Genomic DNA, 55,448 nt, shown 5'->3' with positions numbered 1-55,448 from the left:
TTTCGATCTCGGTCAGCAGCAGGCGGGTGTTGTCGTAGCGGTACTTGAGTTGAGAGCCATCGGGGTTGATCCGGCGACTGATCAGGTGCAAGCCATCGGCATATTCATACCGGGTCACACGCCCCAGCTCATCGCGCTCGGCGGTGATTTTTCCGTAGGGGTTGTAGCTCAATTCGCGGGTGGCGCCGCCCGGCATTACCACCTTGATCAGCCGACCCACCGCGTCCCAGTGATACTGGGTCAGGGCGCCATGTTCATCCTCGCGGGCAATCTGCCGGCCCAGGTCGTCATAGCGATAACGCCGCACGCCGCCATTGGGCAGTTGCTCGCCAATCAACTGCCCAAGATCGTTCCACGTCAGGCGCTGGCAGCTGTGGTCCGGGTACCAAACCGCTAAAAGCTGGCCACGCTTGTCATAGCTGTACTCGGTGACATTGCCGTCAGGATCAGTCTGGCGCGTGATCGCGCCCTGATCATTACGCTGGTACTTCCAGACCGCCTCACCCCGGCGCATGACCCGTACGAAGCCATCCTCATACTCGTAGGAGGTAGGCTCGTCATCCCCAGGAAACAGCGCCACCAAGCGCCCAGCCTCGTCGTACTGGTAGGCCGTGATCGCGCCCAGGGGATCCTGTTCAACCGTCAGCCGCCCCTGTGCGTCGTAGGACCTGAAATGCTCGCCGCCATCCGGATCAACCCGCTGCACCAGGCGTGCCCGCGGGTCATGCACGTAAACTTCCTGACTGCCATCGGCGTTAAGCAGGGTGACGCGGCCGTCGTCCCAGCTATAGCGCGTATCCATCTGCGCAAAACTGGCCCAATGCCGCACACAGCGCGCCGCCTTGCCAGACCGTTCCCACTCCCAGAAGAAACTCGCCCCACCGGCCAACTGCCGCTCAGTGATCACCGCAAGGCTGTCGTACTGATAGCGCTCGCTTTCGCCGACGGCATTGATCGCCTCAAGCAGTCGCCACTGTTCGTCATAGCGGTAGGAAACAACGTTCTGCTCGGTAACCCAGGCGTCATCCGATTCGCTTTCCACGCGAAACACCTGGTAGTCCACCGCCACGATATGCCCGCGGTCATAACGCAACAGCAAGGCGCGACCGGCACCGTTATCCAGGCGCAGAATCCGCCCCAAGCCATCGCGGGAAATACCCAGGCGGTTGTCATACCCATCGCTGATCGCCGTCAGCACACCGTCGTGAAAGTGGTAGAAGCGTGCCCCCTGCGCCAGCACCAGTTCATCCGGCGCCGCGCCCAGATAAATCGCCGCTTCAGCCAGGCTATTGCTGATCGCCGGGCGGGCACTGGAGGGCAGGGGAAAGGTGGTGCTGCGGTTCTCATGGTCCGTCCACACCACCGACCCGCCGACCACCTCCAGCCGCTGCGCCAACGAGTGGCTCCAGCCAAAGCCCAACCCGCAATCCACCTCCACGGCACTGGTGCGATACAGGCGCGTCCAGGCAAATGGCAGCACGCCATCCAGTTCGCCATCGGTCAGGGTCAGCAGTTCTTCGCCGGTGACCATGGACACCGGGCAACCGTGGGTCGCGGTTTTATCAGCGCTGGCGGTTGCCTCACCGTTGGGGTTTTTCGCGGAGGAGGGTGCGTCGTCCAACGCCTCTGCCTGCTTGAGCGTGGTATTGCGCCGCGCGCCCCAGTGCATCTGCAGGCCACCCTTTTTCAAGCCGCCAACCACGCCGCGCACAGCCACCGTCTTGTAGCGATCCACCGCCCCCATAAAACGCTTGAGGATGTCGAACACGCCTTTGACGAAGCCCACTGCAACGTCAACCACCTGCTTGCCATACTTCGCCAGACGCAGCCCCAGGTACGCGATCCCGGCACCTTGCAGGGCAATGGTCAGCACCAGCGCAATCAGCAAATCAATGAGCAGCGACACCGCAAACCCGGCAATCACCTCGGCGGTTTTCCCTGCCACCTGGCTGGGCGGCAACGCCGATAACCAGATCATCGCCGTGCGCAACATCAGGTACAGCGCCGCTTCGTCGCTGGCCAGCAACATCGCCTGTTCCATCACCTGCGGCGCTTCGCGCGCCAGGGCTGCCAGCTCGGCGGCCTGGGCGCCAAGGCGTTCGATGTGCTTGGCCGGGTCCTTGAGGATGTCCTGCATCAGTGACAGGCTGTCCCACACCTCGGAAATGGCTGACCAGGTACCGGCCAATATCCCACTGCCAATGGCACTTGACGCCGACACCTGCCAGTGCGGTTTGAACCCCCTCCATTCCTTGCGCAGCCAGGCTTGTAGCTCGGCGGTCAAACTGTCGTAGGACGCAAACAGCGCCTCCACCTGCGCCGCCGAAACCCCGCCCTGTACGCGCACCTGATAGCGCCCACCGGCCGCGCAGTGATGGGCGCCCTTGCCCTGTTCATCCAGTTGGATAAACGTGGAACTGCCGTCCTCCAGGCCAATCACCTGCACCTGGAGATTGCCCAGCGGCACGTCATACACCGACTCGAATTTGCTTTCGATCTTCAGCTCGCCGCCTGCCGGGCACACGGCAACACTGGAAGCAAAGTCGGTGTCGGTCAGGCTTACCGACACCTGGGAATCACCGACCCGCAACACCCGCTCCATGCCCAGCAGCGACGGCAAATCCGTGGCGTGGCTGACCTTGTCCAGGGCCTGCGCGTACCAGCTTGTTACCTGCTGGCGATACAGCGCCAGGCTCTGGTGAAAGCCATCCAGCTCGTATTCGATCAGGTCGATGGGCGATGAATCAGGGGCAGGGGCTGGCATCCATGACGTCTCTGCAAAAGAAAGGCGTCGGAGAATGCCGCAGGAAAAGGGCGCTTGGAGGTGTGGTCTGTTAAATCAGAATGGGCTTACGGACAGGGGGAGTTTTTCAGTTGGAATCGGCGCTTATGCCCACATCAACTAGCGATCAGTCTTAAAGAAAGACACAGGGTTTACGGCTATGGAGCGGCGCGTAATCGCTTGTATAAGGTATTGCGGCTGACCCCCAACTCCCTCGCCAAGTGGGAGATATTGCCGCCGACCGCTGCCAGTCGTTGCTGAAGGTTTTGCCTATCGTCCAGATCGTCCACGACCACCGGCGCGCTGGGTGCGGCTTGCCTCAGGTCGACAAAAAAATCATCCGGCAGGTGCTCGGGGCGAATCGGTTGATCTTCGGCCATGACCAGCGCCACCTGCATTACGCTGCTGACCTGGCGCAGGTTGCCCGGCCAGGGGTGTTGCTCGAATAACGCCAGCACTTCAGCACTGAGCCCGGCCCACTGCGTGGGCTCGCGGTGCTGTTGCCACAGTTGCTTGAACAGCGCCTGCTTGTCACTGCGCTCGCGCAGGGGCGGCAGTTCCAGGGTCAGGCCGCCGATGCGGTAGTACAAATCCTCCCGAAACCGTCCGATCTGCACCTGTTCGCGCAGCGAACGGTTGGTCGCCGAGATAATCCGCAGGTCCACCGGGAATAATTCGCTGCTGCCCACCGGCTGGACGCAGCGCTCCTGCAATACCCGCAGTAGCCGGGCCTGGGTGGGCAAGGGCATGTCACCGATTTCATCGAGAAACAGCGTGCCTTTGTCGGCCTTGCGGATCAGGCCAATGCTGCCTTTTTGATTGGCGCCGGTGAACGCGCCTTTTTCATAGCCAAACAGCTCCGATTCCACCAGCTCCGCCGGAATTGCCGCACAGTTGACCGCGATAAACGCCTGCTGGCTGCGGGAACTGGCCTGGTGCAGGGCTTTGACGAAAACTTCCTTGCCGACACCGGTTTCACCGTGGATCAGCAGCGGAATGTCTTTTTCCAGTAGGCGTTCGGCCTGGCGCACAGCCTTTTCCACGCGGCTGTCGCCAAAGTGCAGGGTCTTGAGGCCGATGGGCGCGGGGGCTGGTTCACTAAAGACCCTGGCCTGCACCGGCGCCTGTTTGGGGCGTTTGAGCAGGCACTGGAAACGGTTGCGCCCCGCAGCCTGCAGGGCAAAGGGCAGGCCTTCGGGCTGGTTGAGCAACTCCAGCAGCGAGACCTTGAACAGGCTGTCGATCATCACCCGCGACAGGCTGATGCCCAGCAAGTTGTCGGCGCGGCGATTGGCTGACAGCACCTGGCCACTTTCATCGAAGATCAGCAGGCCGGCCCATTGGCTGTCGAGGTTGTTCAGGCCGGTGTTGAAGGTCAGTTGGAAGTGTTCGCCGCCAAACAGGTTAAGGATCAGCCGGTTTTCCACGGTCTGGCTCATCATCTTGACCATGCCCAGGGTGTGGGAGGGCGGCAGGTAGCTGTCGCTGGACACATCCAGTACCGCAATGATCTCGCGGTTGGCATCAAAGATCGGCGCGGCTGAACCGGTCATAAAACGGTTGGCCTTGAGGAAGTGTTCGTCATGTTCGATATGCACCGCCTGGGCGCAGGCCAGCGCGGTGCCGATGGCGTTGGTGCCGGTGGCGCGCTCCATCCAACTGGCTCCGGCGTTGAAGCCACGGGCCAGCTTGGGGTCGATAAAGCGTTGGGTGCCCCACGAGGTCAGGACCTGGCCCTGATTGTCGGCCAGCATGATCAGGCAGTTGGAATTGCTGAGGATGTTCTCGTAATAAGGCAGTACTTCCTGGTGGGTGGTCTGGACCAGCGCGTGCTGGCTCTCCAGCAGTTGGCTGATGCCCTCGGCGGGCAGTTGGTCGAAGCTGGGTGCGCTCTGGTGATCCAGGCCGAACGCACGGCAGCGGCGCCAGGAGTCCTGGATGATGGTGTCGTGGGGCAAAAGCGGGGCTGGTGCGGCCATGGCGGCGACCTTCTTTTTATTGTTGTTATGAACCCTATGCAATTCCAATGTGCGAGCGGGCTTGCTCAGTGTTGTTCAGAACTGTTCATTGTCAACCTGGAGGTTGTTCAATTGTTCAGTTGTGAATGTTCATTTCTGTTCAGCACTGAGCAGTGGTTTTGCTCAAGTCTTTGGCAAATCGACGTTTTTTATTATTGGCACGAAACTCGCTCTGCCCCTGGAAGAACAATTCCAATAAGAAAAAGGGCGTGTCATGTCATTGACCCTGGAACATGTGACCCGTGTCGTCGAAGGCCAGACCTGGATCGACGACGCCAACCTGCGCTTTGAAGCCGGTTCTTTCAATGTGTTGCTGGGCCGTACGCTGTCCGGCAAGACCAGCCTGATGCGCCTGATGGCCGGCCTGGACAAGCCTGACAGCGGACGCATCCTGATGAACGGCGTCGACGTCACCCATAAGCCGGTGCGCTTGCGCAATGTGTCGATGGTGTACCAGCAGTTCATCAACTACCCGACCATGACCGTGTTCGAGAACATCGCCTCGCCGCTGCGCCAGGCCGGGGCCTCCAACGAACTGATCCACAGCAAAGTGCTGGAAACCGCGAAGATGCTGCGCATCGAGAAGTTCCTGCAACGTCACCCTCTGGAGCTGTCCGGTGGCCAGCAGCAACGCACGGCGATGGCCCGGGCGCTGGTCAAGGATGCCGAGCTGATTCTGTTCGACGAACCCTTGGTCAATCTGGACTACAAACTGCGCGAAGAGCTGCGTCAGGAAATGCGCGAGCTGTTCAAGGCCCGCAACACCATTGCCATCTATGCCACCACCGAGCCCAACGAGGCACTGGCGCTGGGAGGCACCACCACCATTCTCCACGAAGGCCGGGTGATCCAGAGCGGCAAGGCCGCCGAGGTCTATCACCAACCGCAGACCGTGCTGGCGGCCGAGCTGTTTTCCGAACCGCCGATCAACCTGATGCCGGGGCGCATCAGCGGCAATGAAGTGAGTTTCGCCAGCGACGTGCACTTTCCGTTGAATGTCGACCTGCGCCCCATCGGCGAGGGCGAATTCCGCTTTGGTGTGCGCCCCAGCCATATCAGCCTGGTGCCCAGCAACGACGATGATCTGGAACTGGCAGTAACCGTGGAAGTGGCGGAGATCAGCGGCTCGGAAACCTTCCTGCACGTGCGCAGCGAGCATTTTTTGCTGGTTTTACACCTGCCGGGAGTACACGAGTACGACGTGGATGCGCCGATCCGCATCTATATTCCGACCCATAAACTGTTTGTGTTCGATGGTCAGGGCCGTTTGGTCCAGGCTCCCGGGCGCCGTGTCGCGAGGGTTGCCTGATGGCCGAGATCCATTTGCAGAACCTGGCACATAGCTACAGCCCTACACCCGCCGGGCCTGAAGACTACGCCATTCGCGAAATGAACCACATCTGGGAGCAGGGCGGTGCCTACGCGTTGCTCGGGCCGTCTGGCTGTGGCAAGTCAACCTTGCTCAACATCATCTCCGGCCTGCTCAGCCCTTCGGAAGGCCAGGTGCTGTTCGACAATAAGGTGGTGAATGAGCTGACCCCGGAAAAGCGCAATATCGCCCAGGTTTTCCAGTTCCCGGTGGTCTACGACACCATGACCGTGTTCGATAACCTGGCATTCCCCCTGCGCAACCAGGGCATGGCCGAGGCGAAAGTGCACAGCAAGGTGCAGGAAATTGCTGAAGTGCTCGACCTGCAGAACCTGCTGGGCAAAAAGGCCCGCAACCTGAGTGCCGATGAAAAGCAAAAGGTCTCGATGGGCCGTGGGCTGGTGCGCGATGACGTCTCGGCGATCCTGTTCGACGAGCCGCTGACGGTAATCGACCCGCACCTGAAGTGGAAACTGCGGCGCAAGCTCAAGCAGATCCATGAGCAGTTCAATATCACCATGGTTTACGTCACCCACGATCAGTTGGAGGCCTCGACCTTTGCCGACAAGATCGCGGTGATGTACGGCGGGCAGATTGTGCAGTTCGGCACGCCGCGGGAATTGTTTGAGCGTCCCAGCCATACCTTTGTCGGCTATTTCATCGGCAGCCCAGGGATGAATCTGATTGAAGTGCAGGCCGAAGCTGGTGGGGCGCGGTTTGCCGGGACACATCTGGCGTTGTCCGAGGTGCAGCAGCGGCAGATCGCGGAAAAGGACTACAAAAAACTTCAGGTCGGCATTCGTCCCGAGTTTATCCATGTGTGGGACGAGCCCAATCCTGATGCGTTGCAGGCCGACGTCATGCATATCGAAGACCTGGGCACCTACAAGATCCTGACCCTCAACCTCGACGGCGCGCCGTTGAAAGTACGCCTGGCCGAAGACAAACCGGTACCCGAGGGCCGGGCGTCGATCAGCTTCCCGGCGCAATGGTTGATGGTCTATGCCGATGATTACCTGCTGGAGGCACGGCCATGAACAAGGTGCAGAACAACAAGGCCTGGTGGCTGGTATTGCCGGTGTTCCTGCTGGTGGCGTTCAGCGCGGTGATCCCGATGATGACCGTGGTCAACTACTCGGTGCAGGACATTTTCGACCAGTCCAGCCGCTATTTCGTCGGTGCCGACTGGTACAAGCAAGTGCTGCTGGACCCGCGCCTGCATGACTCGCTGCTGCGCCAGTTCATCTATTCCGCGTGTGTGCTGTTGATCGAGATCCCGCTGGGCATTGCCATTGCCCTGACCATGCCCACCAAAGGCCGCTGGTCGTCCCTGGTGCTGATTGTGATGGCCATCCCGCTGCTGATCCCGTGGAACGTGGTCGGTACCATCTGGCAGATCTTCGGCCGTGCCGATATCGGCCTGCTGGGTTCGAGCCTGAATGCCATGGGCATCAACTACAACTATGCCGCCAACACCATGGACGCCTGGGTCACGGTGCTGGTCATGGATGTGTGGCACTGGACCTCTCTGGTGGCGCTGCTGTGCTACTCCGGGCTGCGGGCCATACCGGATGTGTACTACCAGGCGGCGCGGATTGATCGGGCATCAGCCTGGGCAGTATTCCGACATATCCAGTTGCCCAAGATGAAGAGCGTGCTGCTGATCGCCGTGATGCTGCGCTTCATGGACAGTTTCATGATCTACACCGAGCCGTTTGTCCTGACGGGAGGCGGGCCGGGGAATGCGACGACCTTCCTCAGTCAGACCTTGACCCAGATGGCTATCGGCCAATTCGACCTGGGGCCGGCGGCAGCGTTTTCCCTGGTGTATTTCCTGATCATCCTGTTGGTGTCCTGGCTGTTCTACACCGCCATGACCCACTCCGACGCCAACCGCTGAGGCCGCCAACATGAGCAAGCGCAAGGTCATCCCGCTGCTGATTTACATTCTGTTCCTGCTGGTGCCGATCTACTGGCTGCTGAACATGTCCTTCAAGAGCAACACCGAAATCCTCGGCGGCCTGACGCTGTTTCCGCAGGATTTCACCCTGGCCAACTACAAGGTGATTTTCACCGACCCCAGTTGGTACACCGGGTATCTGAACTCGCTGTACTACGTGAGCCTGAACACCGTGATTTCCCTGACGGTGGCGCTGCCGGCGGCCTACGCGTTTTCGCGCTATCGCTTCCTCGGCGACAAGCACCTGTTCTTCTGGTTGCTGACCAACCGCATGGCGCCACCGGCGGTGTTCCTGTTGCCGTTTTTCCAGTTGTATTCGTCCATCGGCCTGTTCGACACCCATATCGCTGTGGCTCTGGCCCACTGCCTGTTCAACGTGCCGCTGGCGGTGTGGATCCTGGAAGGCTTTATGTCGGGGGTGCCCAAGGAGATCGACGAAACGGCCTACATCGACGGCTATAGTTTTCCGAAGTTTTTCGTGAAGATCTTTATCCCGCTGATTGGCTCGGGGATCGGTGTCACGGCGTTTTTCTGCTTTATGTTTTCCTGGGTCGAACTGCTGCTGGCGCGCACGCTGACGTCTGTGAATGCCAAACCGATTGCCGCCGTGATGACCCGCACCGTGTCAGCGTCCGGGATTGATTGGGGCGTACTGGCGGCCGCCGGGGTGCTGACCATCCTGCCGGGCATGCTGGTGATCTGGTTTGTTCGCAACCATGTGGCCAAGGGCTTTGCCCTTGGCCGGGTCTGAGGAAACGATGATGGAATGGATGGCCTGGACCACCCCAACCGCACTGTTCTTTGCGGCGATTGCCCTGTTGCTGGCGGGCATGACCACGTGGGAGCTGCGTTCGCCGAGCATTCCCCGGCGCGGCTTGTTACCGATCAGCACCACCCGTGGTGATCGTTTGTTTATCGGTCTTCTCGGGAGCGCCTACCTGCATCTGCTGGTGATTGGCGTAACCGGCTGGAGCATCTGGGTGGCGTCCGCGCTGTCTGTGGTGTGGCTGTTGTCTGTGATGCGTTGGGGATAGCCACAGGCATCCCTTTTGATCCCAACCAGGAGGTCTCTATGTTCGATAAAAACAATAAGCTGCGACATAGCATTTCATTGGCCGCTGTCTTGGCCCTCAGTGGCCTGAGTGCTGCGGCCTGGGCTGATGCCTATGAAGATGCCGCGAAAAAATGGATTGGCAGCGAGTTCAAACCGTCCACCCTCACCGAAGCCCAGCAACTTGAAGAGTTGAAGTGGTTTATCAAGGCCGCCGAGCCGTTTCGTGGGATGAAGATCAATGTGGTGTCGGAAACCCTCACCACCCACGAGTACGAATCCAAGGTGCTGGCCAAGGCCTTCAGTGAAATCACCGGGATCAAGCTGACCCACGATCTGCTGCAGGAAGGCGATGTGGTGGAAAAACTGCAGACCCAGATGCAGTCGGACAAGAATATCTATGACGGCTGGGTCAACGATTCCGACCTGATCGGTACGCACTTTCGCTATGGCAAGACCGAATCCATCACCGACCTGATGGCCAATGAAGGCAAGGACTTCACCTCGCCGACCCTGGACCTCAAGGACTTTATCGGCATCTCCTTTACCACTGCGCCGGATGGCAAGATCTACCAGTTGCCCGACCAGCAATTTGCCAACTTGTACTGGTTCCGCGCCGACTGGTTCGAGCGGGCCGATCTCAAGGCCAAGTTCAAGGAAAAGTACGGCTATGAGTTGGGCGTCCCGGTGAACTGGTCGGCCTATGAAGATATCGCCAAGTTCTTCAGCGAAGACGTCAAGGAAATCGACGGCAAACGCGTGTATGGCCATATGGACTACGGCAAGAAGGATCCGTCCCTGGGCTGGCGCTTTACCGATGCCTGGTTCTCCATGGCCGGGGGCGGCGACAAGGGCCTGCCCAACGGCTTGCCGGTGGACGAGTGGGGCATTCGGGTCGAGGACTGCCACCCGGTGGGTTCCAGCGTGACCCGTGGCGGCGATACCAACGGCCCGGCCGCGGTGTTTGCCACGCAGAAATATGTCGACTGGATGCGCGCCTATGCGCCACCGGAAGCGGCGGGCATGACCTTCTCCGAGTCCGGGCCGGTACCGTCCCAGGGCAACATCGCGCAGCAGATTTTCTGGTACACCGCCTTTACCGCCGATATGACCAAGCCGGGTCTGCCGGTGATGAACGCCGATGGCACACCGAAGTGGCGCATGGCACCGTCACCACGCGGTCCGTATTGGGAGGAGGGTATGAAGCTGGGGTATCAGGACGTGGGCTCCTGGACCTTCCTCAAATCCACGCCTGAGAAGCAAAAACTGGCAGCCTGGCTGTATGCGCAGTTCGTCACCTCGAAAACCGTGTCCTTGAAGAAAACCATCGTCGGCCTGACGCCAATCCGCGAATCCGACATCAACTCCCAGGCCATGACTGACCTGGCCCCGAAACTCGGCGGCCTGGTGGAGTTCTATCGCAGCCCGGCGCGGGTGCAATGGACGCCGACCGGCACCAACGTGCCGGATTATCCGCGCCTGGCGCAGCTGTGGTGGAGCCATATCTCGGAAGCCGCCAGCGGCGAGAAAACCCCACAACAGGCGCTGGATGGCCTGGCCAAAGATCAGGACGCCATCATGACGCGCCTGGAGCGCTCCAAGGTGCAGCCGATCTGTGGGCCGAAGATGAACCCCGAGCGCGATGCCCAGTACTGGTTCGACCAGCCGGGTGCACCGAAGCCGAAACTGGCGAACGAAAAGCCCAAGGGTGAAACCGTGAACTATGCCGACTTGCTCAAGTCATGGGAGGCGGCGCGTAAGTGAGGTAGGGCAGATAGCACAACGGCACCGTGAGGTGCCGTTTTTTGTGGTGTCGCTGCTACCGCCATCGCGGGCAAGCCCGCTCCCACATTGATCCGGTTTCATCATGAGAGCACGGTCATGTGTGGGAGCGGGCTTGCCCGCGATGGCGACAGCGGTGGCACCGCATATCTCCCCCCAGAAACGCAAAACGGCACCCAAGGGTGCCGTTCTGTTTACTGCTTGAGCCTAAGCGATCAACCCGCCATCACCGCATGCTGCACCAGGGTGAGCAACGGTTGTGGGTAGACACCCAGGAAGAACGCCAGCAGGGCAATGGCCAGCAGCATCACGCCACCGGCTTTTTGCTCCCAGTGCAGCTCGGCGTCCACACGGCGCAGGTTTGGCTCGATCAGGTACAGGGTGACCATCACGCGCAGGTAGTAGAACACGCCGATGGCGCTGCCCAGTACCAGCGAGGCCACCAGCCACCATTCGTGGGCTTCAACACCGGTCGCGACGATGTAGAACTTGCCGATAAAGCCGGCGGTCAGCGGGATACCGGCCAGGGACAGCATCATCACGGTCAGCACGGCGGTCAGGTACGGACGGCGCCAGAACAGGCCGCGGTATTCGTACAGGGCGTCGGCGTCACGGCCTTTGTAAGGCGAGGACATCAGGGTGATGACGCCGAACGCACCGAGGCTGGTGATCACGTAGGTGACCAGGTACACGCCGATGGCTTCCACGGCCAGACCCTTGCTCGCCACCAGGGCGATCAGCAGGTAGCCGAAGTGGGCGATGGACGAGTAACCCAGCAGACGCTTGAGGTTGTTCTGGGTCAGGGCCAGCAGGTTACCGAACAGGATCGACGCAATGGCGATCACGGTCAGCACGTCGCTGAGTACGCCGGTGTTGGCGGCAGGGGAGATCTGGAACAGACGCACCATCACCGCAAACACTGCAACCTTCGACGCAGTAGCCAGGAACGCGGCTACCGGCGCCGGGGCGCCTTCGTACACGTCCGGGGTCCACAGGTGGAACGGTACCAGCGACAGCTTGAACGCCAGGCCGATCAGCATCATGGCCAGGCCCAGTTGGGCAAGCGGCGCAGGCATGCTGGTGGTGGCCAGTGCGTGGCCGATACCGCTGAAGCTCAGGCTGCCGGCTTCGGCGTAGAGCAGGGCCATACCGAACAACAGGAACGCGGAACCGGCGGCCGACAGCACCATGTACTTGATGCCGGCTTCCAGGGAGCGCTTGTTGAAGAAGGCGTAGGCCACCAGGCCGTAGGTCGGGATCGACAGCAGTTCCAGGCCGATGAACAAACCGGCCAGGTGCTGCGCGCTGACCAGCACGATACCGCCGGCCGCAGCCAGCAGGATCAGCAGGTACAGCTCTTCGCGGTTGCCCGGGTAGCCGGTGCCGCCTTCGCCGAGGTAAGCGTGGGCGAGGGTGACGCAGGCCAGTGTCGCAACCAGGATCAACGCGGTGTACAGCAGCGCGAAGTCATCGATCATCACCAGCGGGGTCACCGCCAGTGGGGCGACCTTGAGTGCCGGGATAATCGACAGCAAGGCCAAGTTCAGACCTGCGGTAGACAGCAGGAACGTCTGTGAGTGATTGCGGCGCCAGGCGATTGCCAGCATCACCACCACAATGGTGAGGCTGGTAATCAGCAGCGGCGCAAGCGCGATAAAGTGTTGGATCGTGAATTCCATAGCGCTCTTACCGGGCCGAAGCGAGTTGAGTGAAGGCGGTGCTCAACCACTGCTGCACGCCATGCATCGTGGCGGCAGAGGTGTCGAGGAACGGTTGCGGATACACGCCGATATACACCAGCAATGCCGCAAGGCCGAGCACCATGATCAGTTCGCGAGCATCCATCCCTTTGAGGACAGCGTCCGACTTGGTCGGGCCGAAGTAGGCGCGGTGGATCATGATCAGCGAGTAGACCGAGCCGAACACCAGGCCGGAGGTGGCAATCGCGGTGATCCATGGCGCACTGACGAAGCTGCCCATCAGGATCAGGAACTCGCCGACAAAGTTACCGGTGCCCGGCAAGCCCAGGGAGGCGGCTGCAAAGAACAGGCTGATCGCCGGCAGGTAGGCGATACGCGACCAGATGCCGCCCATTTCACGCATGTCACGGGTGTGCAGGCGCTCGTACAGTTGGCCACTGAGGATAAACAGTGCGGCTGCCGAAACACCGTGAGCCAGCATCTGGATCACCGCGCCTTGCAACGCCAGCTGGCTGCCGGAGTAGATGCCGATCAGTACGAAACCCATGTGGGAAACGGACGAGAAGGCAATCAGACGCTTGATGTCGGTTTGTGCGAAGGCCAGGAACGCGCCGTAGAAGATCCCGATCAGACCCAGGGTCATGGCAATCGGCGCGAACTCGGCCGAAGCATTCGGGAACAGCGGCAGGGCGAAACGCAGCAGGCCGTAGGCCGCCGTCTTCAACAGGATACCGGCCAGGTCCACGGAACCTGCGGTGGGTGCCTGGGCGTGAGCGTCAGGCAACCAGGAGTGGAACGGTACCACTGGCAGCTTCACCGCGAAGGCGATGAAGAAACCGAGCATGAGAATGTACTCGGTGGTCATCGACATCTTGGTTTTCAACAGGTCGGCGTAGTTGAAGGTAATCACGCCGGTGTTGTTGAAGTTGACCAGGACCAGGCCCAGGATCGCCACCAACATGATCAGGCCGGAAGCCTGGGTGAAGATGAAGAACTTGGTCGCCGCGTAGATCCGGGTTTTCTTGCCGTCCGAAGAACTGTGACCCCAGAGCGCGATGAGGAAGTACATCGGCACCAGCATCATTTCCCAGAAGAAGAAGAACATGAACAGGTCCAGCGCAAGGAACACGCCGACAACGCCGCCCAGGATCCACATCAGGTTCAGGTGGAAGAAGCCCACGTGACGCTCGATTTCTTTCCAGGAGCAGAGTACCGAGAGGATACCCAGCAGGCCGGTCAGCAGGATCATCAACAGCGACAGGCCATCGAGGGCCAGGTGCACGTTGATGCCGAAGCGTTCGATCCAGACGTGCTTGAATTCAAGCGCGAAGGTTGGATCGACACCCGGTGCCGGAGCAAATGAATAGTCGCCATGGGCCCACAGCCAGAGGCCGAGTGCGAGTTCCAGGGACATGGTCAGCAACGCAATCCAGCGGGGCAGGGTAGCGCCGAAGCGCTCGCCCATCCAGCAGAGCAGGCCGCCGATAAAAGGGATCAGGATTAGCCAGGGCAGAATCATGACGGGCTCGTTTCCTTTCGCAAGTTCGCAAAGTTCATATCAGACCGCTACCACTACGATGGCGCCGATCACCAGCACGGCACCGGCCGCCATGGAAGCTGCATACCAACGCAATTGGCCGGTCTCGGTGCGGCTCAGGGCGGTGTGACCGGCCTTGGCGGCACGCGGGATCAAACCAATGGTCTGGTCGAGCGGGTCTTTGCGCAGTACATGGCTGATCGCAAGGTAAGGCTTGACGAACAGTTTGTCGTAGATCCAGTCGAAGCCCCAGGCAGCGAACCACCAGGCCGAAAGGAAGCGGCCAACGCCACTGTTGGCCACGGCAGTGACGAAGCGACGCTTGCCGAGGAACAACATGGCCGCCAGCAGGATACCGGCGATGGCGATGGCGCCCGAGGCGATTTCCAGGCTGTGCTTGGCGTCGCCGCCGGCATGCCCGACGCTTTGTGGCAGTACGCCAGCCAGTGGCGGGGTGATCATGGCGCCGACGAAGGTCGACAGGATGATCAGCACCGACAGTGGCAGCCAGTGGGAAATGCCGTGACCTGCGTGGGCTTCGGTCTTGGCTTCACCGTGGAACGTGATGAAGATCAGGCGGAAGGTGTACAGCGAGGTCATGAATGCGCCAACCAGACCGGCGTACAGCAGGCCTTGGTTACCGCTGGCAAAGGCTTCCCAGAGGATTTCGTCTTTGGAGTAGAAACCTGCGGTCACCAGTGGCAGGGCTGCAAGCGCCGCGCCGCCGACGATGAAGCTGGCGTAGGCCAATGGCAGTTTCTTCCACAGGCCGCCCATCTTGAAGATGTTCTGCTCGTGGTGGCAGGCAACGATCACCGCACCGGACGCAAGGAACAGCAGGGCCTTGAAGAAGGCGTGGGTCATCAGGTGGAAGATCGCGCCGTCCCAAGCGCCGACGCCCAGGGCCAGGAACATGTAGCCGATCTGGCTCATGGTCGAGTAAGCGAGGATCCGCTTGATGTCGGTCTGCACCAGCGCGGCGAAGCCGGCCAGCACCAGGGTCACGCCACCCACCAGGCCCACCAGGTGCAGGATTTCCGGCGCCAGGGTGAACAGGCCGTGGGTACGGGCGATCAGGTAGACACCGGCGGTCACCATGGTGGCGGCGTGGATCAGTGCCGAAACCGGGGTAGGACCGGCCATGGCGTCTGCCAGCCAGGTTTGCAGTGGCAGTTGTGCCGACTTACCGACAGCGCCGCCCAGCAGCATCAGGGTTGCCAGGGTGATCCAGAAGTCGCCGACCTGGAATTTCTGCGGTGCCAGCACCAGCAGTTCCTGGATATTCAGCGTGCCCACCTGTTGGAACAGGATGAACAGGCCGATGGCCATGAACACGTCGCCGATCCGGGTCACGACAAACGCCTTGAGTGCCGCGTTACCGTTGTTGCGGTTGCTGTAGTAGAAACCGATCAACAGGTACGAGCACAGGCCCACGCCTTCCCAGCCGAAGTACAGGAACAACAGGTTATCGCCCAGCACCAGGAACAGCATGCTGGCGATAAACAGGTTGGTGTAGGCGAAGAAGCGCGAGTAACCGGCCTCACCGCGCATGTACCAGGACGCGAACAGGTGGATCAGGAAGCCCACGCCCACCACCACGCCGAGCATGGTGATCGACAGGCCGTCGACGTAGAGGGCGAAGTCAGGCTTGAAGCCTTCGACCGCCATCCACTGCCACAGCACCAGGGTGTAGTGACCCGCTTCTGGTGGCGCAACGTTGAATTGCCAGATGACGTAGGCGGCGACAATCGCCGACAGGCCAATGGAACCCACGCCGACCAGGGCCGAGAGGTTTTCCGACCAGCGTCCACGGGAGAACGACAGCAGCAGGAAACCGATCAGGGGAAATACGAAAGTCAGAAAGATCATGTTCATCCGCGCATCTCACTGGCAGCGTCGATATCAAGCGTGTGGAAGCGACGATACAGTTGCAGCAGGATCGCCAGGCCAATACTGGCCTCGGCGGCTGCCAGGCTGATCACCAGGATGAACATCACTTGCCCATCCGGCTGGCCCCAACGCGCACCCGCCACGATGAAGGCCAGTGCAGCAGCGTTCATCATGATTTCCAGGCTCATCAACACGAACAGAATGTTACGGCGAACCATCAGGCCGACCAGGCCAAGGCAGAACAGGATGCCGGCGACCGCCAGACCATGCTCCAAAGGGATAGCAGGCATCGTCATTGCTCCTTGGCTTCGTTGCGGCCCAAGTGGAAGGCAGTGATGGCTGCAGCGAGCAGCAGCATCGAAGCCAGTTCGACCACCAGCAGGTACGGGCCGAACAGGCTGATGCCCACGGCCTTGGCGTCTACGGTGGTGTGGCCGATGGCCTGGCCGCTCTGGTGAGCGAACAGTACATACAGCAGTTCAGCCAGCAGCAGCGCTGCCAGGATCACCGGGCCAAGCCAGATGCCGGGCTTGAGCCAGACGCGCTCCTGGGCGACCGAAGCCGGCCCCAGGTTGAGCATCATCACCACAAACACGAACAGCACCATGATGGCGCCAGCGTAGGCGATCACTTCCAGGACACCGGCAAACGGTGCGCCGAGGCTGAAAAAGGTCATGGCCACGGCGATCAGCGAAATGATCAGGTAGAGCAGGGCGTGCACGGGGTTGGTGTTGGTGATCACGCGAAGCGTGGACACCACTGCAATACCCGATGCGAAATAGAAAGCGAATTCCATCTTTCTTCCTTAAGGCAGCAAGCTCTTCACGTTGATCGGCTCGGCTTCGTTTTGTGCGGCGCCTTTGGGCTTACCGGCAACGGCCATACCTGCAACACGATAGAAGTTGTAATCAGGGTTTTTACCGGGACCAGAGATCAACAGATCTTCTTTCTCGTACACCAGGTCCTGACGTTTGAACTCGGCCATTTCGAAATCCGGTGTCAGCTGGATTGCGGTGGTCGGGCAAGCTTCCTCGCAGAGGCCGCAGAAAATGCAGCGCGAGAAGTTGATGCGGAAGAAGTCCGGGTACCAGCGACCGTCTTCGGTTTCAGCTTTCTGCAGGGAGATACAGCCAACCGGGCACGCCACGGCGCACAGGTTGCAGGCTACGCAACGCTCTTCGCCATCGGGGTCGCGGGTCAGTACGATACGGCCGCGATAACGCGGCGGCAGGTACACCGCTTCTTCCGGGTATTGCAGGGTGTCGCGTTTGCGAAAGCCATGGCCGAAAACCATCACCAGGCTTCGCAACTGGGTACCGGTACCCTTAACGATGTCGCCAATATATTTGAACATGGGTCAAATCCTCACTGAACCGCGCCCGCTGGCGTGTTCAACAACACAACGGCAGCAGTCACCAGCAAATTGATCAGGGTCAGCGGCAGGCAGAAGCGCCAGCTGAAATCCATCACCTGGTCGTATCGTGGACGCGGAATGGAAGCGCGCAGCAGGATAAACAACATGATGAAGAACGCGGTCTTGAGGAAGAACCAGAAGAACGCCAACTGCGGCAGGATGCCGAACGGACCGTGCCAGCCGCCGAAGAACAGCGTGACCAGCAGGGCCGAGATCAAGATGATGCCGATGTACTCACCGACGAAGAACATGCCCCATTTCATGCCGGCATATTCAATGTGGTAACCGTCGGCCAGTTCCTGTTCCGCTTCGGGCTGGTCGAAAGGGTGACGGTGAGTCACGGCCACGCCAGCGATGAAGAAGGTACAGAAGCCGAAGAACTGCGGAATGATGAACCACAGGTTCTGTGCCTGGTACTCGACGATGTCGCGCATGTTGAACGAGCCCACCTGCACCACGATGCCCATCAGCGCCAGGCCCATGAACACTTCGTAGGACACAGTCTGGGCCGAGGCCCGCAAGCTGCCCAGCAGGGCGAACTTGTTGTTACTGGCCCAGCCGGCGAACAGCACCGCGTAGACCGACAGACCGGCCATGGCGAAGAAGAACAGCAAGCCGATGTTCAGGTCCGCCACGCCCCAGGTCGGGGTGATCGGGATGATCGCGAAGGCGATCAGCAAGGCGCTCATGGCCACGACCGGTGCCAGGGTGAAGATCACCTTGTCGGCAAACGGCGGGGTCCAGTCTTCCTTGAAGAACATTTTCAGCATGTCGGCAGCGATCTGGAACATACCAAATGGGCCAACGCGGTTCGGACCGTAACGGTCCTGCCACCAGCCCAGCAGGCGACGTTCGACGAAGCTGAGCAGGGCGCCCGCGACGACCACGGCCAACAGGATCACGATGGCCTTGACGACCGAGATGATCACGTCGATCACTTCAGGGGTGAACCAGGTCATTGCGCTGCCTCCTGCAGACCGTCAACGGTTTGGCCAAAGATCGCAGGAGGAATCCCGGCGAGGCCTTTTGGCAGTGCAACCAGGCCAGCACCCAGCTCGTCGTTGATGCGCAGCGGCAGACGCAGGGTCTGGCCGGCTACGTTCACGCTGAGTAGGGCACCATCGTTGACGCCCAGGCGATCGGCTTCGGACTTGGCCACGGACACGTAGGCTTGTGGAATGCGCTCTTGCACCGGTGCGGCTTTGGAAGAGGTCTCTTCGCTGCCGAACAGGTGGAAGAACGGCACAACCTGCCAGGTGCCCTGGGCCGGGTTGAACGGACGCGGTACTGCAGCGAACCAGTTCAGCGAATCGCCGGTGCTTTCGATCAGGCGGGTGCCCGGGTCGCCAGCGCGGATATGACCACCGACTTCGTCCTGGAACTTGTTCCAGGCCTGCGGCGAGTTCCAGCCCGGCGACCAGGCAAATGGCACCTGCTGACGGGGCTCGACCGAACCCGAGTAGCCTTCCATGGAGAAGGCGAACGCGGTGTCGTTGTCTTGCGGGGTACGCGGTTCGTGCACGCTGATATCAGCGCGCATGGCGGTACGCCCGGAGTAACGCAGCGGTTCACGGGCCAGCTTCATGCCCTTGATGCGGAACGCGGCGGACGGTGCGGCATCGACGATACGCGCCAACTGCGGTGCGCTCGCGGCGACGGCTGCGGTGACGTGGTCGAGCTGGGTCCAGTCGATCGGCTGGTTCAGCAGGGTTGCGCGCAGGGCATGCAGCCAGCGCCAGCCTTCGTGAACCAGGATGCTGGCGTCCATGTACTTTGGATCGAACACCTGGAAGAAGCGCTGGGCGCGGCCTTCCTGGCTGACCAGGGTCCCGTCGCCTTCGGCGAAGGTGGCGGCTGGCAGCACCAGGTGGGCGCGGTCGCTGGTGGCGGTCTTCTGGTGATCGGCAACGATCAGCACTTTGGCAGCATTCAGCGCTGCATCGACCTTGGTCGCATCGGTGCGGGTGTACAGGTCGTTTTCCAGTACCACGATGGCGTCCGCAGTGCCGTCGATCACGGCTTGCAGGGCACTGTCCAGGGACTCGCCACCGAGCATGGCCAGGCCAAGGCTGTTGGCTTCCGGCACGACCAGGCTGATGGAGCCGTTCTTCTCGCGCAGCTTCAAGGCTTTGGCGATGTTGGCGGCGGCCTCGATCAGCGCCTTGGAACCCAGCGAGGTACCGGCAATGATCAGTGGACGCTTGGCCGCCAGCAGGGCATCGGCGATGCGCTGGGCCAGGGCTGCAGCTTCTGCGTCCAGGCCTTCGACGGCAGGGGCGCTGGCGTCGAGGGCGTGGGCCACGGCGAAACCGATGCGAGCCAGGTCGTCGGGTGCTGCGTGCACGCATTCTTCGGCGATATCGTCGAGCTTGGTTTCAGCCAGGCTGGCGATAAACAGCGGGTTCAGCGCGTGCTGGCCGATGTTTTTCACCGCGGCGTCGAGCCACGGCTGGACGCGCATGGCGTCGGCCATTTCTTCGGCCTTGCCTTTGACCGACTGGCGCAGCGACAGGGCGATACGTGCGGCGGTCTGGGTCAGGTCTTCACCGAGCACGAAAATCGCGTCGTGGTCTTCGATGTCGCGCATGTTCGGTACTGGCAGCGGGCTGTCATTGAGCACTTGCAGGACCAGGCGAATGCGCTCCAGCTCACCGGCTTCAATACCGCTGTAGAAGTGCTCGGCGCCTACCAGCTCGCGCAACGCGTAGTTGCTTTCGAGGCTGGCGCGTGGCGAACCGATACCCACGATGTTGCGCCCGCGCAGCAGGTCAGCGGCTTTATCCAGCGCCGCGTCCAGGCTCAGCTTGGCGCCATCGGCCAGCAATGGCTGGCGAGGGCGGTCTTCGCGGTTGACGTAGCCATAGCCGAAACGGCCACGGTCGCACAGGAAGTACTGGTTGACCGAACCGTTGAAGCGGTTTTCGATGCGACGCAGTTCGCCGTAGCGCTCGCCCGGGGAGATGTTGCAACCGCTGGAGCAGCCATGGCAGATGCTCGGCGAGAACTGCATGTCCCACTTGCGGTTGTAGCGCTCGGAGTGGGTCTTGTCGGTAAACACACCGGTCGGGCAGACCTCGGTGAGGTTGCCGGAGAACTCGCTTTCGAGCACGCCGTCTTCAACGCGACCGAAGTACACGTTGTCGTGGGCGCCGAATACGCCCAGGTCGGTGCCGCCGGCGTAGTCTTTATAGAAGCGCACGCAGCGATAGCAGGCGATGCAGCGGTTCATTTCGTGGGAAATGAACGGGCCGAGGTCCTGGTTCTGGTGGGTACGCTTGGTGAAGCGATAACGGCGCTCGTTGTGGCCGGTCATCACCGTCATATCTTGCAGGTGGCAGTGACCGCCTTCCTCACAGACCGGGCAGTCGTGGGGGTGGTTGGTCATCAGCCATTCGACAACGCTGGCGCGGAACGCCTTGGATTCATCATCGTCGATGGAAATCCAGGTGTTGTCGGTGGCCGGCGTCATGCAGGACATAACGATACGACCACGGGTGTCGTTTTCGTCGGTGTACTGCTTGACCGCACACTGGCGACAGGCACCGACGCTACCAAGCGCGGGGTGCCAGCAGAAATAAGGGATGTCGAGGCCTAGTGACAGACACGCCTGTAACAGGTTGTCCGCCCCATCGACTTCGAGCGCTTTGCCGTCTACGTGGATAGTGGCCATGGTTCAAAGTTCTTCGTTGGCCCGTTGTCAGCGGGCGTGGCTAATGGAATCTTGTTATTCATGTGCATCAACACAGCCTTCAAGGCGTCAGCACATGACAAGGCGAAGGGCACGGACCCTTCGCCTATTGAAGCGTTACGCGCCGACTACGATCGGCTTTGCCAGAGGCGGGACGGCGGCGCTTTTGGGCGCGATGCCGGCTTCGAACTCCGAGCGGAAGTACTTGATTGCGCTGCCCAGTGGCTCCACGGCGCCCGGTGCGTGAGCACAGAAGGTCTTGCCCGGGCCGAGGAAACCCACGAGGCCCAGCAGGGTCTCGATATCCCCCGGCTGGCCTTCGCCTTTCTCGATCGCCATCAGGAGCTTGACGCTCCATGGCAAGCCATCGCGGCACGGGGTGCAGAAGCCACAGGATTCGCGAGCGAAGAACTGCTCCATGTTGCGCAGCAGCGAGACCATGTTCACGGTGTTGTCCACCGCCATCGCCAGGCCGGTACCCATCCGGGTGCCCACCTTGCCGATGCCGCCGGCATACATCTGTGCGTCGAGGTGCTCGGGCAACAGGAAACCGGTGCCGGCGCCGCCTGGCTGCCAGGCCTTGAGGGTGTAGCCGTCGCGCATGCCGCCGGCGTAGTCCTCGAACAGCTCACGGGCGGTCACGCCGAATGGCAGTTCCCACAGGCCAGGGTTCTTGACCTTGCCGGAGAAGCCCATGAGCTTGGTGCCCATGTCTTCGCTGCCTTCGCGGGCCAGGGATTTGTACCAGTCCACGCCGTCGGCGATGATCGCCGGCACGTTGCACAGGGTCTCGACGTTGTTCACGCACGTAGGCTTGCCCCATACGCCAACGGCGGCAGGGAAGGGCGGCTTGGAGCGTGGGTTGGCGCGGCGGCCTTCGAGGGAGTTGATCAGGGCGGTTTCTTCACCGCAGATATAACGCCCGGCGCCGGTATGCACGAACAGTTCGAAGTCAAAACCCGAACCGAGGATGTTCTTGCCCAACAGGCCTGCGGCCTTGGCTTCGGCCACGGCACGGTTCAGGTGCTTGGCGGCGGTGGTGTATTCGCCACGCAGGAAGATGTAGCCCCGGTAGGTTTTCAGCGCACGGGCACTGATCAGCATGCCTTCGATCAGCAGATGGGGCAGTTGCTCCATCAGCATGCGGTCTTTCCAGGTGTTGGGCTCCATCTCATCCGCGTTGCACAGCAGGTAACGGATGTTGATGGATTCGTCTTTAGGCATCAGGCCCCACTTCACACCCGTGGGGAAGCCTGCACCACCGCGACCTTTAAGGCCTGCGTCCTTCACGGTCTGGACGATATCGTCCTGGGCCATGTCGGCAAAGGCTTTGCGCGCTGCGGCGTAACCGTTCTTGGCCTGGTACTCGTCAAGCCATACCGCCTCGCCGTCGTCACGCAGGCGCCAGGTCAGCGGGTGAGTCTCGGCCGAACGCTTGATCAGGTTGGCGGGACCAAAGGAAGTCAGGGTCATGGGTAGCCCTCGAGCAATTGGGTGACGCCAGCAGCCTGGACGTCGCCGAATGTGTCGTCGTCGATCATCAACGCCGGCGCCTTGTCACAGTTGCCCAGGCAGCACACCGGCAGCAGCGTGAAGCGACCGTCTGCAGTGGTTTGGCCCAGGCCGATGCCCAGCTTGCTCTGGATCGCGTCGACCACCGACTCGTGGCCACCGATGTAGCAGACCATGCTGTCGCACACGCGAATGATGTGGCGGCCGACCGGCTGGCGGAAGATCTGGCTGTAGAACGTCGCCACGCCTTCCACATCGCTGGCCGGGATGCCGAGGATCTCGCCGATGGCGTAGAGGGCACCGTCGGGCACCCAGCCACGTTCCTTCTGGACGATCTTCAAGGCTTCGATCGACGCCGCGCGCGGGTCTTCGTAGTGATGCAGCTCGTGCTCGATGGCCGAGCGCTCGGTTTCACTCAAGGTGAAACGGTCTGTCTGGATAAGCGTGCTGTTCATGCTTAGCGGTCCACGTCGGCCATAACGAAATCGATACTACCCAGGTACGCAATCAAGTCCGCGACCATCTCGCCTTTGATCACCGAAGGGATCTGCTGCAAGTGGGCAAAGCTTGGGGTACGAATCCGGGTGCGGTAGCTCATGGTGCCGCCATCGCTCGTCAGGTAATAACTGTTGATACCCTTGGTCGCTTCAATCATCTGGAAGGACTCGTTGGCCGGCATGACCGGGCCCCACGAGACTTGCAGGAAGTGCGTGATCAGGGTTTCGATGTGCTGCAGGGTGCGCTCTTTAGGCGGCGGCGTGGTCAGCGGGTGATCCGCCTTGTACGGGCCGGCCGGCATGTTGCGCATGCACTGCTCGATGATTTTCAGGCTCTGGCGCATTTCTTCGACGCGCACGATGCAACGGTCGTAGGCATCGCCGTTGGCCGCCAGCGGGACTTCGAACTCGAAGTTCTCGTAGCCGGAGTACGGGCGCGCCTTGCGCAGGTCGAAATCGCAACCGGTGGAACGCAGGCCAGCACCGGTGACGCCCCATTCCAGGGCCTCCTTGGTGTTGTACTGGGCGACGCCGATGGTCCGGCCCTTGAGGATGCTGTTATCCAGCGCAGCCTTTTGGTACTCGTCCAGACGCTTGGGCATCCAGTCGATGAATTCCTTGACCAGGCGCTCCCAGCCGTTCGGCAGGTCGTGGGCCACACCGCCGATGCGGTACCAGGCCGGGTGCAGGCGGAAGCCGGTGATGGCTTCGATGACCTTGTACGCACGCTGACGGTCGGTGAAGGTGAAGAACACCGGGGTCATGGCGCCGACGTCCTGGATATAGGTACCCAGGAACAGCAGGTGGCTGGTGATCCGGAAGAACTCGGCCATCATGATGCGGATGGTGTCGACGCGGTCCGGAACCTTGATCCCGGCCAGCTTCTCGACCGAGAGCACGTACGGCAGGTTGTTCATCACGCCGCCGAGGTAGTCGATACGGTCGGTGTACGGGATGAAGCTGTGCCAGGACTGGCGTTCGGCCATTTTCTCGGCACCACGGTGGTGGTAGCCGATGTCCGGTACGCAGTCGACGATTTCTTCGCCGTCCAGTTGCAGGATGATGCGGAAGGCACCGTGGGCCGAAGGGTGGTTCGGGCCCAGGTTGAGGAACATGTAGTCCTCGTTGGTGCCGGAGCGTTTCATGCCCCAGTCTTCCGGACGGAAGCGCGCCGCTTCTTCTTCAAGCTGTTGCTTGGCCAGGTTGAGGCTGAACGGATCGAATTCGGTGGCGCGGGCAGGGAAGTCCTTGCGCAGCGGGTGACCTTCCCAGGTTGGCGGCATCATGATGCGCGTCAAGTGCGGGTGGCCCGGGAAGTCGATGCCGAACATGTCCCAGACTTCGCGTTCGTACCAGCTGGCGTTCGGCCAGATACCGGTCACGGTCGGGATGCTCAGGTCGCTTTCCGACAGGGCGACCTTGATCATCACGTCGCTGTTACGTTCCAGCGACATCAGGTGATAGAACACGGTGAAATCAGCGCCGCTCGGCAGCCCCTGGCGCTTGGTGCGCAGACGCTCGTCCACGCCATGCAGGTCATAGAGCATGACGTACGGCTTGGGCAGGTTGCGCAGGAAGGTCAGGACTTCGACGAACTTGGCACGCGCCACCCACAGCACCGGCATACCGGTGCGTGTGGCCTGGGCAGTGAAGGCGTCAGGGCCAAAACGGTTATTGAGTTCGACGACCACATCCTGGTCGTCTGCCTTATAAGGCGGGATGTACAGAGCACTGCCTGTAGTCATGGTTTTTTATCGCTTTCGGTCAACGTAAAGAATGAAGCCAGGTTTTCGTTCTATAAAAGAAGCGGTTCTGGATCAGACTTCGTCGGGGCTGCGCAGGTTGGTGACTGCGATTCGCTGTTCGCGGCGCTGTTCCTTTTGTGACGGCATCTCGGCGCGGTACACGCCTTGATCGCCGACAACCCAGGATAGTGGGCGACGCTCCTTGCCAATCGACTCCTGCAGCAGCATCAAGCCTTGCAGGAAAGCTTCAGGGCGGGGCGGGCAGCCAGGCACGTAGACGTCCACGGGCAGGAACTTGTCGACCCCCTGAACCACGGAGTAGATGTCGTACATGCCACCGGAGTTGGCGCACGAACCCATGGAGATAACCCACTTCGGCTCGAGCATTTGCTCGTAGAGACGCTGGATGATCGGCGCCATCTTGATAAAGCAGGTACCGGCGATAACCATGAAATCCGCCTGACGCGGCGATGCCCGGATAACCTCGGCGCCAAAGCGCGCGATGTCGTGGGGCGCCGTGAAGGCGGTGGTCATTTCCACGTAGCAGCACGAAAGGCCGAAGTTGTACGGCCACAGGGAGTTCTTACGCCCCCAGTTGACCGCGCCACTCAGCACGTCTTCCAGCTTGCCCATGTAGATGTTTTTGTGGACTTGGTCTTCTAACGGATCGGAGACGGTTTCCCGCTCGCCGATGGGGTACTGATCGTTAGGAGCATCCGGGTCGATCCTGGTGAGATTGTATTGCATCGCCAAAGCCTCATTGTTTCAGCTTCGCTTGCCGCTTGCGACGAGCTTCCGGAGCCCAGTCAAGGGCGCCCACTCGGAACAGGTAGACAAGACCTGCCAACAGAATTGCTATGAAAACGAGAGCTTCGACGAATCCGGTCCAGCCGCTTTCGCGGACGGACACAGACCAGGCAAAGAGAAAGAGGGCTTCGATATCGAAGATCACGAACAGCATCGCGACCAGATAGAATTTGGCTGAGAGCCGCAAGCGGGCGCCACCTGTAGGTAGCATGCCGGACTCGAACGGTTCGTTTTTGCTGCGGCCCCAGGCTTTTGACCCGAGGAGGCTGGAAACACCGAGCATGAAGGCGCAGAGGCCGACAACACCGAGGAGGAAAATGGCAAAGCCCCAGTTGTGGGCCATGAGTCCTGTCGCTTCGGTCATGCTGGAAATCCTTAACAGAGAGCAAAGGTCTCTGAGCTCGAAAAAGTAACGACGCAGTGACGATATGTCGCAGCGCAATCAATCGCGGTGATTTTATGGCTAAACACCTAGCAAGTAAAATTCCTGTGGCTAAATTATTCGCTGAAATAAGGACATAGTGCACCTTTGTGGGGCTGTAGCCCAGACGCTGCGGGCATTAGCTTGATTTTAATCAATTGTGTTTTGTTTAGGATGTAACGAAGTTTTATTGCTCTAAATGATAATGAATATTGTTTGCGAGAGTTTTAAGCGGGTGTTGAGTGCGTCGCGGGGAAAGTTGTTGTTACTTGCCCGTATGGCGCAAGTTGCCAGCGCGCAACTTTTAACTGATTTTTCCTAAGCCAATACCGCTCTGGATCAAGGTTTTGCTCAAAAAGTCGTTTTGACTCGGTTTCTGTGGGAGTCGGGCTTTTCGGATCGCCGCATCGCCGCGATGGCGGTGGGGCATTAGGCAAATGGGTGGCTGAAACGCCGCTACCGCAGGCAGGCCAGCTCCCACATTGGGTTTCGGGAGGGGGGGCAGTTACCTTTCGCCCAGGCAAAAAAACGCCCCGAACCAGTCGGGGCGTCAGATCGTGCGGCACTGCGGTTAGCTTTCTATCGGGCCCGCAATGGCCGTGTACTCAGGTCACTTAGTGAAACTGTTCTTCTTCGGTCGAGCCGGTCAGCGCGGTCACGGACGAGGTGCCGCCCTGGATCACGGTGGTCATGTCGTCGAAGTAGCCGGTGCCCACTTCCTGCTGGTGCGCCACGAAGGTGTAGCCTTTGGCGGCGTCAGCGAATTCCTGCTCTTGCAGCTTCACGTAGGCAGTCATGTCGTTGCGGGCGTAGTCGTGCGCCAGGTTGAACATGCTGTGCCACATGTTGTGAATGCCGGCCAGGGTGATGAACTGGTGCTTGTAGCCCATGGCGGACAGTTCGCGCTGGAACTTGGCGATGGTCGCGTCGTCCAGGTTCTTCTTCCAGTTGAAAGAAGGCGAGCAGTTGTAGGACAGCAGTTGGTCCGGGTATTCCTTCTTGATCGCCTCGGCGAAGCGACGGGCTTCGTCCAGGTCTGGCTTGGCGGTTTCGCACCAGATCAGGTCGGCGTACGGTGCGTAGGCCAGGCCGCGGGCAATTGCTTGATCCAGGCCAGCGCGTACCTTGTAGAAACCTTCCTGGGTGCGCTCGCCAGTCACGAACGGCTGGTCGTACGGGTCGCAGTCCGAAGTCAGCAGGTCAGCAGCGTTGGCGTCGGTACGGGCCAGGATGATGGTCGGCGTGCCGGCAACGTCAGCTGCCAGACGGGCAGCGGTCAGCTTCTGTACGGCTTCCTGGGTCGGAACCAGTACCTTGCCGCCCATGTGGCCGCATTTTTTCACGGAAGCCAGTTGGTCTTCGAAGTGCACGCCGGCGGCGCCTGCTTCGATCATGCTTTTCATCAGCTCGTAGGCGTTCAGTACGCCACCGAAACCGGCTTCGGCGTCAGCCACGATTGGCGCGAAGTAGTCGATGTAGCCTTCGTCGCCCGGACCTTTACCGGCTTTCCACTGGATCTGGTCGGCGCGGCGGAACGAGTTGTTGATGCGCTTGACCACGGTCGGCACGGAGTCCACCGGGTACAGCGATTGGTCAGGGTACATGGACTCGGCGGAGTTGTTGTCCGCAGCCACTTGCCAGCCGGACAGGTAGATCGCCTGGATACCGGCCTTGACTTGTTGCACAGCCTGGCCGCCGGTCAGGGCGCCCATGCAGTTGACGAAATCTTTCTCGGGGCGGAAGGACGGCTTGGCGCCCTGGGTAACCAGCTTCCACAGCTTCTCGGCGCCCAGTTTTGCAAAGGTGTGCTCAGGTTGAACCGAGCCGCGCAGGCGGACGACGTCAGCAGCGGAGTAAGCGCGAGTCACGCCTTTCCAGCGTGGGTTTTCAGCCCAGTCTTTTTCAAGGGCTGCAATTTGCTGTTCGCGTGTCAGTGCCATGGGGAAAAACCTCGTCGCGTCTTTTGTGGAAAAACTACTGGGTTGAAAATTCCGTTTTGCCAGCCACGCATTCAGTACGTGGTTATGGCTGCTCGCTGACCAGAAGCTTAGGCGGTCAAGTTGGGCTTGGCGGGGAAGGCGACGGGATGAACGATAGGCTCAAGGGAGAAAGTGAGCAGGTAGAGGCGAACCGAGAACAGTCTTCGGGCGTCGTGGGCCTTTGTACGATCCAACAGTGTGTTGCCGGGTTACCTGGTTAGCTTCCGTCCCTCGGGACAACTTCGTTCCAGTCGCAACCTCGTCAAACACGCCTTGTGGGCGGTACAGACACGAATCGGCTCAGGTGGGTAACTTGGAGCGACGATCCGAAGGCCCTTGCCAGGGCCCCTGATTAGCGGGAGCGAGGCCATCATGCCCATGCTTTTTTGGATCGTCAAATGTTTTGTAGTGCTTTTTTTATGGCACTACATCTTTGGTCTAATACGACTAATCAGTCAGTTTTTGGTGCTTCAGTTCAAGGTGTCGACTTTGACCCGCACTGTCAGGTCATCCCGGCCCTGGGTCGAGTAGGTGCGGGTCGCGCCCTGTTTGTCGGCCTGGGTCTGGCGATTGATGCCGGCCAGGGTGATCCACTCACCCAGGCGCCCGCTGACGGTTGTGTCGGTACTTTGCACGTTCACTACATCGGGACGCTCCTGGCTCATGCGGTCACGATTGGTGCTGATGCTCAGGTGCACGGTCTCGCCGGTGACGCTGGCGGTGACATAGAAGCCCTGGGTGACGTTGCGGTACTGGGTCTGGTTTTGCGGGCGGCCATAGGCATCGGGCTGGGTGGTGGTCAGTGGCACGCTCTGGCCGACCTGGATCAGTGCGGGCACGCCTTCGCTGGCCTGGATCTGCTGGATCCCGCCGTCACGGCTTTCGGTGCTGTAGGTGATGACCTGGCGGTTGGCCTGCTGATTGTTTTCGTTGGTGTCGACGGTGATCAGCAAGCGTTTGGAGGGTGTATCCAGTTGTGCGAGCAGGGCGCGCAGGGCCTGGATCCTGTCGGGCTCGGCATTGACGATCAACTGATTGCCGTAGGCGCTGACAGTGCCGTCCTTGCCAATGAAATTCTGCGCCACGGGTAACAGGTCGGCGCTGGTGCGGTTGTTCAAGGGTACGACTTCGGTGGCTGCCATTGTCGAAAAGCTGACGGTCATGAGCAGGCTGGCGACTAGGGTGCGTAGGGACATGTCCGTTATCTCTGCAAGTCATTTGGGCTTGATGGTGCCAGTTTATCGGCCCGGCGGGGCGCAAGTTAAATCGTAGACGGCAAAAGGCCCTGGCATCGGTGGATGGCAGGGCCTTTTTGGGGGGCTGCTAATGACGCCTTCGCGAGCAAGCCCGCTCCCACTGTTGACCGCATTTCAGGGGTCGAGCTCGATCAAGTGTGGGAGCGGGCTTGCTCGCGAAGGGAGCGACTGGGTCTAAAGTCAGCCCTCGCGCTCCATATCAACATGGGGAATCCCGACTTCCAGGAATTCCCCGCTGACGATCTTGAACCCCAACCGCTCATAGAACGGCGCGGCATACACCTGTGCGCTGAGGAACTGCCGGCTCTGGCCGCGTTTCTCGGCCTCGCCAATCACCGCTTCCATCAGTTTGTCGCCGACCTTCAGCCCGCGCCAGTCCTTGAGGACCGATACGCGACCGATCTCGCCGCTGGGCAGCAGGCGCGCCGTGCCAATGGGGAAGTCGCCTTCGAACGCGAGGAAATGCATGGCCCCGGCGTCGTCTGCGTCCCATTCCAGCTCAGGTGGAACCGATTGTTCAGCGATAAATACCGCTTCACGAATGCGCCGAATCTCGGCGATATCCTTTTGCCAGTCCGCGACACTTACGTGAATTTTATTCATCGGCAAACCCCAGGCTTCCTTGCTTGACCAGTTCGCACAGCAGGTCGCGGCCATCTTCATCAATCAGCCACGGGCCCAGGTTGTCGACGTGCAGGGCGTCGGCCGCACAGATCAACTTCAACAGCTCGCGCAGTTTGCCCGGCAGGTAACGGCTCTGGCCGCTGGCGAACAGCAATACATCGTCGTCCACTTCCGACCAGGCCAGGCGCGCGCTTGGGTTGCGGATCAGGACTGCACCGTCTTCCAGGCTGCTGATTACTTCATCCTGCGCCAGCTCTTCGGGGCCGGCGACCAGTTCCGGGTAGCGCGGCTCGGTCATGAATTGGCCGAACCAGGTCAGCAGCATGCGCTCGTCGCTCATGTGCTCGGCCAGCAGGCTTTTCAGGCGGTCGAGGGCGTCGCTCTGGATCTGGTGCGGGTCACTGACGGGCTGGACGTCGGCGTCGGTGTAGCGCTCTTCATCCGTCAGGTACTGGCTGAGGAAGTCGGTGAAGTGGGTCAGCACTTCGGCGGCGCTCGGTGCACGGAAGCCGACCGAGTAGGTCATGCAGTCATCTTCGGCGATGCCGAAGTGCGCCAGGCGCGGCGGCAGGTAGAGCATGTCGCCAGGCTCCAGCACCCATTCGGCGCTCTCTTCGAATTCGGCGAGGATACGCAGGTCGGCGTGTTGCAGCAGCGGGCTCTCCGAGTTGCACATCTGGCCGATCTTCCAGTTGCGCTTGCCATGGGCCTGCAGCAGGAACACATCGTAGTTATCGAAGTGCGGGCCTACGCTGCCACCAGGGGCGGCAAAGCTGATCATCACGTCGTCGATGCGCCAGCTTGGCAGGAAGCGGAACTGCTCCAGCAGCTCGGCCACTTCCGGTACGAACTGGTCGACCGCCTGCACCAGCAGGGTCCACTCGCGCTCGGGCAGGGTGCTGAAGGCATCTTCGGCAAATGGGCCGCGACGCAGCTCCCACGGGCGCTCGCCGTGCTCGATCACCAGGCGCGACTCGACTTCTTCTTCCAGCGCCAGGCCGGCCAGTTCGTCGGCGTCGATCGGGCTTTCGAAATCAGGGATGGCCTGGCGGATCAGCAGTGGTTTTTTCTGCCAGTAGTCGCGCAGGAATTCCCTTGCCGTGATGCCGCCCAGAAGTTGAAGAGGAATATCAGGATTCATGTGTAACCTATTGAAAAAAAGCACTTTTCAGACGGGAATAAAAACGCCCGGCGCTGCCGGGCGTCTTAAGGGGTCAAGCCGCAATCAGATGCGTTTGGCTTGGTCTACAGCGTTGCCGATGTAGTTGGCCGGGGTCAGCAGTTTCAGCTCGGCCTTGGCCGCAGCTGGCATGTCCAGGCCGTCGATGAAAGTTTGCAGTGCTTCAGGGCTGATGCCCTTGCCGCGTGTCAACTCTTTCAGCTTCTCGTACGGGTTTTCGATGTTGTAGCGGCGCATTACGGTCTGGATCGGCTCGGCCAGGACTTCCCAGCAGGCGTCCAGGTCAGCGGCGATTTTCTGCGCGTTGAGCTCCAGCTTGCTGATGCCTTTGAGGCTGGCTTCGTACGCGATCACGCTATGGGCAAAGCCCACGCCGAGGTTGCGCAATACGGTGGAGTCGGTCAGGTCGCGCTGCCAGCGGGAGATCGGCAACTTGCTGGCGAGGTGCTGGAACAAGGCGTTGGCGATGCCCAGGTTGCCTTCGGAGTTTTCGAAGTCGATCGGGTTGACCTTGTGCGGCATGGTCGACGAGCCGATTTCGCCTGCGATGGTGCGCTGCTTGAAGTAGCCCAGGGAGATGTAGCCCCAGATATCGCGATCGAAGTCGATCAGGATGGTGTTGAAGCGCGCAATGGCGTCGAACAGCTCGGCGATGTAGTCGTGGGGTTCGATCTGCGTGGTGTACGGGTTGAAGCCCAGGCCCAGCTCGTCTTCGATGAAGGCGCGGGCGTTGGCTTCCCAGTCGATCTCAGGGTAGGCCGACAGGTGGGCGTTGTAGTTGCCTACGGCGCCGTTGATCTTGCCCAGCAATGGCACGGCAGCCACTTGCGCGATCTGGCGCTCCAGGCGGTACACCACGTTGGCCAGTTCTTTACCCAGGGTGGTCGGCGAGGCCGGCTGGCCGTGGGTGCGCGACAGCATCGGCACGTCGGCGAAGCGGATGGCCAGTTCGCGGATGGCGTTGGCGGTCTGGCGCATCAGTGGCAGCATCACGTCATCACGGCCTTCGCGCAGCATCAGGGCGTGGGACAGGTTGTTGATGTCCTCGCTGGTGCAGGCAAAGTGGATGAACTCGCTGACCTGGGCCAGTTCCGGCAGCTTGGCCGCTTGTTCTTTGAGCAGGTACTCGATGGCTTTGACGTCGTGATTGGTGGTGCGCTCGATCTCTTTCACACGCTCGGCGTGCTCCAGGGAGAAGTTTTCCGCCAGGGTGTTGAGTACCGCGTTGGCTTGCGCAGAAAACGCCGGCACTTCGCTGATGGCGGGGTGAGCGGCCAGGCGCTGGAGCCAGCGCACTTCAACCAGTACACGAGCACGGATCAGGCCGTATTCGCTGAAAATAGGGCGCAGGGCCTGGGTTTTGCCGGCGTAGCGGCCGTCAACAGGGGAAACCGCAGTGAGCGAAGAGAGCTGCATGGGGTGTTCTCGGACAGTCGGGCAACGAAATGGGGCGCGTATCATACATGAAAAAATCCGCCGGTCCGTTGCCAACTGACCGGCGTATTACGCGTAACGGCTTGAAAATAGCCCGTGGCTGCGACTTATTCGTTGCGCATCAACGGGTAAAGCTCTTTGAGCAATTTGCGACGGCTGATGACCAACTGCCAACGATGACCGCCCAACTGCCGCCACAACCGCGCCGAACGGATACCGGCCAGCAGCAGGGCGCGGATTTTCGAGGCGTTGTTGGGCTGTTGCAGGTTGCGCATGTCGCCGTGGACCTGGATCCGCTGGCGCAAGGTGCTCAAGGTGTCCTGGTACAAAGCGCCACAGGCGGCGATCACGTTCTCGTGGGCCGGGCCGAAGTGCTCGACCTGGGACTGGATCTGCGGCAGGCGCTTGCCGATGGTTTCCAGCAGGTCGTCGCGCTTGGCCAGTTGCCGCTCAAGGCCTAGCATCGACAAGGCATAGCGCAGCGGCTCACGTTGCAGGGTGCTGGGGTCGCGCTCGAGGGCGCCGATCAGCGCCCGATAACCTTCACGCAGGCTCAGGTCGTCGCCGCCGTACACATCCAGGGTGTCCTTCGGGTCGACCACCAGCAGGCTGCCGAGCATGCAGGTCAGGCCGGCTTCGGTGACCTGGCCGGTCTTGGCGATCTTGTCCACCAGCACTGCGGCGAGAAACACGCCGCCCAATGCCGTCAATTGCTCCTGGGTCGGGCTCATGCCGGGGTGCTCCAGGGTTCGGCGACTTCAATCACGCCGCCCCCCAGGCAGATCTCACCGTCGTAGAACACCACGGACTGGCCGGGCGTGACCGCACGTTGCGGGTCATCGAAGGTGGCACGGTAGCCATTGGCGGTTTTTTCCAGGGTGCAGGGCTGGTCGCTCTGGCGATAGCGCACCTTGGCGGTCAGGCGGCGCGGAGCGCTCAGGTCGATCGGGTTGACCCAATAGATCTCCGAGGCCAGCAGCGCGCCGGAGAACAGCAGGGGATGCTCGTTGCCCTGGCCGACGATCAGCACGTTATGTTGCAGATCCTTCACCAGCACGTACCACGGCTCTTCACCGGCGTCCTTCAAGCCGCCAATACCCAGGCCCTGGCGCTGGCCGATGGTGTGGTACATCAGGCCGTGGTGACGGCCGATGACTTCGCCTTCGGTGGTCTTGATCTCGCCCGGTTGCGCCGGCAGGTACTGCTTGAGGAAGTCACTGAAGCGGCGTTCGCCGATAAAGCAGATCCCGGTGGAATCCTTCTTCTTGGCGGTGGCCAGGCCGTGTTTCTCGGCAATCTTGCGCACTTCGGGCTTTTCCAGTTCGCCCACCGGGAACAGGGTCTTGGCGATCTGTTCACCGCCGACGGCGTGCAGGAAGTAGCTCTGGTCCTTGTTCGGGTCCAGGCCCTTGAGCAATTCGGTGCGGCCATCAACATCGTGACGGCGCACATAGTGGCCAGTGGCAATCAGGTCGGCGCCGAGGATCATGGCGTAGTCGAGGAACGCCTTGAACTTGATTTCGCGGTTGCACAGGATGTCCGGGTTCGGCGTGCGACCGGCCTTGTATTCGGCCAGGAAGTGCTCGAACACATTGTCCCAGTACTCGGCGGCGAAGTTGGCGGTGTGCAGCTTGATGCCAATCTTGTCGCACACGGCCTGGGCGTCCGCCAGGTCGTCCATGGCGGTGCAGTATTCCGTTCCATCGTCTTCTTCCCAGTTCTTCATGAACAGGCCTTCCACCTCATAACCCTGCTCCATGAGCAGAACGGCGGAAACGGAAGAATCCACGCCGCCGGACATACCGACGATGACGCGCTTCTTTTGTGTGTCAGAAGGGGCTGGATCACGCATAGGATTTCAACGGGTGTCTTTAAAAAGGACGCGATTCTAGCAGGCCCGAGCCCGCAAGGCTAAAGAGAAGGACGGATCAATTCGAGACTGTGGCAGTGGCCGGCCAGATAATCGTCAATACAACGCATGATCAGCTCGCTGCGCCAGTCATCGCGCAAGGCCATCAACTCATCACGGGTCAGCCAGCGGGCGCGCACGATGCAGTCGTCCAGTTGATAGTCCGGGTGGTGTTGCAAGGCCTTGGCGATAAAGCACACGCGCTGGTAGGTCACGCCATTGCTGGGAGCGGTGTACAGATAGATACCGACGATGCCGGTGGCTTCGACGTCCCAGCCGGTTTCCTCGAGGGTTTCGCGCACGGCGGCTTCGGTCAGGGTTTCGTGCGGGTCGAGATGGCCGGCAGGCTGGTTGAGCACGGCGCGGCCGCCCTTGAGCTCTTCGACCATGAGGAATCGGCCATTGTCTTCGACGATGGTGGCGACGGTGATGTGGGGTTGCCAGGTCATAGCGGCCTCGAATTCGGTGGGGTTGGGCCTAATCAGTGTGGGAGCTGGCTTGCCTGCGATGGCGGTGGCTCGGCTACATCTGTACCGACTGGCAGACTGCTATCGCAGGCAAGCCAGCTCCCACATTTGCTCGGGTTTTTTCATTAAAGCGGTGTTGGACACAAAGAGAAACCCCGGCACATGGCCGGGGTTTGTGATGTCGCCCTACAGCATTACTTCAATGCAGCAATCGCCGCATTGAGGGTAGCGCTCGGACGCATAGCCTTGCTGGTCAGCTCAGGATTCGGCGCGTAGTAGCCGCCGATGTCCACTGGCTTGCCCTGCACGGCGTTGAGTTCGGCAACGATGGTTGCCTCGTTCTCGGCCAGGGTTTTTGCCAGTTGAGCGAACTGCGCCTGCAGCGCGGTATCTTCAGTCTGGGCGGCCAGGGCTTGTGCCCAGTACAGCGCCAGGTAGAAGTGGCTGCCGCGGTTGTCGATGTTGCCGACTTTGCGCGATGGCGACTTGTTGTTGTCGAGGAACTGGCCGGTGGCCTGGTCCAGGGTCTTGGACAGTACCAGGGCTTTCGGGTTGTTGTAGTTCACACCCAAATGCTCAAGGGAGGCTGCCAGGGCCAGGAACTCGCCCAGGGAGTCCCAGCGCAGGAAGTTTTCTTCCAGCAGTTGCTGCACGTGTTTTGGAGCCGAACCGCCAGCGCCGGTTTCGAACAGGCCACCACCGTTCATCAGCGGCACGATCGACAGCATCTTGGCGCTGGTGCCCAGTTCCATGATCGGGAACAGGTCAGTCAGGTAGTCGCGCAGTACGTTGCCGGTCACCGAGATGGTGTCCAGGCCCTTGCGGGTGCGTTCCAGGGTGAACTTCATCGCGTCGACCGGCGACATGATGCGGATGTCCAGGCCTTCGGTGTTGTGGTCTTTCAGGTAGGCCTGAACCTTCTCCACCACGACGCCGTCGTGGGCGCGCAGCGGGTCCAGCCAGAAAATCGCTGGCGTGTTGCTGGCGCGGGCGCGGTTGACGGCCAGTTTGACCCAGTCCTGGATCGGCGCGTCTTTGGTCTGGCACATGCGGAAGATATCGCCGGCTTCAACCGACTGTTCCATCAGCAGCTTGCCCTTGCTGTCGGTGACGCGGACTACGCCGTCAGCCTTGATCTGGAAAGTCTTGTCGTGGGAACCGTACTCTTCGGCTTTCTTCGCCATCAGGCCAACGTTTGGCACGCTGCCCATGGTGGTTGGGTCGAAGGCGCCATTAGCCTTGCAGTCTTCGATGACCGCCTGGTAGATGGTGGCGTAGCAGCGATCCGGGATCACGGCCTTGGTGTCGTGCAGCTGGCCGTCGGTGCCCCACATTTTGCCGGAGTCACGGATCATGGCTGGCATCGAGGCGTCGACGATCACGTCGCTCGGCACGTGCAGGTTGGTGATGCCTTTGTCGGAGTTGACCATCGCCAGGGAAGGGCGAGCGGCGTAGACCGCCTGGATGTCGGCTTCGATCTGCGCTTGCTGGTCGGCCGGCAGGGCCTTGATGCGAGCGTACAGGTCGCCGATGCCGTTGTTCAGGTTGAAGCCGATCTGTTCCAGCACGGTAGCGTGCTTGGCCAGGGCGTCTTTATAGAACTCGGCAACGATCTGGCCGAACATGATCGGGTCGGAGACCTTCATCATGGTGGCTTTCAGGTGAACCGACAGCAGCACGCCTTGTTTCTTGGCGTCTTCGATTTCGGCGGCGATGAAGCTGCGCAGGGCGTTCTTGCTCAGCACGGCGCTGTCGAGGATCTCGCCGGCCAGTGCGGTGGTCTTTTCTTTCAGAACGGTGGTGCTGCCATCCTTGCCGACCAGTTCGATCTTGACCGCATCGGCGGCTTCGATCTGTACGGCTTTTTCGCTGCCGTAGAAGTCGCCGTTGCTCATGTGAGCGACGTGGGACTTGGAGTCAGCAGCCCAGGCACCCATTTTGTGCGGGTGCTTGCGCGCATAGTTCTTGACCGACAGTGGGGCGCGGCGGTCGGAGTTGCCTTCGCGCAGGACCGGGTTTACGGCGCTGCCCTTGACCTTGTCGTAACGTGCACGGGTTTCTTTTTCCGCGTCGGTGGTTACGGTTTCCGGGTAGTCCGGCAGGGCGTAGCCCTGGGCCTGCAGTTCCTTGATCGCGGCTTGCAGCTGCGGGGTCGAGGCACTGATGTTAGGCAGCTTGATGATATTGGCTTCGGGGGTCACGGCCAGGGCGCCCAGTTCGGCGAGGTGGTCCGCAACGGCCTTGGTGCCCAGTTGCTCGGGGAAGCTTGCGAGGATGCGCCCTGCGAGGGAGATATCGCGGGTTTCCACTTCAATATCAGCGGAAGCGGTGAAGGCCTCTACGATAGGCAGCAGTGAATAGGTGGCGAGGGCTGGGGCTTCGTCGGTGAAGGTATAGATGATCTTCGAGCGGGTGGGCATATTCGGATTAACTCTCTTCTTTGCTAAAAGCGTGCGCGGAAACTCGAGATGCGCCGGGTAAAGCGCGTTCGTTCAAAGTCATCCATGAGCCGAATGTCGATGTTTCTTCGCGGTGATGTTGGGTTGCATCAGTCGAGCGTCAAGCGGGTGGGCTACGGTGGCAGCCCGGCTTTTTCAGGCGCAGGTGCTCGATATAGAGCGGTCGGCCGTCGTGACTCTTTGGTCAGCGGCGGCATTATACATAGGTCGCTATGCTTACGCCGAGCCTTCATACAAAAGGTGGATCGTCCATTGGTCTAAAGGTCGCATGGACCGGATTGCGCCTAAAGTCGCACGCAGTGCTCAAGTTTGGCGTTTTTCCCTTTTGTTTCAAGGTTGTAGGCGACTAAATCTACCGTTTTCGCAGCAAATGTACCGGGCGCAAGGTTCCAGTCCACATTCAACTGGAGTAGGCTCGGGCACAGCCAGATGTTCAATCCACAAACGGAGTTCAGCATGGGATACAAGAAGATTCAGGTTCCGGCAGTCGGCGACAAAATCACCGTCAACGCAGACCATTCTCTCAATGTTCCTGACAACCCGATCATTCCCTTCATCGAAGGTGACGGTATTGGCGTCGACATCAGCCCGGTGATGATCAAGGTGGTCGATGCAGCTGTTAACAAGGCTTACGGCGGCAAGCGCAAAATCTCCTGGATGGAGGTGTATGCCGGCGAGAAGGCGACTCAAGTTTACGACCAGGACACCTGGCTGCCCCAGGAAACTCTGGACGCGGTCAAGGACTACGTGGTTTCCATCAAGGGCCCGCTGACCACGCCGGTCGGTGGCGGTATCCGCTCGCTGAACGTTGCCCTGCGCCAGCAGCTGGACCTGTATGTCTGCCTGCGTCCGGTGCGTTGGTTCGAAGGTGTGCCAAGCCCGGTCAAGAAGCCCGGCGATGTGGACATGACTATCTTCCGTGAGAACTCCGAAGATATTTACGCCGGTATCGAGTGGAAGGCCGGTTCGCCCGAAGCAACCAAGGTCATCAAGTTCCTCAAAGAGGAAATGGGTGTCACCAAGATCCGTTTCGACCAGGATTGCGGGATTGGCATCAAGCCGGTTTCCAAAGAGGGCACCAAGCGCCTGGCGCGCAAGGCCCTGCAATATGTAGTGGATAACGACCGTGAGTCGCTGACCATCGTGCACAAAGGCAACATCATGAAGTTCACCGAAGGTGCCTTCAAGGAGTGGGCCTACGAAGTGGCGGCCGAAGAGTTCGGCGCGACCCTGCTCGATGGCGGGCCGTGGATGCAGTTCAAGAACCCGCGCACCGGCCGCAATGTGGTGGTCAAGGATGCGATTGCCGACGCCATGCTCCAGCAGATCCTGCTGCGCCCGGCCGAATATGACGTGATCGCCACCCTGAACCTCAATGGTGACTACCTCTCCGATGCCCTGGCGGCAGAAGTGGGCGGTATCGGTATTGCACCGGGTGCCAACCTGTCCGACACCGTGGCGATGTTTGAAGCCACCCACGGTACTGCGCCTAAATACGCGGGCAAGGACCAGGTCAACCCGGGCTCGCTGATTCTGTCGGCGGAAATGATGCTGCGCCATATGGGCTGGACCGAGGCGGCCGATTTGATCATCAAGGGTACCAACGGGGCGATTTCGGCCAAGACCGTGACCTATGACTTCGAGCGCCTGATGGACGGCGCCAAGCTGGTGTCGTCCTCGGGCTTCGGCGATGCGTTGATTTCGCATATGTAAGTCGAAGGCTATGAAAAACGGCCATCCTGATTGCTCGGGATGGCCGTTTTTTTATGCGTGGTATCTGCTCGGTGGCGGATCAGGCCGTTTGTTTGTTTTTCGAATGAGCGGATTTATCTGCCTTGTCGTGCCTGTCTTCGTTGGTTTTTCCAGGCTCGGCTGCGCAGATGGCGACAGCATGCAAGCCCTTGGGTCCCTGGACGATTTCAAAGGACACTAATTGACCCGCTTTAAGGGTCTTGTATCCGTCCATCGTGATCGCCGAGTAATGCGCAAAAAGATCATCCTCTTTGCCGTCTTCGTTAATGAAGCCGTAGCCCTTGGCATTGTTGAACCATTTGACCTTGCCACTGATCTTGACGCCAGACATACCCATATCCCTCTGCACCAGACTCCATCACTGGAGTATCATCCAGTTTATCCGTCCTAACCCGAATAAATAAGGTTGACTGCGCGGACCTTTTTTACCCACTGTGGGTTCTATTGGTTGTAACACCGTTTTGCCGATAGTCAAGGTGACCAGTCGGTCGGAGTTGAATTTCTGACAGGTCGCCCCCATCACTGTAAATGCACAACAGACGAACCTTTCTTTCATGCATGCATTCAGCCAGATTCGACTAACATTCAATCAGGATCGCCCGGATCATCTAGAAGACGATGACGGTTCTGCAGGCATCGCTGTTCAAGAGGCCAAGCCTGCTTTACAGGCGCCGCCGATGTACAAGGTGGTTTTGTTCAATGATGACTACACGCCGATGGATTTCGTCGTCGAAGTACTCGAGGTGTTTTTTAATCTGAACCGCGAGTTGGCGACCAAGGTAATGCTGGCCGTTCACACAGAAGGACGGGCAGTATGTGGAGTGTTTACCCGCGACATCGCCGAGACCAAGGCCATGCAGGTCAACCAGTACGCCAGGGAAAGCCAGCATCCGCTACTCTGTGAAATCGAGAAGGACGGTTAACTCCGACCACTTGGGTATGAGGTGAAGCTATGTTAAACCGCGAGCTCGAAGTCACCCTCAATCTTGCCTTCAAGGAGGCCCGTTCGAAGCGTCATGAATTCATGACCGTCGAACACCTGCTGCTGGCACTTTTGGATAACGAAGCTGCCGCCACCGTTCTGCGTGCGTGCGGCGCCAACCTCGACAAACTCAAGCATGACCTGCAGGAGTTCATCGACTCCACCACGCCACTGATCCCCGTGCATGACGAGGACCGTGAGACCCAGCCAACCCTGGGCTTCCAGCGGGTGTTGCAGCGTGCTGTCTTCCACGTGCAGAGCTCCGGCAAGCGCGAAGTGACGGGCGCCAATGTCTTGGTTGCCATCTTCAGCGAACAGGAAAGCCAGGCCGTGTTCCTGCTCAAGCAGCAGAGCGTGGCGCGCATTGATGTCGTCAACTACATCGCCCATGGCATCTCGAAAGTGCCAGGGCATGGCGATCATTCCGAGGGTGAGCAGGATATGCAGGACGACGAGGGCGGTGAGTCTTCTTCTTCAAGCAACCCGCTGGATGCCTACGCCAGCAATCTCAACGAACTGGCGCGCCAGGGGCGGATTGATCCGCTGGTGGGGCGTGAGATGGAAGTTGAGCGTGTTGCGCAGATCCTCGCGCGTCGTCGCAAGAACAACCCTTTGCTGGTGGGCGAGGCGGGCGTGGGCAAGACCGCGATTGCCGAAGGCCTGGCCAAGCGCATTGTTGATAATCAGGTGCCTGACCTGCTGGCCAACAGCGTTGTCTACTCCCTGGACCTGGGCGCGCTGCTCGCTGGGACCAAGTACCGTGGCGACTTTGAAAAGCGTTTCAAGGCGTTGCTTGGCGAGCTGAAAAAGCGTCCGCAGGCGATCCTGTTCATTGATGAAATCCACACCATCATTGGCGCCGGTGCGGCTTCCGGTGGGGTGATGGATGCGTCCAACCTGCTCAAGCCGCTGCTGTCTTCGGGTGATATCCGTTGCATCGGTTCGACCACGTTTCAGGAGTTTCGCGGGATCTTCGAAAAAGACCGTGCCCTGGCGCGTCGTTTCCAGAAAGTCGACGTGTCCGAGCCTTCGGTCGAAGACACTATTGGCATCCTGCGGGGCCTGAAAGGGCGTTTCGAAGCGCACCACGGCATCGAGTACAGTGATGAGGCGCTGCGTGCAGCCGCCGAGCTGGCCTCGCGCTACATCAATGACCGGCATATGCCCGACAAGGCCATCGACGTGATCGACGAAGCCGGGGCCTACCAGCGCCTGCAGCCGGTAGAGAAGCGCGTGAAGCGCATCGAAGTGCCGCAGGTCGAGGATATCGTGGCGAAAATCGCGCGAATTCCGCCAAAACACGTCACCAGCTCCGACAAAGAGCTGCTGCGTAACCTGGAGCGCGACCTCAAGTTGACAGTGTTTGGCCAGGATGCAGCGATTGACTCGCTGTCGACGGCGATCAAGCTGTCCCGGGCTGGCCTCAAGTCGCCGGACAAGCCGGTGGGTTCGTTCCTGTTTGCCGGGCCTACCGGCGTCGGCAAGACCGAAGCGGCGCGGCAGTTGGCCAAGGCCATGGGCATTGAGCTGGTGCGGTTCGACATGTCCGAATACATGGAGCGGCACACCGTGTCGCGCCTGATCGGTGCGCCTCCGGGCTATGTCGGCTTCGATCAGGGCGGTCTGTTGACCGAGGCGATTACCAAGCAGCCGCACTGCGTACTGCTGCTCGATGAAATCGAAAAGGCCCACCCGGAAGTCTTCAACCTGCTGCTGCAGGTCATGGACCACGGGACCCTGACCGACAACAACGGGCGCAAGGCGGACTTCCGCAACGTGATCGTGATCATGACCACCAACGCCGGTGCCGAGACGGCCGCGCGGGCTTCCATTGGCTTTACTCATCAGGATCACTCTTCCGACGCCATGGAAGTGATCAAGAAGAGCTTCACGCCGGAATTCCGCAACCGCCTGGACACCATTATCCAGTTTGGTCGCCTCAGCCATGAGGTGATCAAGAGCGTGGTGGACAAGTTCCTTACCGAGCTTCAGGCGCAGCTGGAAGACAAGCGCGTGCAGTTGGAGGTGACGGAGGCGGCACGCAGTTGGATCGCTGAGGGCGGCTACGACGCGGCAATGGGCGCCCGCCCAATGGCGCGTCTGATCCAGGACAAGATCAAGCGGCCATTGGCCGAAGAGATCCTGTTCGGCGAGCTCTCCGACCATGGTGGCGTGGTGCATATCGACTTGAAGGATGGCGAGCTGACCTTCGACTTCGAGACCACTGCTGAAATGGCCTGATCGCAACACAACAAAAAGGCGCTTCGGCGCCTTTTTGCTATTTCTCAAGCGCTGCAATCAAAATGTGGGAGCGGGCTTGCCCGCGATAGCGGTGTATCGGTGCCAGATGTATTGCCTGACACACAGCTATCGCGAGTAAGCCCGTTCCCGCATTAATTTTATAGCGCGCACAAAAACGCCCGGCATAACCGGGCGTCTTGTATTGACTTGTTTAGCGAGCGCGGTAAGTGATGCGCCCTTTGCTCAAGTCATAGGGCGTCAGCTCGACGCGCACTTTGTCACCGGTAAGAATACGAATGTAGTTCTTGCGCATCTTGCCGGAGATATGCGCGGTTACGACGTGCCCATTTTCCAACTCCACACGAAACATGGTGTTGGGCAGGGTGTCGACGACAGTGCCTTCCATTTCGAAGCTGTCTTCTTTCGACATGCAGTAAAGCCCTCGGTATCCAGTGAATGGCCCGGTGCAACTGCGCCAGGCAAAAGCGGCGTGCATTGTGCCCGAAAAAGGGTGTTTAAGCCAAGGGGTTCTAGTTAAGCGTGACCCATCTTTGATTAATTAGCAGCTCAATGGGCCGATATTGGGTCTTGTAATTCATCTTTTTGCAGTTTTTTATCCAGTATCCGAGGTACACCGCGTCCAGGTTTTGCCGGGAGGCTTCACTGATTTGCCACAAAATCGCAAAGCGCCCGAGGCTGCGGCGCTCTTCGGCGGGTTCGTAAAAGGTGTAGACCGCCGATAAGCCATTGGGCAGCAGGTCGGTGACCGCGACCGCCAGCAGCCTTCCCTCAAGGCGGAATTCGTAAAAACGCGAGAACGGCAGGTCGCGCACCAGGAACGTGGAAAACTGATCACGACTGGGTGGGAACATGTCACCGTCGGCGTGGCGTTGTTCGATATAGCGCTGGTACAGGTCGAAGTACTCTTCGCTGAAGCCGGGCTTGGCGGGGGTCACGATCAGGTCGGCATTGCGCTTGAGGATGCGTTTTTGATTGCGGTCGGCTAAAAATTGCGCCACGGGGATACGCGCCGGCACACAGGCGTTGCAGTTCTGGCAGTGTGGCCGGTACAGGTGGTCGCCACTGCGCCGAAAGCCCATCTCTGACAGGTCGGCATACACATGCACGTCCATCGGCTGGCTGGGGTCGAGGAACAGCGTAGTGGCCTGTTCTTCGGGCAGGTAGCTGCAAGAGTGGGGTTGAGTGGCATAAAACTTCAAGCGCGCCAACTCGGTCATGATCAACCCTCGGATAAGCTTTGAAATAAGTGTAAGCCAGGTGCGCGCATGTCGCCTAAGAAACCCACGGCCCACTGCTGGCTTGATCAAGATGGTCGCGCAGGTAACCGGCAAAGTCGCTGCGGGGAATGGCGCGGGCGCCGAGGCTGTGCAGGTGATCGGTGGGCATCTGGCAGTCGATCAGCACAAAACCCCAGGCCTGCAATTGCCTGGCGAGCGTGGCAAAGCCATATTTCGAGGCATTGTCTGCGCGACTGAACATCGACTCGCCAAAAAACAACTGGCCCATGGCCAGGCCATACAGGCCGCCGACCAGTTCGCCCTGGTCCCAGACTTCAACGGAATGGGCGTAGCCCCGTTGGTGCAGTTGCAGATAGGCGTTCTGCATGGCTTCGGTGATCCATGTGCCGTCTGCATAGCTGCGTGGCGCAGCACAGGCCTGTATGACAGCGGCGAAGTCCTGGTCGAAGGTGACCTCGTAGCGTTGCTGGCGCAGCAGCTTGGCGAGGCTGCGGGACACGTGCAGTTCGGCGGGGAACAGCACCGTGCGTGGGTCTGGCGACCACCACAGGATGGGCTGGCCTTCGGAGAACCAGGGGAAGCAGCCGTGGCGATAGGCCTGGACCAGGCGGTCGGCGGACAGGTCGCCACCGGCAGCCAGCAGGCCGTTGGGTTCACGCATGGCTTTGGCCAGCGGTGGAAACGTCAAGGTGTTGCGTTGCAACCAGGTGAGCATGGTATTCAGGCTTACAGAAGGGGAGGGCGGTGACAGGCCGGGGCCCGCCGCGTTAAGCAGTGATTATTGTCGAGCCGGCGCCACTCGGCCAGCCCGATCATGTAATCCGTACCCTGATGCATGAGCGGGTGTTTCTGCAACTCTATAGCGGTGATGCGGTCGTAATCGCGTCATGTCGCCATCCGTTGAGCGGGAATGCTGGGTAAAGCTTGTCCAGTCTGATAAAAACAGCTCATAAGCCTTTGTCAGTAAAGACAATGCATGCTCAAATTGAAACCCATGGGCAATGCGCCGGGCGATGCTCCATGAGCGAAGCCGGCAGCGTGGCAACGGGCACACAAACCCGTACAATGGCGGCACTATGTCCTTGTGGGCTGGCGTTAACGTCGGTGCATGATTCAATCTCGGAGTGTTAAAGGACGCTTGACGACGCTCATTCACTTTTCACCTGTCCGGATTGGGCAGTATTTTTATAGTCATTCAACTGTTGGACGCGCTTAAGGCGCAGGAAAAGACCCGTTTTGAAGAAATCCGCCGCAGCACCCAAAACAGCAGTAGTACCGGCCTGGCGCCAGCACCTGCACTATCGGCTCAAGGAAGGCGCGCTGATTGCCATCGGTGCTTTATGCCTGTTCCTGATGATGGCCTTGCTGACCTATGGCAAGGACGATCCTGGCTGGAGCCATAACAGCAAGATCGACGATGTGCAGAACTTCGGCGGGCCTGTGGGTTCCTACAGCGCCGATATCCTGTTCATGATCCTCGGTTATTTCGCCTATATCTTCCCGTTGTTGCTGGCGATCAAGACCTGGCAGATCTTCCGCCAGCGCCATGAGCCGTGGCAGTGGAGCGGCTGGCTGTTCTCCTGGCGCCTGATCGGTCTGGTGTTCCTGGTGCTGTCGGGCGCGGCCCTGGCGCATATTCACTTCCATGCACCGACCGGCCTGCCGGCTGGCGCGGGCGGTGCCTTGGGCGAAAGCCTGGGTGACCTGGCCCGCAGGACCCTGAATATCCAGGGCAGCACGCTGACGTTCATTGCCCTGTTCCTGTTTGGTCTGACGGTATTTACCGACTTGTCGTGGTTCAAGGTCATGGACGTGACCGGCAAGATCACCCTCGATCTGTTCGAGTTGTTCCAGGGTGCCGCCAACCGCTGGTGGGCCGCCCGTGTGGACCGCAAGCGCATGGTCGCGCAATTGCGTGAAGTCGACACCCGGGTCAACGAAGTGGTGGCCCCGAGTACGCCGGATCGCCGTGAGCAGGCCAAGGTCAAGGAGCGCCTGATCGAGCGCGAGCAGGCCCTGACCAAGCACATGTCCGACCGCGAGAAGCAAGTGCCGCCGGTTATCGCCCCGGCGCCGGTCAAGGCGTCCGAGCCAAGCCATCGCGTGCAAAAGGAAAAGCAGGCGCCGCTGTTTATCGACAGCGCCGTCGAGGGCACTTTGCCGCCGATCTCGATCCTCGATCCGGCGGAAAAGAAGCAACTCAACTATTCCCCGGAATCCCTGGCGGCCGTCGGCCATCTGCTGGAAATCAAACTCAAGGAGTTTGGCGTCGAAGTGTCGGTGGATTCGATCCACCCCGGCCCGGTGATTACCCGTTACGAAATCCAGCCGGCCGCAGGGGTCAAGGTCAGCCGTATCGCCAACCTGGCCAAAGACCTGGCGCGCTCCCTGGCGGTTACCAGCGTGCGGGTGGTGGAAGTGATCCCCGGCAAAACCACCGTGGGTATCGAGATTCCCAACGAAGACCGGCAGATCGTGCGCTTCTCCGAAGTGCTGTCGACCCCGGAATACGACAACTTCAAGTCGCCGGTCACCCTGGCCCTGGGGCACGACATCGGCGGCAAGCCGGTGATCACTGACCTGGCGAAAATGCCCCACCTGCTGGTTGCCGGTACCACCGGTTCTGGTAAGTCGGTGGGTGTGAACGCGATGATCCTGTCGATCCTGTTCAAGTCCGGCCCGGAAGACGCCAAGCTGATCATGATCGACCCGAAGATGCTCGAACTGTCGATCTACGAAGGCATCCCGCACCTGCTGTGCCCGGTGGTGACCGACATGAAGGACGCCGCCAACGCCCTGCGCTGGAGCGTGGCCGAGATGGAGCGGCGCTACAAACTGATGGCGAAGATGGGCGTGCGTAACCTGTCCGGCTTCAACGCCAAGGTCAAGGAAGCCCAGGACGCCGGCACGCCGCTGACCGACCCGCTGTACAAGCGCGAAAGCATTCACGATGAAGCGCCGCTGCTGACCAAGTTGCCGACCATCGTGGTGGTGGTCGACGAATTTGCCGACATGATGATGATCGTCGGCAAGAAGGTTGAAGAACTGATCGCGCGTATCGCGCAGAAGGCCCGTGCGGCCGGGATCCACTTGATCCTCGCGACCCAGCGGCCGTCGGTGGATGTGATCACCGGCCTGATCAAGGCCAACATCCCGACCCGCATGGCGTTCCAGGTGTCGAGCAAGATCGACTCACGGACCATCATCGACCAGGGCGGTGCCGAGCAACTGCTGGGCCATGGTGACATGCTCTACATGCCGCCCGGCACCAGCCTGCCCATCCGCGTTCACGGTGCATTTGTGTCCGATGACGAGGTGCACCGCGTGGTCGAGGCGTGGAAACTGCGCGGCGCGCCGGAATACAACGACGATATCCTGGCGGGTGTCGAAGAAGCTGGCAGCGGTTTCGACGGTGGCAGCGGTAGCGGCGACGATGATGCCGAGACCGACGCGCTGTACGACGAAGCGGTGGCATTCGTGCTGGAAAGCCGTCGCGCTTCGATCTCGGCGGTGCAACGTAAACTGAAGATCGGCTACAACCGCGCCGCGCGTATGATCGAGTCCATGGAAATGGCCGGCGTCGTTACGGCCATGAACACCAACGGCTCGCGCGAAGTCATCGCGCCAGGGCCGATGCGCGACTGACCTCGTGCCGCGTGGCAGCACGCGGCGCGCCTTTCACATCATTCTATGAGGACTCCCATGCGTCTTATCCGCATGCTGTTGTTGCCGGCATTGGCCCTGACCGCGTTTTCGGCCCACGCCGATCAGGCATCCGTCGCGAGCCTGACCAACTTGCTGGACAAATCCAAGACCCTGACCGCGCGCTTCTCCCAGCTGACCCTGGACGGTGGCGGTACGCAGTTGCAGGAAACTGCCGGTGAAATGGCCGTGCAGCGTCCTGGCCTGTTCTTCTGGAAAACCGACGCGCCCAACGAGCAGACCATTGTCTCCGATGGCAAGAAAGTCACGCTGTGGGATCCGGACCTGCAGCAGGCGACCATCAAGACCCTCGACCCACGCCTGAGCCAGACCCCGGCCTTGCTGCTGTCGGGTGATGTGTCCCAGATCAGCGAGAGCTTCGAGATTACCTCCAAGCAACAAAGCAACGTGATCGACTTCACCCTCAAGCCCAAGTCCAAGGACACGCTGTTCGACAGCCTGCGCCTGTCGTTCCGCAATGGGGTGATCAACGATATGCAACTGATCGACAGTGTCGGCCAGCGCACCAATATCCTGTTCACCGGGGTCAAGGCCAATGAGTCGGTCCCGGCCAAGACGTTCAAGTTCGACATCCCCAAGGGTGCCGATGTGATCCAGGAGTAAAACGCCGCCCATGGACCTGTTTCGCAGTGACCCGATTGCCCAGCCATTGGCCGCGCGCCTGCGCTCGACCAACCTGGATGAGTATGTCGGGCAGGAGCACTTGCTGGCTCGTGGCAAGCCGCTGCGCGAAGCTCTGGAGCAGGGTGCCCTGCACTCGATGATCTTCTGGGGGCCGCCGGGCGTGGGCAAGACCACCCTGGCGCGGCTGCTGGCGAAGGTCTCCGATGCACACTTTGAAACGGTCTCGGCGGTATTGGCCGGGGTCAAGGAAATCCGCCAGGCGGTGGAAGTCGCCAAGCAACAGGCCGGGCAATACGGCCGGCGCACTATCCTGTTTGTCGACGAAGTGCATCGCTTCAACAAGTCGCAGCAGGATGCGTTCCTGCCTTACGTGGAAGACGGCACGCTGATTTTTATCGGTGCGACCACGGAAAATCCCTCGTTTGAGTTGAACAACGCTTTGCTCTCGCGAGCGCGGGTGTATGTGCTCAAAAGTCTCGATGAAGCGGCGATGCAGAAGCTGTTGCAGCGGGCGCTGAGCGAGGACAAGGGGCTGGGCAAGCGCCACCTGAGTCTGGGTGACGAGGGTTTCAAGATCCTGTTGGCGGCGGCAGACGGTGATGGTCGGCGGTTTCTCAACCTGCTGGAAAACGCCTCCGACCTTGCCGAAGATAATAGTGAGATTGGCGTCGACCTGCTGCAAAGCCTGTTGGGCGATACCCGGCGGCGTTTCGACAAGGGCGGCGAAGCCTTTTACGATCAGATTTCCGCGTTGCACAAATCCGTGCGCGGCTCTAACCCGGACGGCGCGCTGTACTGGTTCGCCCGCATGATCGACGGCGGCTGCGACCCGCTGTACCTGGCCCGGCGCGTGGTGCGCATGGCCAGCGAGGACATCGGCAACGCCGACCCACGGGCCCTGAGCCTGTGCCTGGCGGCCTGGGAGGTCCAGGAGCGCCTGGGCAGCCCGGAAGGTGAGTTGGCGGTGGCGCAAGCCATCACCTACCTGGCCTGCGCGCCGAAAAGCAATGCGGTGTATATGGGCTTCAAATCGGCATTGCGCGCCGCGGCCGAGCACGGCTCGCTGGAAGTCCCCTTGCACCTGCGTAATGCACCGACCAAGCTGATGAAACAATTGGGTTATGGCGATGAGTACCGCTACGCCCACGATGAACCGGATGCCTATGCCGCCGGTGAAGACTACTTTCCCGACGAGCTTGCCCCGCAACCGTTCTACCAGCCGGTGCCCCGTGGCCTGGAGTTGAAGATCGGGGAAAAGCTCAACCACCTGGCGCAACTTGATCGCCTGAGCCCCAAACAACGGAGAAAACTATGATTCCCTTGGTGGTCGCAGTCTCTGTTGGCGGTGTGGCCGGTACCTTATTGCGCTTTGCCACCGGTAATTGGATTAACGCCAATTGGCCGAAACACTTCTATACCGCGACGCTGGCCGTTAATATCGTGGGCTGCCTGTTGATCGGCGTGTTGTACGGCCTGTTTCTGTTACGCCCGGAGGTGCCTGTTGAGGTGCGCGCCGGGTTGATGGTGGGCTTCCTTGGCGGCCTCACCACCTTTTCATCCTTTTCACTGGATACCGTGCGCCTGCTGGAAAGTGGGCAAGTGCCGCTGGCGATAGGCTATGCGGCCATCAGTGTATTCGGCGGGCTGCTCGCCACCTGGGCCGGCCTGTCCTTGACCAAACTTTGATAAACGAGAGACCGACATGCTCGATTCCAAACTGTTACGTAGCAACCTTCAGGACGTAGCGGACCGCCTGGCATCCCGTGGCTTTGCCTTGGATGTTGCGCGCATCGAAGCGCTGGAAGAACAGCGCAAGACCGTCCAGACCCGCACCGAAGCACTGCAGGCTGAACGCAATGCGCGCTCCAAATCCATCGGTCAGGCCAAGCAGCGTGGCGAAGACATCGCGCCGTTGATGGCGGACGTCGAGCGTATGGGCAGCGAGCTGTCTGACGGTAAGGTCGAGTTGGACAAGATTCAGTCCGAGTTGGATTCCATCCTGCTGGGCATTCCCAACCTGCCGCATGAGTCGGTACCGGTCGGCGAAGATGAAGACGGCAACGTCGAAGTGCGCCGCTGGGGTACGCCAAAAGCCTTTGATTTCGAGATCAAGGACCACGTCGCCCTGGGCGAATTGACCGGCGGCCTGGATTTCGAAACCGCCGCCAAGATGTCCGGTGCGCGCTTTGCCTTACTGCGCGGCCCGATCGCGCGCATGCACCGGGCCCTGGCGCAGTTCATGCTCAACCTGCACACCGGCGAACACGGGTACGAAGAGGCTTATACCCCGTACCTGGTTCAGGCGCCGGCGCTGATGGGCACCAGCCAGCTGCCGAAGTTCGAGGAAGACCTGTTCAAGATCAGCCGCGATGGTGAAGCCGATCTGTACCTGATTCCGACTGCCGAAGTGTCGCTGACCAATATCGTGGCCGGCGAGATCCTCGACGCCAAACAGCTGCCGATCAAGTTCGTGGCCCACAGCCCGTGCTTTCGCAGTGAAGCCGGTGCCTCGGGGCGTGACACCCGCGGCATGATCCGCCAGCACCAGTTCGACAAGGTCGAGATGGTACAGGTGGTCGAGCCGTCGACCTCCATGGAAGCCCTGGAAGGCCTGACTGCCAACGCCGAGCGCGTCCTGCAACTGCTGGAGCTGCCGTATCGCGTATTGGCGCTGTGCACTGGCGACATGGGTTTCAGCGCGGTGAAGACCTACGACCTGGAAGTGTGGGTGCCGAGCCAGGATAAATACCGCGAGATTTCTTCGTGCTCCAACTGCGGTGATTTCCAGGCCCGACGCATGCAGGCGCGTTTCCGTAACCCGGAAACCGGCAAGCCGGAGCTGGTCCACACCCTTAACGGTTCGGGCTTGGCGGTAGGTCGCACCCTGGTTGCCGTTCTGGAGAACTACCAGCAGGCCGACGGTTCGATCCGTGTACCTGAAGTGCTCAAACCTTACATGGCGGGCGTTGAGGTCATCGGCTAAATGGAATTTCTGCCACTGTTTCATAACCTGCGCGGCAGCCGTGTGTTGGTCGTCGGTGGTGGGGAGATTGCCTTGCGCAAGTCCCGGCTGCTGGCCGATGCCGGCGCGGTATTGCGGGTGGTTGCTCCCCTGATTGAAGATCAGTTGCGTGAACTGGTGCAGGGCAGTGGCGGTGAACTGATTGTGCGCGGTTATCAGGAGGCGGACCTTGATGGCTGCACCCTGATCATCGCTGCAACCGACGACGAGCCGCTGAACGCGCAAGTGTCCAGCGATGCCCGGCGGCGGTGTGTGCCGGTCAATGTGGTGGACGCGCCAGCCTTGTGCAGCGTGATCTTCCCGGCGATTGTCGACCGCTCGCCCTTGGTGATTGCGGTGTCCAGTGGCGGCGACGCGCCGGTGCTGGCGCGTTTGATCCGCGCCAAGCTGGAAACCTGGATTCCGTCCACCTACGGTCAATTGGCCGGGCTGGCCGCGCGCTTTCGTGCCCAGGTCAAGGGCTTGTATCCCGATGTTCAGCAACGCCGGGCTTTTTGGGAAGAGGTTTTCCAGGGCCCGATTGCCGATCGGCAACTGGCGGGGCAAGGTGATGAAGCCGAGCGGTTGCTGGTGGAAAAAGTCAACGGCAAGCCGCCCCATGCACCAGGTGAGGTGTATCTGGTGGGCGCAGGCCCCGGTGATCCGGACCTCCTGACCTTTCGCGCGCTGCGTTTGATGCAGCAAGCCGATGTGGTGCTGTATGACCGCCTGGTGGCCCCCGCGATTCTTGAGCTGTGCCGACGGGATGCCGAGCGGGTCTATGTCGGCAAGCGCCGCGCCGATCACGCGGTACCGCAAGAGCAGATCAACCAGCAACTGGTGAACCTGGCCAAGCAAGGTAAGCGTGTGCTGCGCCTCAAGGGCGGCGACCCGTTTATTTTTGGGCGCGGCGGCGAAGAGATCGAAGAGCTGGCGGCCCATGGCATCCCGTTCCAGGTGGTGCCGGGCATTACCGCGGCCAGTGGTTGCGCGGCTTACGCTGGCATCCCTTTGACCCATCGCGACTATGCGCAATCGGTACGCTTCATCACTGGCCACCTCAAAGATGGCACCTCGGATTTGCCCTGGAATGACCTGGTGGGGCCGTCGCAGACCCTGGTCTTCTATATGGGGTTGGTGGGCTTGCCGGTCATCTGCGAGCAACTGATTCTCCATGGTCGTTCGGCGGACACCCCGGCTGCGCTGATCCAGCAAGGCACCACGTCCAACCAGCGTGTGTTTACCGGCACCCTGGCCGACTTGCCGCGCTTGGTGGCGGAGCATGAAGTGCATGCGCCGACCCTGGTGATCGTAGGCGAAGTGGTGGTGTTGCGTGAGAAATTGAAGTGGTTTGAAGGCGCCCAGTCCCAGGTATAACCTGTTCGCCCGGCTGCACACAGACCCACTGTGGGAGCCGGGCTTGCCCGCGATTAGGCTGGCGCATCAGCGCCAGATCTCTTTACCGCTCAATCCTTCTCGATCATGTTTGCTATCAAACGTCTGCAACGGCCCCTTCGGCACGATCCCTGTCGGATTGATCGTCCGGTGGCTGGCATAGTAATGCCCCTTGATATGCGCAAAATCCACGGTCTCGGCCACCCCCGGCCATTGATACAGCTCTCGCAACCAATTCGACAGATTCGGATAATCTGCTATCCGTCGTAGGTTGCATTTGAAGTGGCTGTAATACACCGCGTCAAACCGAATCAGCGTGGTAAACAGCCGCACATCGGCCTCTGTCAGGTATTCACCGGCCAGGTAGCGCTGCTGGCCCAGGTGTTGTTCCAACTGATCCAACTCGGCAAACACCTCATCAAATGCGCTTTCATACGCCTGCTGCGAGGTGGCGAAGCCTGCGCGATACACACCATTGTTCACGGCGGGATAGATCCGCTCGTTCAACGCGTCGATGGTCGGGCGCAGCGGTTCGGGGTAGAAGTCCAGGGTGTTGCCGGTCAGCCCGTTGAACGCGCTGTTGAACATGCGGATGATCTCTGCCGACTCATTGCTGACGATGCGATTGAGCTTCTTATCCCATAAAATCGGCACCGTGACACGCCCGGTGTAGTCGGCGGTATCGGCGGTATAGCGCTGGTGCATGAAAGCAAAGTCGTCGAGCTTGTCGCCAGTGGAGCCGTGGGCCTTGTCGAAGGTCCAGCCATTCTCCAGCATCAACCAACTGACCACCGATACGTCAATCAGGCTTTCCAGGCCTTTGAGCTTGCGCAGGATCAGGGTGCGGTGCGCCCACGGGCAGGCGAGGGAAACATAGAGATGGTAGCGGCCAGCCTCGGCCTTGAAGCCGCCATCCCCGCTCGGGCCAGGTTGGCCATCGGCGGTGACCCAGTGCCGGCGTTGCGCCTGTTCCCGTTGGAAGGCGCCATCTGCGCTACTTTCGTACCACTGGTCATGCCAGTGTCCTTCAATCAGCAAACCCATGACTGACTCCTTGGCTAGTAAGCGTTGGAGTGCAGTCTAATCGTCTGGGTTCGAACAAATAGCGCAAAGGGTCGGGGTTAATCATCGACTAGTTCGATGTGTTGCGCGCATCCCAATACTGTTGGGCCAGTTCGAAGGCCTGTTCCCGTGGGTGCCCCAGGCCGCGCAGGGCCAAGGCCATGGTGGCGATCAGCGCTAATTGCGGGTAGCTGTCTTGTACCTCACCACGCCACAGGGCCTTTAGATGTTCGGGGTCGAGACTGGCGGGCTTGACGTGGCGCTGGGCGGAGAGGGCAGGCCACTCCTCGTCCCAGCTTGCGCCGCCGGTGGTGCCGTACAAGTGGCTGGTGGTGTCGGGATTGATCTCGATCTCGCCGCCATCGCCCTTGATCACAATGCTGTTGTCACCCAGCAGGCCACTGGCATCGCGGTGTACCCCCTGGTAGCCGGGATGGAAGATGCTTTGCAGACCGCAGCTTGCGCCCAGCGGGTTGAGGATGCGGGCCAGGGAGTGAATGGGCGAGCGCAGGCCGAGGATATTGCGCAGGTCAATCATGCGTTGCAACTGCGGGGCCCAGTCGCCCAGTGGCATAAATGCCAGGTTGCCTTGTTCCAGAGCGGTCTCGACCTGTTGCCAGTTGCGGCACAGTGGAATCTGCAGCTCACCCAGCAACTGTTCGGTGTACAGCCGGCCGGCCGTATGGGCACCGCCGCCGTGCATGAAAATCCGCACGCCGTTCTGCGCCAGGCACTTGGAGGCCAGCAGGTACCACGGCAGGTGGCGTTTTTTTCCGGCATAGGTGGGCCAATCGAGATCCACCGTCAGTGCTGGAGGGTTGAGCCGCTCGCGCAGGGCCTCGGTGAAGCCGGCGAGCTCCTCCGGGCTTTCTTCCTTGTGGCGCAGCAGCATCAGGAACGCACCGAGCTGGGAGTCCTCGACTTTCTCGTCGAGCAGCATGCCCATGGCTTCCCGGGCTTCTTCGCGCGTCAGGCTGCGGGCGCCGCGCTTGCCTTTGCCGAGGATCCGCACAAACGGCGCAAAGGGGTGTTCGGCGGGAGTTTCGGTGATCAACGGGGCGAAGTCGGTCATAAGCAATTCGTCGGCCTGGGCAGGCCCGCCAGCTTGGCGGCAAGTTTGGCGGGAGTGCCTTTGAACAGTCGGTTGAGGTGCAAGCTGTTGCCCTTTTCCGGGCCCAGCTTCAAGGCGGTGTACTTGATCAGGGGGCGGGTGGCCGGGGACAACTGGAACTCCTGGTAAAAACCCCTGAGCAGCTTGAGGATTTCCCAGTGTTCGTCGGTCAGTTCCAGCGCTTCGGCGCTCGCCAGGGCATTGGCCACCTCGACTGACCAGGCATTCAGGTCAACCAGGTAGCCGTCCTTGTCCAGCTCAAGGGTGTGAGGGCCTACGGTCAGGGTGTTCATAGCCAGGTGTTGACCTTGTCATGGTCGATCGACAGCTGCACAAAACCTGGGTAGTCGACACTCCTGGCCCACTGCGGCAACGCCAGGCCGCGGGCCTGGGCATCTTCGGCAAGCACGAAGATGGCCAGGGCCTTGGCTTGCAGGGCCTGGAAGGGGGCGCTACCGGGTTGCAGGGCATAGATTGCATCGCCGCACAGCAGGATCGAATCTTGCGCGCCACACAGGCGTAGGCAACTGCCGAGGCGGCTGTCGGTAAACGGGGAGTGGGACAACACATGCAAGGTCGACATCAGAGGGTCATCACCTGATCGTAACGGTCAATCATCTGGGAAATCTGTTCGCTGCTCAGTGGCTGCGCGCTATCAGGGGCGGTCAACCCACGCTCCGCCAGGCTGTGGCTGCATGCGAACACGTCGTCAATGCCAAACAGCGAGAGGGCCTGCAGATTGGCCGTCACATCCTTTTGTTGCAAGGCCTTGGCATCTTGGGAGGTTGCCAGTTGAAACACCCCGTCATCGAGAAAC

The 55,448-nt window shown here is 60.4% G+C and carries 48 protein-coding genes (1 of these 48 running past the window's edge); 15 read left to right on the top strand and 33 right to left on the bottom strand.

From position 1 onward, the window contains the following. Both HBR94_RS04995 and HBR94_RS04990 read right to left on the bottom strand, forming a co-directional pair. The coding region (locus tag HBR94_RS04995) for a DUF6531 domain-containing protein (RefSeq protein WP_170044292.1) at positions 1-2,764 on the bottom strand (2,764 nt) is incomplete at its 3' end. Between the two features lie 176 nt (positions 2,765-2,940). Further along, positions 2,941-4,761, bottom strand: coding sequence for a sigma-54-dependent Fis family transcriptional regulator (locus tag HBR94_RS04990; protein ID WP_115128483.1), 1,821 nt, complete (start codon positions 4,759-4,761; stop codon positions 2,941-2,943). Between the two features lie 253 nt (positions 4,762-5,014). Between HBR94_RS04990 and HBR94_RS04985 the strand changes: the two genes are divergently transcribed. From HBR94_RS04985 to HBR94_RS04960, 6 genes are read left to right on the top strand one after another with little or no spacing between them, the layout of a single operon-like run. Then, positions 5,015-6,109: an ABC transporter ATP-binding protein gene (locus HBR94_RS04985; RefSeq protein WP_057445261.1), complete on the top strand. Its 1,095-nt coding sequence runs from the start codon at positions 5,015-5,017 to the stop codon at positions 6,107-6,109. Further along, positions 6,109-7,206, top strand: coding sequence for an ABC transporter ATP-binding protein (locus HBR94_RS04980; protein ID WP_115128482.1), 1,098 nt, complete (start codon positions 6,109-6,111; stop codon positions 7,204-7,206). Before HBR94_RS04985 ends, HBR94_RS04980 begins: the two co-directional genes overlap by 1 nt. Continuing rightward, positions 7,203-8,069: a sugar ABC transporter permease gene (locus HBR94_RS04975; protein ID WP_057441394.1), complete on the top strand. Its 867-nt coding sequence runs from the start codon at positions 7,203-7,205 to the stop codon at positions 8,067-8,069. Before HBR94_RS04980 ends, HBR94_RS04975 begins: the two co-directional genes overlap by 4 nt. A 10-nt stretch (positions 8,070-8,079) precedes the next feature. Continuing rightward, on the top strand, positions 8,080-8,880 hold the full coding sequence (locus tag HBR94_RS04970) for a carbohydrate ABC transporter permease (RefSeq protein WP_017735079.1): 801 nt from the start codon (positions 8,080-8,082) through the stop codon (positions 8,878-8,880). A gap of 10 nt (positions 8,881-8,890) precedes the next feature. Further along, entirely contained in the window at positions 8,891-9,163 is a 273-nt protein-coding gene (locus HBR94_RS04965) for a DUF2160 domain-containing protein (RefSeq protein ID WP_029293327.1), read from the top strand. Between the two features lie 38 nt (positions 9,164-9,201). Then, positions 9,202-10,944, top strand: coding sequence for an ABC transporter substrate-binding protein (locus tag HBR94_RS04960; RefSeq protein WP_029293329.1), 1,743 nt, complete (start codon positions 9,202-9,204; stop codon positions 10,942-10,944). A 233-nt stretch (positions 10,945-11,177) separates the two neighbouring features. Here HBR94_RS04960 and nuoN read toward each other — a convergent pair whose 3' ends face one another. The 22 genes from nuoN to HBR94_RS04850 form a co-directional block, all read right to left on the bottom strand. Then, the gene (gene nuoN, locus HBR94_RS04955) at positions 11,178-12,641 is read right to left on the bottom strand and encodes an NADH-quinone oxidoreductase subunit NuoN (RefSeq protein ID WP_057441395.1); all 1,464 of its coding nucleotides are present in this window, start codon (positions 12,639-12,641) and stop codon (positions 11,178-11,180) included. Between the two features lie 7 nt (positions 12,642-12,648). Further along, positions 12,649-14,181 (bottom strand): NADH-quinone oxidoreductase subunit M, encoded by a 1,533-nt coding sequence (nuoM, locus tag HBR94_RS04950; protein WP_057445263.1) that lies wholly within the window; start codon positions 14,179-14,181, stop codon positions 12,649-12,651. 39 nt (positions 14,182-14,220) lie between these two features. After that, positions 14,221-16,074, bottom strand: a complete 1,854-nt coding sequence (gene nuoL, locus HBR94_RS04945) for an NADH-quinone oxidoreductase subunit L (protein ID WP_170044291.1) — start codon at positions 16,072-16,074, stop codon at positions 14,221-14,223. Then, entirely contained in the window at positions 16,071-16,379 is a 309-nt protein-coding gene (gene nuoK, locus HBR94_RS04940; RefSeq protein ID WP_003174727.1) for an NADH-quinone oxidoreductase subunit NuoK, read from the bottom strand. Before nuoK ends, nuoL begins: the two co-directional genes overlap by 4 nt. Before the next feature lie 2 nt (positions 16,380-16,381). After that, positions 16,382-16,885: an NADH-quinone oxidoreductase subunit J gene (gene nuoJ, locus HBR94_RS04935; RefSeq protein WP_017476146.1), complete on the bottom strand. Its 504-nt coding sequence runs from the start codon at positions 16,883-16,885 to the stop codon at positions 16,382-16,384. 9 nt (positions 16,886-16,894) lie between these two features. Next, a complete protein-coding gene (gene nuoI, locus HBR94_RS04930) occupies positions 16,895-17,443 on the bottom strand; it encodes an NADH-quinone oxidoreductase subunit NuoI (RefSeq protein WP_003174725.1) in 549 nt (182 codons plus the stop codon). Positions 17,444-17,454: 11 nt separating this feature from the next. Continuing rightward, positions 17,455-18,462, bottom strand: coding sequence for an NADH-quinone oxidoreductase subunit NuoH (gene nuoH, locus HBR94_RS04925; protein WP_017737147.1), 1,008 nt, complete (start codon positions 18,460-18,462; stop codon positions 17,455-17,457). After that, positions 18,459-21,173: an NADH-quinone oxidoreductase subunit NuoG gene (gene nuoG, locus HBR94_RS04920; RefSeq protein ID WP_057960016.1), complete on the bottom strand. Its 2,715-nt coding sequence runs from the start codon at positions 21,171-21,173 to the stop codon at positions 18,459-18,461. The genes nuoH and nuoG overlap by 4 nt, the downstream gene beginning before the upstream one ends. A 135-nt stretch (positions 21,174-21,308) precedes the next feature. Continuing rightward, positions 21,309-22,664, bottom strand: coding sequence for an NADH-quinone oxidoreductase subunit NuoF (gene nuoF / locus HBR94_RS04915; RefSeq protein WP_057441397.1), 1,356 nt, complete (start codon positions 22,662-22,664; stop codon positions 21,309-21,311). Beyond that, on the bottom strand, positions 22,661-23,158 hold the full coding sequence (gene nuoE / locus HBR94_RS04910; RefSeq protein WP_057441399.1) for an NADH-quinone oxidoreductase subunit NuoE: 498 nt from the start codon (positions 23,156-23,158) through the stop codon (positions 22,661-22,663). Before nuoE ends, nuoF begins: the two co-directional genes overlap by 4 nt. A gap of 2 nt (positions 23,159-23,160) precedes the next feature. Next, a complete protein-coding gene (gene nuoC / locus HBR94_RS04905; protein WP_170044290.1) occupies positions 23,161-24,945 on the bottom strand; it encodes an NADH-quinone oxidoreductase subunit C/D in 1,785 nt (594 codons plus the stop codon). A gap of 72 nt (positions 24,946-25,017) precedes the next feature. Further along, positions 25,018-25,692, bottom strand: coding sequence for an NADH-quinone oxidoreductase subunit B (locus tag HBR94_RS04900; RefSeq protein WP_012724951.1), 675 nt, complete (start codon positions 25,690-25,692; stop codon positions 25,018-25,020). Between the two features lie 10 nt (positions 25,693-25,702). Next, positions 25,703-26,116: an NADH-quinone oxidoreductase subunit A gene (locus HBR94_RS04895; RefSeq protein WP_003219575.1), complete on the bottom strand. Its 414-nt coding sequence runs from the start codon at positions 26,114-26,116 to the stop codon at positions 25,703-25,705. A gap of 671 nt (positions 26,117-26,787) precedes the next feature. Then, positions 26,788-28,113: an isocitrate lyase gene (gene aceA / locus HBR94_RS04890; RefSeq protein WP_003219577.1), complete on the bottom strand. Its 1,326-nt coding sequence runs from the start codon at positions 28,111-28,113 to the stop codon at positions 26,788-26,790. 509 nt (positions 28,114-28,622) lie between these two features. Then, positions 28,623-29,348 (bottom strand): secretin N-terminal domain-containing protein, encoded by a 726-nt coding sequence (locus HBR94_RS04885; RefSeq protein WP_170044289.1) that lies wholly within the window; start codon positions 29,346-29,348, stop codon positions 28,623-28,625. Positions 29,349-29,588: 240 nt separating this feature from the next. After that, entirely contained in the window at positions 29,589-30,011 is a 423-nt protein-coding gene (locus HBR94_RS04880) for a GNAT family N-acetyltransferase (protein WP_057441403.1), read from the bottom strand. Further along, positions 30,004-31,173, bottom strand: coding sequence for a cupin domain-containing protein (locus tag HBR94_RS04875; RefSeq protein ID WP_120733467.1), 1,170 nt, complete (start codon positions 31,171-31,173; stop codon positions 30,004-30,006). The genes HBR94_RS04880 and HBR94_RS04875 overlap by 8 nt, the downstream gene beginning before the upstream one ends. Before the next feature lie 84 nt (positions 31,174-31,257). Beyond that, complete coding sequence (gene purB, locus HBR94_RS04870) at positions 31,258-32,628, bottom strand: adenylosuccinate lyase (protein ID WP_038441746.1); 1,371 nt, start codon at positions 32,626-32,628, stop codon at positions 31,258-31,260. 125 nt (positions 32,629-32,753) lie between these two features. Next, positions 32,754-33,377 (bottom strand): high frequency lysogenization protein HflD, encoded by a 624-nt coding sequence (hflD, locus tag HBR94_RS04865; protein ID WP_005789104.1) that lies wholly within the window; start codon positions 33,375-33,377, stop codon positions 32,754-32,756. Then, the gene (gene mnmA / locus HBR94_RS04860; RefSeq protein WP_170044288.1) at positions 33,374-34,498 is read right to left on the bottom strand and encodes a tRNA 2-thiouridine(34) synthase MnmA; all 1,125 of its coding nucleotides are present in this window, start codon (positions 34,496-34,498) and stop codon (positions 33,374-33,376) included. The genes hflD and mnmA overlap by 4 nt, the downstream gene beginning before the upstream one ends. Before the next feature lie 59 nt (positions 34,499-34,557). Continuing rightward, positions 34,558-35,004, bottom strand: coding sequence for an NUDIX hydrolase (locus tag HBR94_RS04855; protein ID WP_170044287.1), 447 nt, complete (start codon positions 35,002-35,004; stop codon positions 34,558-34,560). Positions 35,005-35,216: 212 nt separating this feature from the next. Next, positions 35,217-37,442 carry an NADP-dependent isocitrate dehydrogenase gene (locus HBR94_RS04850; protein ID WP_170044286.1) on the bottom strand — a complete coding sequence of 742 codons (2,226 nt, stop codon included), beginning with the start codon at positions 37,440-37,442 and terminating at the stop codon, positions 35,217-35,219. A gap of 495 nt (positions 37,443-37,937) precedes the next feature. Here HBR94_RS04850 and icd point away from each other — a divergent pair, with 495 nt between their 5' ends. Then, on the top strand, positions 37,938-39,194 hold the full coding sequence (gene icd, locus HBR94_RS04845; RefSeq protein ID WP_057441442.1) for an NADP-dependent isocitrate dehydrogenase: 1,257 nt from the start codon (positions 37,938-37,940) through the stop codon (positions 39,192-39,194). 79 nt (positions 39,195-39,273) lie between these two features. Here icd and cspD read toward each other — a convergent pair whose 3' ends face one another. Further along, complete coding sequence (gene cspD / locus HBR94_RS04840; protein WP_169961319.1) at positions 39,274-39,564, bottom strand: cold shock domain-containing protein CspD; 291 nt, start codon at positions 39,562-39,564, stop codon at positions 39,274-39,276. 223 nt (positions 39,565-39,787) lie between these two features. On the opposite strand from cspD, the gene clpS reads away from it, so the two are divergent. Both clpS and clpA read left to right on the top strand, forming a co-directional pair. After that, the gene (gene clpS, locus HBR94_RS04835; RefSeq protein ID WP_029293391.1) at positions 39,788-40,156 is read left to right on the top strand and encodes an ATP-dependent Clp protease adapter ClpS; all 369 of its coding nucleotides are present in this window, start codon (positions 39,788-39,790) and stop codon (positions 40,154-40,156) included. A gap of 29 nt (positions 40,157-40,185) precedes the next feature. Next, positions 40,186-42,456 carry an ATP-dependent Clp protease ATP-binding subunit ClpA gene (clpA, locus tag HBR94_RS04830; RefSeq protein WP_057445275.1) on the top strand — a complete coding sequence of 757 codons (2,271 nt, stop codon included), beginning with the start codon at positions 40,186-40,188 and terminating at the stop codon, positions 42,454-42,456. Positions 42,457-42,667: 211 nt separating this feature from the next. Here the strand turns inward: clpA and infA are convergent, their stop codons facing one another. The 3 genes from infA to aat all read right to left on the bottom strand — a co-directional run bounded on the left by infA (position 42,668) and on the right by aat (position 44,430). Then, positions 42,668-42,886: a translation initiation factor IF-1 gene (gene infA / locus HBR94_RS04825; RefSeq protein WP_002553999.1), complete on the bottom strand. Its 219-nt coding sequence runs from the start codon at positions 42,884-42,886 to the stop codon at positions 42,668-42,670. A 100-nt stretch (positions 42,887-42,986) separates the two neighbouring features. Beyond that, positions 42,987-43,694 (bottom strand): arginyltransferase, encoded by a 708-nt coding sequence (locus HBR94_RS04820; protein ID WP_057441413.1) that lies wholly within the window; start codon positions 43,692-43,694, stop codon positions 42,987-42,989. Positions 43,695-43,749: 55 nt separating this feature from the next. After that, positions 43,750-44,430 carry a leucyl/phenylalanyl-tRNA--protein transferase gene (aat, locus tag HBR94_RS04815; protein ID WP_170044285.1) on the bottom strand — a complete coding sequence of 227 codons (681 nt, stop codon included), beginning with the start codon at positions 44,428-44,430 and terminating at the stop codon, positions 43,750-43,752. A gap of 521 nt (positions 44,431-44,951) precedes the next feature. Between aat and HBR94_RS04810 the strand changes: the two genes are divergently transcribed. From HBR94_RS04810 to cysG, 6 genes are read left to right on the top strand one after another with little or no spacing between them, the layout of a single operon-like run. Further along, positions 44,952-47,360: a DNA translocase FtsK gene (locus tag HBR94_RS04810; RefSeq protein WP_115128476.1), complete on the top strand. Its 2,409-nt coding sequence runs from the start codon at positions 44,952-44,954 to the stop codon at positions 47,358-47,360. A 57-nt stretch (positions 47,361-47,417) separates the two neighbouring features. Then, the gene (lolA, locus tag HBR94_RS04805) at positions 47,418-48,041 is read left to right on the top strand and encodes an outer membrane lipoprotein chaperone LolA (protein ID WP_170044284.1); all 624 of its coding nucleotides are present in this window, start codon (positions 47,418-47,420) and stop codon (positions 48,039-48,041) included. A 10-nt stretch (positions 48,042-48,051) separates the two neighbouring features. Further along, positions 48,052-49,377, top strand: a complete 1,326-nt coding sequence (locus HBR94_RS04800) for a replication-associated recombination protein A (RefSeq protein WP_057960008.1) — start codon at positions 48,052-48,054, stop codon at positions 49,375-49,377. Beyond that, positions 49,374-49,748, top strand: a complete 375-nt coding sequence (gene crcB / locus HBR94_RS04795; protein ID WP_057441422.1) for a fluoride efflux transporter CrcB — start codon at positions 49,374-49,376, stop codon at positions 49,746-49,748. The genes HBR94_RS04800 and crcB overlap by 4 nt, the downstream gene beginning before the upstream one ends. A gap of 16 nt (positions 49,749-49,764) precedes the next feature. Beyond that, positions 49,765-51,045 carry a serine--tRNA ligase gene (gene serS / locus HBR94_RS04790; RefSeq protein ID WP_057441423.1) on the top strand — a complete coding sequence of 427 codons (1,281 nt, stop codon included), beginning with the start codon at positions 49,765-49,767 and terminating at the stop codon, positions 51,043-51,045. Then, on the top strand, positions 51,046-52,440 hold the full coding sequence (gene cysG / locus HBR94_RS04785) for a siroheme synthase CysG (RefSeq protein WP_170044283.1): 1,395 nt from the start codon (positions 51,046-51,048) through the stop codon (positions 52,438-52,440). 66 nt (positions 52,441-52,506) lie between these two features. Here cysG and HBR94_RS04780 read toward each other — a convergent pair whose 3' ends face one another. The 5 genes from HBR94_RS04780 to tusC form a co-directional block, all read right to left on the bottom strand. Next, a complete protein-coding gene (locus tag HBR94_RS04780) occupies positions 52,507-53,502 on the bottom strand; it encodes a glutathione S-transferase family protein (protein WP_170044282.1) in 996 nt (331 codons plus the stop codon). A gap of 88 nt (positions 53,503-53,590) precedes the next feature. Then, the gene (locus HBR94_RS04775) at positions 53,591-54,592 is read right to left on the bottom strand and encodes a glycosyl transferase family protein (protein ID WP_170044281.1); all 1,002 of its coding nucleotides are present in this window, start codon (positions 54,590-54,592) and stop codon (positions 53,591-53,593) included. Further along, positions 54,589-54,924 (bottom strand): TusE/DsrC/DsvC family sulfur relay protein, encoded by a 336-nt coding sequence (locus HBR94_RS04770; protein ID WP_057441427.1) that lies wholly within the window; start codon positions 54,922-54,924, stop codon positions 54,589-54,591. The genes HBR94_RS04775 and HBR94_RS04770 overlap by 4 nt, the downstream gene beginning before the upstream one ends. Further along, entirely contained in the window at positions 54,921-55,214 is a 294-nt protein-coding gene (tusB, locus tag HBR94_RS04765; RefSeq protein ID WP_170044280.1) for a sulfurtransferase complex subunit TusB, read from the bottom strand. The genes HBR94_RS04770 and tusB overlap by 4 nt, the downstream gene beginning before the upstream one ends. After that, positions 55,214-55,448, bottom strand: the 3' portion of a protein-coding gene (gene tusC, locus HBR94_RS04760; RefSeq protein WP_057441431.1) for a sulfurtransferase complex subunit TusC. The gene runs 116 nt beyond the window's last position; 235 of the gene's 351 nt are visible here — the last part of the coding sequence; the start codon falls outside the window, past its right edge — the gene reads right to left on this strand; its stop codon occupies positions 55,214-55,216. Before tusC ends, tusB begins: the two co-directional genes overlap by 1 nt.

The organism is Pseudomonas sp. WS 5412 (genome assembly GCF_012985615.1).
GTDB lineage: Bacteria > Pseudomonadota > Gammaproteobacteria > Pseudomonadales > Pseudomonadaceae > Aquipseudomonas > Aquipseudomonas shahriarae.
This window is presented reverse-complemented; position numbering and strand designations above follow the sequence as displayed.

Bases quoted from the DNA above. Each gene is read 5' to 3' on its own strand.
- nuoN (WP_057441395.1), bottom strand. From the start codon at position 12,641: ATGGAATTCACGATCCAACACTTTATCGCGCTTGCGCCGCTGCTGATT.
- HBR94_RS04990 (WP_115128483.1), bottom strand. From the start codon at position 4,761: ATGGCCGCACCAGCCCCGCTTTTGCCCCACGACACCATCATCCAGGAC.
- HBR94_RS04850 (WP_170044286.1), bottom strand. From the start codon at position 37,442: ATGCCCACCCGCTCGAAGATCATCTATACCTTCACCGACGAAGCCCCA.
- clpS (WP_029293391.1), top strand. From the start codon at position 39,788: ATGCATGCATTCAGCCAGATTCGACTAACATTCAATCAGGATCGCCCG.
- aceA (WP_003219577.1), bottom strand. From the start codon at position 28,113: ATGGCACTGACACGCGAACAGCAAATTGCAGCCCTTGAAAAAGACTGG.
- lolA (WP_170044284.1), top strand. From the start codon at position 47,418: ATGCGTCTTATCCGCATGCTGTTGTTGCCGGCATTGGCCCTGACCGCG.
- HBR94_RS04980 (WP_115128482.1), top strand. From the start codon at position 6,109: ATGGCCGAGATCCATTTGCAGAACCTGGCACATAGCTACAGCCCTACA.
- HBR94_RS04780 (WP_170044282.1), bottom strand. From the start codon at position 53,502: ATGGGTTTGCTGATTGAAGGACACTGGCATGACCAGTGGTACGAAAGT.
- HBR94_RS04895 (WP_003219575.1), bottom strand. From the start codon at position 26,116: ATGACCGAAGCGACAGGACTCATGGCCCACAACTGGGGCTTTGCCATT.
- HBR94_RS04855 (WP_170044287.1), bottom strand. From the start codon at position 35,004: ATGACCTGGCAACCCCACATCACCGTCGCCACCATCGTCGAAGACAAT.
- HBR94_RS04900 (WP_012724951.1), bottom strand. From the start codon at position 25,692: ATGCAATACAATCTCACCAGGATCGACCCGGATGCTCCTAACGATCAG.
- HBR94_RS04770 (WP_057441427.1), bottom strand. From the start codon at position 54,924: ATGAACACCCTGACCGTAGGCCCTCACACCCTTGAGCTGGACAAGGAC.
- nuoG (WP_057960016.1), bottom strand. From the start codon at position 21,173: ATGGCCACTATCCACGTAGACGGCAAAGCGCTCGAAGTCGATGGGGCG.
- clpA (WP_057445275.1), top strand. From the start codon at position 40,186: ATGTTAAACCGCGAGCTCGAAGTCACCCTCAATCTTGCCTTCAAGGAG.
- HBR94_RS04820 (WP_057441413.1), bottom strand. From the start codon at position 43,694: ATGACCGAGTTGGCGCGCTTGAAGTTTTATGCCACTCAACCCCACTCT.
- HBR94_RS04975 (WP_057441394.1), top strand. From the start codon at position 7,203: ATGAACAAGGTGCAGAACAACAAGGCCTGGTGGCTGGTATTGCCGGTG.
- HBR94_RS04970 (WP_017735079.1), top strand. From the start codon at position 8,080: ATGAGCAAGCGCAAGGTCATCCCGCTGCTGATTTACATTCTGTTCCTG.
- nuoM (WP_057445263.1), bottom strand. From the start codon at position 14,181: ATGATTCTGCCCTGGCTAATCCTGATCCCTTTTATCGGCGGCCTGCTC.
- HBR94_RS04885 (WP_170044289.1), bottom strand. From the start codon at position 29,348: ATGTCCCTACGCACCCTAGTCGCCAGCCTGCTCATGACCGTCAGCTTT.
- infA (WP_002553999.1), bottom strand. From the start codon at position 42,886: ATGTCGAAAGAAGACAGCTTCGAAATGGAAGGCACTGTCGTCGACACC.
- nuoK (WP_003174727.1), bottom strand. From the start codon at position 16,379: ATGCCTGCTATCCCTTTGGAGCATGGTCTGGCGGTCGCCGGCATCCTG.
- nuoJ (WP_017476146.1), bottom strand. From the start codon at position 16,885: ATGGAATTCGCTTTCTATTTCGCATCGGGTATTGCAGTGGTGTCCACG.
- nuoC (WP_170044290.1), bottom strand. From the start codon at position 24,945: ATGACTACAGGCAGTGCTCTGTACATCCCGCCTTATAAGGCAGACGAC.
- HBR94_RS04800 (WP_057960008.1), top strand. From the start codon at position 48,052: ATGGACCTGTTTCGCAGTGACCCGATTGCCCAGCCATTGGCCGCGCGC.
- crcB (WP_057441422.1), top strand. From the start codon at position 49,374: ATGATTCCCTTGGTGGTCGCAGTCTCTGTTGGCGGTGTGGCCGGTACC.
- tusB (WP_170044280.1), bottom strand. From the start codon at position 55,214: ATGTCGACCTTGCATGTGTTGTCCCACTCCCCGTTTACCGACAGCCGC.
- HBR94_RS04880 (WP_057441403.1), bottom strand. From the start codon at position 30,011: ATGAATAAAATTCACGTAAGTGTCGCGGACTGGCAAAAGGATATCGCC.
- nuoL (WP_170044291.1), bottom strand. From the start codon at position 16,074: ATGAACATGATCTTTCTGACTTTCGTATTTCCCCTGATCGGTTTCCTG.
- mnmA (WP_170044288.1), bottom strand. From the start codon at position 34,498: ATGCGTGATCCAGCCCCTTCTGACACACAAAAGAAGCGCGTCATCGTC.
- serS (WP_057441423.1), top strand. From the start codon at position 49,765: ATGCTCGATTCCAAACTGTTACGTAGCAACCTTCAGGACGTAGCGGAC.
- HBR94_RS04875 (WP_120733467.1), bottom strand. From the start codon at position 31,173: ATGAATCCTGATATTCCTCTTCAACTTCTGGGCGGCATCACGGCAAGG.
- HBR94_RS04985 (WP_057445261.1), top strand. From the start codon at position 5,015: ATGTCATTGACCCTGGAACATGTGACCCGTGTCGTCGAAGGCCAGACC.
- cysG (WP_170044283.1), top strand. From the start codon at position 51,046: ATGGAATTTCTGCCACTGTTTCATAACCTGCGCGGCAGCCGTGTGTTG.
- hflD (WP_005789104.1), bottom strand. From the start codon at position 33,377: ATGAGCCCGACCCAGGAGCAATTGACGGCATTGGGCGGCGTGTTTCTC.
- icd (WP_057441442.1), top strand. From the start codon at position 37,938: ATGGGATACAAGAAGATTCAGGTTCCGGCAGTCGGCGACAAAATCACC.
- nuoH (WP_017737147.1), bottom strand. From the start codon at position 18,462: ATGACCTGGTTCACCCCTGAAGTGATCGACGTGATCATCTCGGTCGTC.
- HBR94_RS04775 (WP_170044281.1), bottom strand. From the start codon at position 54,592: ATGACCGACTTCGCCCCGTTGATCACCGAAACTCCCGCCGAACACCCC.
- HBR94_RS04960 (WP_029293329.1), top strand. From the start codon at position 9,202: ATGTTCGATAAAAACAATAAGCTGCGACATAGCATTTCATTGGCCGCT.
- nuoI (WP_003174725.1), bottom strand. From the start codon at position 17,443: ATGTTCAAATATATTGGCGACATCGTTAAGGGTACCGGTACCCAGTTG.
- purB (WP_038441746.1), bottom strand. From the start codon at position 32,628: ATGCAGCTCTCTTCGCTCACTGCGGTTTCCCCTGTTGACGGCCGCTAC.
- nuoF (WP_057441397.1), bottom strand. From the start codon at position 22,664: ATGACCCTGACTTCCTTTGGTCCCGCCAACCTGATCAAGCGTTCGGCC.
- cspD (WP_169961319.1), bottom strand. From the start codon at position 39,564: ATGTCTGGCGTCAAGATCAGTGGCAAGGTCAAATGGTTCAACAATGCC.
- nuoE (WP_057441399.1), bottom strand. From the start codon at position 23,158: ATGAACAGCACGCTTATCCAGACAGACCGTTTCACCTTGAGTGAAACC.
- HBR94_RS04965 (WP_029293327.1), top strand. From the start codon at position 8,891: ATGGAATGGATGGCCTGGACCACCCCAACCGCACTGTTCTTTGCGGCG.
- aat (WP_170044285.1), bottom strand. From the start codon at position 44,430: ATGCTCACCTGGTTGCAACGCAACACCTTGACGTTTCCACCGCTGGCC.